Origin of the sequence: Leptothoe sp. ISB3NOV94-8A (assembly GCF_043421595.1) — a bacterium.
GTDB lineage: Bacteria > Cyanobacteriota > Cyanobacteriia > Phormidesmidales > Phormidesmidaceae > Leptothoe > Leptothoe turfae.
This window is the reverse complement of the sequence record NZ_JAXSQW010000001.1, coordinates 4210022-4267692: the sequence shown is the minus strand read 5'-3', so window position 1 is coordinate 4267692 and position 57671 is coordinate 4210022. Positions and strand designations below refer to the sequence as shown.

The 57671-nt window shown below is 46.6% G+C and carries 50 protein-coding genes (1 of these 50 cut by a window edge); 18 read left to right on the top strand and 32 right to left on the bottom strand.

All coding sequences use genetic code 11. The features are described 5' to 3' along the window. Positions 1-315: the 5' end (the start) of an FAD-dependent thymidylate synthase gene (gene thyX / locus SPB21_RS17955; RefSeq protein ID WP_499867341.1), read on the bottom strand. 408 nt of this gene lie to the left of the window's left edge; only the first 315 of its 723 coding nucleotides appear in the window; it begins with the start codon at positions 313-315; the stop codon falls past the left edge of the window. Between the two features lie 263 nt (positions 316-578). Further along, a complete protein-coding gene (locus tag SPB21_RS17950) occupies positions 579-2003 on the bottom strand; it encodes a DUF697 domain-containing protein (RefSeq protein WP_163661487.1) in 1425 nt (474 codons plus the stop codon). Between the two features lie 165 nt (positions 2004-2168). On the opposite strand from SPB21_RS17950, the gene SPB21_RS17945 reads away from it, so the two are divergent. After that, complete coding sequence (locus tag SPB21_RS17945) at positions 2169-2630, top strand: T3SS (YopN, CesT) and YbjN peptide-binding chaperone 1 (protein WP_163661485.1); 462 nt, start codon at positions 2169-2171, stop codon at positions 2628-2630. A gap of 139 nt (positions 2631-2769) precedes the next feature. On the opposite strand, the gene SPB21_RS17940 is transcribed toward SPB21_RS17945, so the two are convergent. The 3 genes from SPB21_RS17940 to SPB21_RS17930 all read right to left on the bottom strand — a co-directional run bounded on the left by SPB21_RS17940 (position 2770) and on the right by SPB21_RS17930 (position 6055). Beyond that, the gene (locus tag SPB21_RS17940) at positions 2770-4149 is read right to left on the bottom strand and encodes a UDP-glucose dehydrogenase family protein (RefSeq protein WP_163661483.1); all 1380 of its coding nucleotides are present in this window, start codon (positions 4147-4149) and stop codon (positions 2770-2772) included. Positions 4150-4284: 135 nt separating this feature from the next. Beyond that, a complete protein-coding gene (locus tag SPB21_RS17935; RefSeq protein ID WP_163661481.1) occupies positions 4285-5256 on the bottom strand; it encodes a UDP-glucuronic acid decarboxylase family protein in 972 nt (323 codons plus the stop codon). A 376-nt stretch (positions 5257-5632) separates the two neighbouring features. After that, positions 5633-6055 (bottom strand): tetratricopeptide repeat protein, encoded by a 423-nt coding sequence (locus SPB21_RS17930; RefSeq protein ID WP_163700731.1) that lies wholly within the window; start codon positions 6053-6055, stop codon positions 5633-5635. A gap of 395 nt (positions 6056-6450) precedes the next feature. Here SPB21_RS17930 and SPB21_RS17925 point away from each other — a divergent pair, with 395 nt between their 5' ends. Continuing rightward, positions 6451-7296: a DUF4058 family protein gene (locus tag SPB21_RS17925; protein ID WP_163700728.1), complete on the top strand. Its 846-nt coding sequence runs from the start codon at positions 6451-6453 to the stop codon at positions 7294-7296. Positions 7297-7377: 81 nt separating this feature from the next. On the opposite strand, the gene SPB21_RS17920 is transcribed toward SPB21_RS17925, so the two are convergent. From SPB21_RS17920 to tsaE, 9 genes are all read right to left on the bottom strand, one after another. After that, on the bottom strand, positions 7378-7827 hold the full coding sequence (locus SPB21_RS17920; RefSeq protein ID WP_163661475.1) for a chemotaxis protein CheW: 450 nt from the start codon (positions 7825-7827) through the stop codon (positions 7378-7380). Next, complete coding sequence (locus tag SPB21_RS17915; RefSeq protein ID WP_163700726.1) at positions 7824-11066, bottom strand: hybrid sensor histidine kinase/response regulator; 3243 nt, start codon at positions 11064-11066, stop codon at positions 7824-7826. Before SPB21_RS17915 ends, SPB21_RS17920 begins: the two co-directional genes overlap by 4 nt. 46 nt (positions 11067-11112) lie before the next feature. Further along, positions 11113-13983, bottom strand: coding sequence for a methyl-accepting chemotaxis protein (locus SPB21_RS17910; protein ID WP_499867338.1), 2871 nt, complete (start codon positions 13981-13983; stop codon positions 11113-11115). Between the two features lie 44 nt (positions 13984-14027). Next, positions 14028-14531 (bottom strand): CheW domain-containing protein, encoded by a 504-nt coding sequence (locus SPB21_RS17905; protein WP_163661470.1) that lies wholly within the window; start codon positions 14529-14531, stop codon positions 14028-14030. 80 nt (positions 14532-14611) lie between these two features. Beyond that, the gene (locus SPB21_RS17900) at positions 14612-14977 is read right to left on the bottom strand and encodes a response regulator transcription factor (RefSeq protein ID WP_163661468.1); all 366 of its coding nucleotides are present in this window, start codon (positions 14975-14977) and stop codon (positions 14612-14614) included. 157 nt (positions 14978-15134) lie between these two features. Further along, on the bottom strand, positions 15135-16325 hold the full coding sequence (locus tag SPB21_RS17895) for a response regulator (RefSeq protein ID WP_163661466.1): 1191 nt from the start codon (positions 16323-16325) through the stop codon (positions 15135-15137). Between the two features lie 110 nt (positions 16326-16435). Next, the gene (locus tag SPB21_RS17890) at positions 16436-17932 is read right to left on the bottom strand and encodes an ammonium transporter (protein WP_250565877.1); all 1497 of its coding nucleotides are present in this window, start codon (positions 17930-17932) and stop codon (positions 16436-16438) included. 237 nt (positions 17933-18169) lie between these two features. Continuing rightward, a complete protein-coding gene (locus SPB21_RS17885) occupies positions 18170-18625 on the bottom strand; it encodes an EVE domain-containing protein (RefSeq protein WP_163661464.1) in 456 nt (151 codons plus the stop codon). Continuing rightward, positions 18600-19145, bottom strand: coding sequence for a tRNA (adenosine(37)-N6)-threonylcarbamoyltransferase complex ATPase subunit type 1 TsaE (gene tsaE / locus SPB21_RS17880; RefSeq protein WP_250564747.1), 546 nt, complete (start codon positions 19143-19145; stop codon positions 18600-18602). Before tsaE ends, SPB21_RS17885 begins: the two co-directional genes overlap by 26 nt. 74 nt (positions 19146-19219) lie before the next feature. Here tsaE and SPB21_RS17875 point away from each other — a divergent pair, with 74 nt between their 5' ends. Then, positions 19220-19828 (top strand): nucleotide-binding protein, encoded by a 609-nt coding sequence (locus SPB21_RS17875; RefSeq protein WP_163661462.1) that lies wholly within the window; start codon positions 19220-19222, stop codon positions 19826-19828. Positions 19829-19971: 143 nt separating this feature from the next. Here the strand turns inward: SPB21_RS17875 and SPB21_RS17870 are convergent, their stop codons facing one another. Next, entirely contained in the window at positions 19972-20658 is a 687-nt protein-coding gene (locus SPB21_RS17870; RefSeq protein WP_499867336.1) for a Bax inhibitor-1/YccA family protein, read from the bottom strand. Positions 20659-20951: 293 nt separating this feature from the next. Here SPB21_RS17870 and SPB21_RS17865 point away from each other — a divergent pair, with 293 nt between their 5' ends. Beyond that, entirely contained in the window at positions 20952-22616 is a 1665-nt protein-coding gene (locus tag SPB21_RS17865) for a Ppx/GppA phosphatase family protein (RefSeq protein ID WP_499867335.1), read from the top strand. Here the strand turns inward: SPB21_RS17865 and SPB21_RS17860 are convergent. After that, positions 22582-23493 (bottom strand): LysR family transcriptional regulator, encoded by a 912-nt coding sequence (locus SPB21_RS17860; protein ID WP_499867334.1) that lies wholly within the window; start codon positions 23491-23493, stop codon positions 22582-22584. The genes SPB21_RS17865 and SPB21_RS17860 overlap by 35 nt on opposite strands. Positions 23494-23598: 105 nt before the next feature. Between SPB21_RS17860 and SPB21_RS17855 the strand changes: the two genes are divergently transcribed. The 5 genes from SPB21_RS17855 (at position 23599) to SPB21_RS17835 (ending at position 30482) form a co-directional block, all read left to right on the top strand. Next, on the top strand, positions 23599-24378 hold the full coding sequence (locus SPB21_RS17855; RefSeq protein ID WP_499867332.1) for a class I SAM-dependent methyltransferase: 780 nt from the start codon (positions 23599-23601) through the stop codon (positions 24376-24378). A 171-nt stretch (positions 24379-24549) separates the two neighbouring features. Further along, positions 24550-25311: a phosphoadenylyl-sulfate reductase gene (locus SPB21_RS17850; RefSeq protein ID WP_163661755.1), complete on the top strand. Its 762-nt coding sequence runs from the start codon at positions 24550-24552 to the stop codon at positions 25309-25311. A 135-nt stretch (positions 25312-25446) separates the two neighbouring features. Further along, positions 25447-26910 carry an apolipoprotein N-acyltransferase gene (gene lnt / locus SPB21_RS17845; protein WP_499867331.1) on the top strand — a complete coding sequence of 488 codons (1464 nt, stop codon included), beginning with the start codon at positions 25447-25449 and terminating at the stop codon, positions 26908-26910. Positions 26911-26917: 7 nt separating this feature from the next. Then, positions 26918-28564, top strand: a complete 1647-nt coding sequence (locus SPB21_RS17840; protein WP_499867330.1) for an RluA family pseudouridine synthase — start codon at positions 26918-26920, stop codon at positions 28562-28564. 100 nt (positions 28565-28664) lie between these two features. After that, complete coding sequence (locus tag SPB21_RS17835) at positions 28665-30482, top strand: hypothetical protein (RefSeq protein WP_499867329.1); 1818 nt, start codon at positions 28665-28667, stop codon at positions 30480-30482. A 7-nt stretch (positions 30483-30489) separates the two neighbouring features. Here SPB21_RS17835 and SPB21_RS17830 read toward each other — a convergent pair whose 3' ends face one another. From SPB21_RS17830 to SPB21_RS17815, 4 genes are all read right to left on the bottom strand, one after another. Continuing rightward, on the bottom strand, positions 30490-31320 hold the full coding sequence (locus SPB21_RS17830) for an SWIM zinc finger family protein (RefSeq protein ID WP_163661448.1): 831 nt from the start codon (positions 31318-31320) through the stop codon (positions 30490-30492). 45 nt (positions 31321-31365) lie between these two features. Continuing rightward, entirely contained in the window at positions 31366-32766 is a 1401-nt protein-coding gene (locus tag SPB21_RS17825) for an aspartate ammonia-lyase (RefSeq protein ID WP_163661446.1), read from the bottom strand. Between the two features lie 210 nt (positions 32767-32976). Continuing rightward, positions 32977-33888 (bottom strand): RluA family pseudouridine synthase, encoded by a 912-nt coding sequence (locus SPB21_RS17820; protein WP_499868718.1) that lies wholly within the window; start codon positions 33886-33888, stop codon positions 32977-32979. 73 nt (positions 33889-33961) lie between these two features. Next, entirely contained in the window at positions 33962-34381 is a 420-nt protein-coding gene (locus SPB21_RS17815) for an HHL1-like protein (RefSeq protein WP_163700698.1), read from the bottom strand. Between the two features lie 131 nt (positions 34382-34512). On the opposite strand from SPB21_RS17815, the gene rarD reads away from it, so the two are divergent. Then, positions 34513-35382, top strand: coding sequence for an EamA family transporter RarD (gene rarD, locus SPB21_RS17810; protein ID WP_499867328.1), 870 nt, complete (start codon positions 34513-34515; stop codon positions 35380-35382). 46 nt (positions 35383-35428) lie between these two features. On the opposite strand, the gene SPB21_RS17805 is transcribed toward rarD, so the two are convergent. Both SPB21_RS17805 and SPB21_RS17800 read right to left on the bottom strand, forming a co-directional pair. Then, a complete protein-coding gene (locus tag SPB21_RS17805; protein ID WP_250564745.1) occupies positions 35429-35599 on the bottom strand; it encodes a hypothetical protein in 171 nt (56 codons plus the stop codon). A gap of 76 nt (positions 35600-35675) precedes the next feature. After that, the gene (locus SPB21_RS17800; protein WP_499867327.1) at positions 35676-36560 is read right to left on the bottom strand and encodes a hypothetical protein; all 885 of its coding nucleotides are present in this window, start codon (positions 36558-36560) and stop codon (positions 35676-35678) included. A 341-nt stretch (positions 36561-36901) separates the two neighbouring features. Here SPB21_RS17800 and SPB21_RS17795 point away from each other — a divergent pair, with 341 nt between their 5' ends. Both SPB21_RS17795 and SPB21_RS17790 read left to right on the top strand, forming a co-directional pair. Then, positions 36902-38275 (top strand): P-loop NTPase fold protein, encoded by a 1374-nt coding sequence (locus SPB21_RS17795; protein ID WP_163661439.1) that lies wholly within the window; start codon positions 36902-36904, stop codon positions 38273-38275. After that, positions 38268-43163, top strand: coding sequence for a WD40 domain-containing protein (locus SPB21_RS17790; protein WP_499867326.1), 4896 nt, complete (start codon positions 38268-38270; stop codon positions 43161-43163). Before SPB21_RS17795 ends, SPB21_RS17790 begins: the two co-directional genes overlap by 8 nt. Positions 43164-43208: 45 nt before the next feature. Here SPB21_RS17790 and SPB21_RS17785 read toward each other — a convergent pair whose 3' ends face one another. Both SPB21_RS17785 and SPB21_RS17780 read right to left on the bottom strand, forming a co-directional pair. Beyond that, complete coding sequence (locus tag SPB21_RS17785) at positions 43209-43754, bottom strand: EF-hand domain-containing protein (protein ID WP_163661435.1); 546 nt, start codon at positions 43752-43754, stop codon at positions 43209-43211. 118 nt (positions 43755-43872) lie between these two features. Continuing rightward, positions 43873-44292: a hypothetical protein gene (locus tag SPB21_RS17780; protein ID WP_163661434.1), complete on the bottom strand. Its 420-nt coding sequence runs from the start codon at positions 44290-44292 to the stop codon at positions 43873-43875. A gap of 201 nt (positions 44293-44493) precedes the next feature. On the opposite strand from SPB21_RS17780, the gene ilvA reads away from it, so the two are divergent. After that, the gene (gene ilvA, locus SPB21_RS17775) at positions 44494-46005 is read left to right on the top strand and encodes a threonine ammonia-lyase, biosynthetic (protein ID WP_163661432.1); all 1512 of its coding nucleotides are present in this window, start codon (positions 44494-44496) and stop codon (positions 46003-46005) included. Here the strand turns inward: ilvA and SPB21_RS17770 are convergent. From SPB21_RS17770 to SPB21_RS17755, 4 genes are all read right to left on the bottom strand, one after another. Then, positions 45984-46751, bottom strand: a complete 768-nt coding sequence (locus tag SPB21_RS17770; protein WP_163696210.1) for a TspO-related membrane protein — start codon at positions 46749-46751, stop codon at positions 45984-45986. The genes ilvA and SPB21_RS17770 overlap by 22 nt on opposite strands. 47 nt (positions 46752-46798) lie before the next feature. Further along, entirely contained in the window at positions 46799-47455 is a 657-nt protein-coding gene (gene hpsU / locus SPB21_RS17765) for a hormogonium polysaccharide biosynthesis acetyltransferase HpsU (RefSeq protein ID WP_250564744.1), read from the bottom strand. Beyond that, positions 47455-48396 carry a glycosyltransferase family 2 protein gene (locus SPB21_RS17760; protein WP_163661428.1) on the bottom strand — a complete coding sequence of 314 codons (942 nt, stop codon included), beginning with the start codon at positions 48394-48396 and terminating at the stop codon, positions 47455-47457. Before SPB21_RS17760 ends, hpsU begins: the two co-directional genes overlap by 1 nt. Before the next feature lie 142 nt (positions 48397-48538). Beyond that, positions 48539-49483, bottom strand: a complete 945-nt coding sequence (locus tag SPB21_RS17755; RefSeq protein ID WP_499867325.1) for a glycosyltransferase family 2 protein — start codon at positions 49481-49483, stop codon at positions 48539-48541. A 373-nt stretch (positions 49484-49856) separates the two neighbouring features. Here SPB21_RS17755 and deoC point away from each other — a divergent pair, with 373 nt between their 5' ends. After that, a complete protein-coding gene (deoC, locus tag SPB21_RS17750; RefSeq protein ID WP_499867324.1) occupies positions 49857-50537 on the top strand; it encodes a deoxyribose-phosphate aldolase in 681 nt (226 codons plus the stop codon). 143 nt (positions 50538-50680) lie between these two features. Further along, the gene (gene hpsJ-B, locus SPB21_RS17745) at positions 50681-51463 is read left to right on the top strand and encodes a hormogonium polysaccharide biosynthesis protein HpsJ (protein WP_163661422.1); all 783 of its coding nucleotides are present in this window, start codon (positions 50681-50683) and stop codon (positions 51461-51463) included. A 53-nt stretch (positions 51464-51516) separates the two neighbouring features. Here the strand turns inward: hpsJ-B and SPB21_RS17740 are convergent, their stop codons facing one another. From SPB21_RS17740 to SPB21_RS17725, 4 genes are read right to left on the bottom strand one after another with little or no spacing between them, the layout of a single operon-like run. Beyond that, complete coding sequence (locus tag SPB21_RS17740) at positions 51517-52962, bottom strand: protein adenylyltransferase SelO (protein ID WP_163696215.1); 1446 nt, start codon at positions 52960-52962, stop codon at positions 51517-51519. Between the two features lie 24 nt (positions 52963-52986). Further along, on the bottom strand, positions 52987-53664 hold the full coding sequence (locus tag SPB21_RS17735) for a Uma2 family endonuclease (protein WP_499867323.1): 678 nt from the start codon (positions 53662-53664) through the stop codon (positions 52987-52989). Between the two features lie 44 nt (positions 53665-53708). After that, positions 53709-54005, bottom strand: a complete 297-nt coding sequence (locus tag SPB21_RS17730) for a DUF3593 domain-containing protein (RefSeq protein ID WP_163661416.1) — start codon at positions 54003-54005, stop codon at positions 53709-53711. Beyond that, positions 53998-54294, bottom strand: coding sequence for a DUF2499 domain-containing protein (locus SPB21_RS17725; protein ID WP_163661414.1), 297 nt, complete (start codon positions 54292-54294; stop codon positions 53998-54000). Before SPB21_RS17725 ends, SPB21_RS17730 begins: the two co-directional genes overlap by 8 nt. Before the next feature lie 184 nt (positions 54295-54478). On the opposite strand from SPB21_RS17725, the gene csaB reads away from it, so the two are divergent. The 3 genes from csaB (at position 54479) to SPB21_RS17710 (ending at position 57543) form a co-directional block, all read left to right on the top strand. Beyond that, positions 54479-55555, top strand: a complete 1077-nt coding sequence (csaB, locus tag SPB21_RS17720; protein WP_499060787.1) for a polysaccharide pyruvyl transferase CsaB — start codon at positions 54479-54481, stop codon at positions 55553-55555. 183 nt (positions 55556-55738) lie between these two features. Then, positions 55739-57091, top strand: a complete 1353-nt coding sequence (locus SPB21_RS17715; protein WP_163661411.1) for a hypothetical protein — start codon at positions 55739-55741, stop codon at positions 57089-57091. 224 nt (positions 57092-57315) lie between these two features. Continuing rightward, positions 57316-57543 (top strand): hypothetical protein, encoded by a 228-nt coding sequence (locus SPB21_RS17710; protein ID WP_163661409.1) that lies wholly within the window; start codon positions 57316-57318, stop codon positions 57541-57543. Positions 57544-57671 lie beyond the last annotated feature (128 nt).

Below are 57671 nucleotides of genomic sequence, written 5' to 3'. Positions count from 1 at the left end.
AATGCGGGAGCCTGTATAGCGAAAAGACTGAACATCGAAGGAAACCCCGACTCGATGGGTGCGCACTTGTTGCATGGTGGAATGCGGGAACCAGCCACAGTTCAAGATGATTTGAGGGTGTTCTAGGGGGCCATAGTGTCCCCGTCCGCCTCTTAGTAAATTTCGAATGATTAGGTCACCACATTTCTCTTCAGAAGGCCAGTTTTGGCGATCGTTCCAAACAAAACCCTCAGCATAGTCTTGGTGCATCGCAGCGTAAATGGTTTGCTGTGGGTTAGGTGTTTGGGAAATAACTTCGACGGTAAACCGATGCATGGGCAATTGTAAAAAGGAATACTATTAGACAGCGAATGAATTCACGTGTTTAGGGACGACTAAATGTCAGCAACGAACTCACTGATGGATAGTCGACCGATATAGTCTATCGGCAGAGAAGCAACAGCTCAAGCCAGCCTTTCAGAACATGTAGTTTCCTAAAACTAACTAACGAAGTCCTTTGGGCAGCGATAAATTTTAGACTGAGATCTATAGCCTTGAAGCTTCTCATTGTTAGGATAGCGACATATGATTCAAGCAAACTACGTCCGATTAAGTTTTTGCTTGAGTTCATGTTTGAGGCGAGCCATTATGGATGTTTCATCTAAGTTATTCACAATTTTGGTAATGGTTGCCTTAGGGCCTTGCTCGCCCCAACTTGCGCCATTTATCAAATATGTACGTGTAACTTGGCCGATGGCATAGGTGGCAACACCTGCTACAGCTGCTTGGGTTAGGGCTACTGAGAAGTAGGGGGCTACGCTTAATCCTCCCGTTGCTAAACCGGCTGCTCCTAAAATACTTTTCAGAGAGCTTAGCCCTAAGGTAATCAGCAGTTCGCTGGCGGAGAGACTGCCGGTGGATAGGGCAATTGTCCGCAAAAGTTTCAAAGACTCTTGTTGGGTCATGGGTAACCCATAAAGTTTAGATAAGCCCACTACAAGACCTACATCTACTGTGATGCCGCCAACCATATCGGCGAGTAACACTGGATTTACGGCTACTGCCACGGCTTTAGTCAGGGCGGTTTGCCAGATCAGGTCATTAGCTCGGCGCTGACGAATTTCTAGCTTACGTGCAACTAACTTCGCCTGTACGTCATCTGCATATAAGAGCGTGTTGAGAGCAATTAAGGCTTTACCCTCTTGTTCGAGTACATCTAATATTTTGAGCCTCAGAGTCTGAATATCGGGGGTGCCTCGGGTGTTCTGCCGCCGCCGCACACCTTTCGGGTCTTGCACTACTGTTGTGGTTAGTGGGGCTGCAGCTGCCAACACAATGTCTTCAGTCAATATGCTTAAGGGGGTAACCCGTTGTTGAATTTTCTTGAGCAGTAATGTCTGTTCCTCTAACGAGTACTGATCAGCTTTATTGAAAACTAGCAAAATTGGTTTGCCTGCATGGCGTAACCATCCCAACGCGTCGTATTCCACTTGAGTCAGATCGGCTGATATTACAAATAGAATTAGATCGCTCTGCTGGGCTACGCGCTCGGCTAGTAGCTGACGTTGTTCACCGCCAACTTCATCAATTCCTGGTGTATCAATGAGTTCGACGGACGCTCCAGTGTTACCTGCTTTGTCACCTACAGACACCCGGTGAATCGAGCTATCTTTAGAGACCGACTGCCAATCTACACTGGCTACATCCTGGGTTACCCCGTGCAGTGGTCCCGTAATAAAAATAGACTGCCCAATTAATGCATTGAGCAATGAGGATTTTCCCCTGCCCACCATACCAAAGGCTGCAATATGCAGAGAGCCTTGCTCTAACTTGTGTTGCAAGCCAAGCAAGTTATTGATTTCAGGCTGCAGACCCTCGCGTTCTCGAGGGGTTAAATCTAGACTGTCAATGACTTGTTTTAAGCTGGCCTGTGCCTGCCCGTAGTAGAGATCGGCTGCGAGTTGATCAAACTCTGGCAGGTTATCTGGCGATGGCTCTAACGAAGAATCAGACAAATTAGTCAATGTCGGGATGCTTTTTGTGAGTGTGGAAAGCTTTATAAGTTTAATACTGCCTTCATTGCCGTAACATCATCAAGAAACTTTTGAGCACCTGTAAAACATAGGTGAGAGAATGTTGCTTGGATATCGGGAGATATCTCCACCAGTCGTCAATCTTGCTGCCGCTTCATGGATTTTCAAAGTTCAGCTCAGAAAACTTGCTACGAACGCATTGCCCCCTGGATGGATGAGTTATTTGGGGAAGCGACGGTAGCTTTCGAAGATGAACCTCTTTTTATTATTACTATTGGCTCAGCGGTAGCTTCTACCCGTGTAGTTCCCTGGGGAGAAAGTGAAGCGTTGATTACTACACGATCTTATGTAGTTACTGATGTAGATGCTACTTCAGAGCTTACGTACTATCTACTACGGGCTAATGACAATATCTTGTTTGGACGTTTTGCTTTGGATAGTGAAGACGATATCGTATTTGAGCACAGTTTAGTGGGGTCTACTTGCGATCGCATTGAACTCAAACATTCGGTGACCACCGTAGTGCGACTTGCCGATGATTATGATGATGAAATTGTTGCCCGTTGGGGCGGTAAGCGGGCGCTCGATCGCTGGGCTTCCCCTGATGCTAGAAATTAGTCACTGGGCGTCAACGTATATCCGCGTTCAATTAAAAATAAATAGACATTGCCTAATCTAAAGGGGCGTTATCTATTAGATAGCGCCCCTTTAGAAAGATATTAATTAGAGAGAGAGTGATTTCCTCCTAAAGAAAAAATTAGTGACCAACACCAGAATAGGTAAAGCCAGCCTCTTCCAAGGTTTGACGGTCAAGGAAATTCCGGCCATCAATCAGGTTAGGGGTACTCATTAGACTAGCCATCTTGCCATAGTCTAAGTCCTTAAACTGTTGCCAATCCGTTACGAGCACCAGCGCATCACAGCCATCAGCTAGACGCTCAACGTCAGTTTCTACAATCACGCCGGTCATACCATTGCGCATGCCACTTTGGGAAACAATGGGGTCGTAGGCTTTGACTTTGGCTCCCAAACGATTGAGGTGTTCAATCAGAATTAAAGAAGGTGCATCGCGCATGTCATCGGTGTCGGGCTTAAAGGTTAGACCCAATAGTCCGACGGTTTTACCCTTTAAGATTTTCAGCATCTGCTGTAATTTTTCAAGGGAGAGTAGGCGCTGTCGAGTATTGACATCAATGGTGGCTCTCAATAGCTGGGCTTCATAGCCGTAGTCATCAGCGGTATGCAGCAGGGCTGATACATCTTTAGGGAAGCAAGAACCACCCCAGCCAATACCAGCTTGGAGGAACTTACTACCAATGCGAGAATCTAGGCCAATACCTTGGGCAACTTGTACTACGTCAGCACCAACGCGATCGCAAATGTTAGCGACTTCGTTGATAAAGCTAATCTTAGTGGCCAAAAATGCGTTGGATGCATACTTCACCATTTCAGCTGAGCTGAGATCAGTCACCAAAACAGGCACTTGAGGTGCTTCTTGTTCTTCGGCAAATTTACGCTCAACGATAGGCTCGTAAAGCTCCTTCATCATGGCAATTGCCTTAGGATTGCTGCCACCTAAAACAATCCGGTCAGGATTGAAAGTGTCATAGACTGCTGACCCTTCACGTAAAAATTCAGGATTGCTAACAACATCAAACAAGGGAGCCTCAGGCTTGCCAGCAGGAGCACCGGCACCCACTGGCACTTGTTTACGCTCAGCAATACCGTCCATCACAATCATGCGGACCCAGTCACCAGAGCCAATGGGCACTGTGGACTTGTTGACAATTACTTTATAACCACCATTCAGGTGCTCTCCAATGCCCCGGGCAACTGCCTCAACATAGCGAGTGTCACTTTCACCGGTCGGTAGAGGGGGGGTACCAACAGCAATGAAAAGAATATCGCCATGGGAAACGCCTGCTGCCAGGTCAGTGGTAAACGTTAAGCGGTCAGCTTCCATGGAAGATTGCATCAGCTCAGACAGTCCCGGCTCAAAAATAGGCGATTGCCCAGACTGCATCAATTTGACCTTTTCCTCATTGTTATCAACGCAGATAACGTCGTGACCAATGTGGGAAAGGCATACACCTGTAACTAAGCCGACATAGCCTGTACCAATAACGCAAACACGCATATAAATACTCCTTACTTAAAAGATAAATCCAATGAAATTAACCGTAATCAGCGCTATCTGTTGTTCTAGTCCTCGGGTTCCTGGAACCCGAGGAGAATACAGAAAGGCGTTTTAACCGTAACCTGGGCCAATCATCTAAGAAGATGACGTTGCCGTTGTCGGCATAGCCAGGTTACCCGCTGCTTCTAAGCGAGCTTGAAAGTCCGCAATGGTCAGCTTCAAACCTGCTTGAAGGGGCACTGTTGGCTCCCAATTCAGCATGGTTTTAGCTTTTGTAATATCTGGCTGACGACGACGTGGATCGTCCTGGGGCAGGGGTTCAAATTTCAATTCAGCATCAGGGTTAATCATTTTTTGAATAGACTGAGCCAGTTCCAAAATAGTGTATTCACCTGGATTCCCTAAATTCATAGGACCAATGTAGTCACCATTCATAAGACGAATAAAGCCCTCTACTAAGTCGGACACATAACAGAAACTGCGGGTTTGAGAACCATCACCGTATACAGTTAGAGGATTACCTTGCAGTGCTTGCACAATAAAGTTGCTAACTACCCGACCATCGTTTTCGAGCATACGTGGGCCGTAAGTGTTAAAAATGCGTACTACCCGAATATCAACGTCGTTTTGACGGTGATAATCAAAGGCGAGAGTTTCAGCGACCCGCTTACCTTCGTCGTAACAGCTACGAATCCCAATGGTATTCACACTGCCTCGATATTCTTCTGGCTGAGGATGAACTTCAGGATCACCATAAACTTCGGAGGTAGACGCTAGGAAAAAACGAGCTTTGACTCGTTTGGCCAGACCTAGCATATTGAGGGTACCCATCACATTAGTTTTGATGGTTTTTACCGGATTGTACTGATAGTGCACTGGTGAAGCAGGGCAGGCTAAGTGATAAATTTGGTCGACTTCTAGCCGAATAGGCTCAGTAACATCATGGCGAATGAGCTCAAACTTGGGGTTATTCAACCACTGCAAAACGTTTTGCTTCCGGCCAGTATAGAAATTATCTAGACAAATAACCTCATGATCATCTGCCATTAGGCGATCAATGAGATGAGAACCTATAAAACCGGCTCCACCGGTAACTAAAATTCGCATAATACTTTTGAACTAGTAAGACGCCAACACAATGTGAAATGTTTATAAACTACGTGCTTCCTTAAGACCAGACCTTTGTTGAGGGCACAGCAGAGCAGACGCAACTTGTAATAGAAATCACAAGTTGTACGGCCAATTCCTTAGGAGGCCTTGATGCTATCGCTGGCTTACCTAAGTCAGAATGCCTACATAATTTCCCTAATATGTCTGCAATTTAACAAAGTTTGCTGGTTAAACGATCGACTGCAATAGGCATTCACTACAACTTCAAATCCTTTTTACAGGAATACCCAAAATTTGACTGAATATACCAGTGACCGATTTTAGGTATTCTAAGCTGTAACAAAAAGAACGAAGGATGTCTGTGATCTTCTATCTAAAGGTTAGTCAAGACATTAAGGTCGGTTTTAATCCAATTGATACCTGAGCGACTACCTTGGCGGCTATAGATGTCGCTAGCAGTGACAAAATCGCTAGCGGCAGCTTGTGTTTTTGCCAGATTTGCTTGAGCCCGTGCTCGATTATGAAATGCTTCTGCTAAATTAGGTTCAGCTTCGATGACCTTAGTAAAGCAGTCAATGGCTCGAGCATATGCTTTTTCCCGATAGGCCCAGATGCCTTGGTTGAACTGATGACGTGCATCACCACCAATGGGTGTGGAGATATCAGTGATCGGGGTGGTGAAGGGGATGTTGGGCCCCAAGGGCTGGAGAATTGTAGTTGCGATCGCACCGCCCCCAATTCCCAAAATCGCCAATATTACAGCGATTACTATCCATCCATTGGTTGAGATTTCCATAATTCCTTACAAAGCTGACTTCAGCCTGTTTTTCAGCAAAAATTACTACTAATAAAGTCTTATTAAAATCCTGTTTGGCTGATGAGCCCCCTGAAAAGATTTTATGAAGTCCTACAGCTAAGACAACTGATTCACTGTTTAAAGTAGTTTTGCCACACTGTATTTCCATTGACTTTATAAAATCTTCATCTTTAATGATGGTCAAGTATCTACAGATACACCAAGTGAACCTTGATCTAAAAAGTACATAACTATGAACGCTTGGTGGATACTAATATGGCTTCTTGCTAAAATTTTATGAGGTTCATTCCATGCAGTTTGGTTAGCAACAGGACCAACAGCCGTTTTATCTGATTTGTCATAACGCTCCGCTATCGAAATTTAGAGGATAGTTAATGCCTGATATGTTCCCCGGCATGAACCCTTACCTAGAGCACCCTGATCTTTGGCCTGAAATTCATCCACAGTTTGTAACTGCCCTGGCCAACCTCTTACAGAAAGAAGTTTCTGACCGATACAGTATCCTCATCCGCAAACGGGTCTATCGCGTTAGTGGTGAAGATAGTCTAGTCGTTGGGCAGTTGGCCCATGACTGTTCTCCCAATAGTCCACCGACCAATGATGTCGCTGCTTCCCATCAGCAACCAATTCCTACCTACATTGCGGTGCCGCAAACCATACAAGAGGACTATATTGAGATTCTCGATTGTCAAATTGGTAGGACGGTTACCATCATCGAAGTGTTAACGCCTCAAAAGAAACGTCCTGGCCGTGGTCGTGAAAATTATGAGCAGCGCTGTGAGGCTATCTTTGGCAGTGATACTCACTTTGTCGAGATAGACTTGCTACGAGGATGGGAGCCAATTTCTGCCTATGCAGCAGGTAATGTTGATTATCGAGTGTTGGTGAGCCGTAGTGATCAGCGCCCAAAGGCAGATTTGTATGCCTGGCAAGTGAATGCGCCGATTCCCCCCCTGAAGTTACCTTTAAGTTATCCCCAAGACGATGTAGGGGCTCAGGCATATTGCACAGTGGATCTCAAACGGGCACTTGATGAAGCGTGTTTGCGGTCTCCTTGTTATTTTTCAATTGACTATGAGCGATCTCCAATTCCCCCTCTACCTCCAGAGGAAAATATTTGGCTAACAACTTTATTGGAACGATCAAGTCTGCGGCCATCGCACCAGAGCATAAATCGATATGATCAAGGAAAGCTCACAAAACAAAGTGCACATCTATAGGCATGATCAGCTATTGGATTGGCTACACTCCCAAAACCTATAAGCGTTTGAGCAAAAAGATTTTCCGGTTTACATTGTGTTTTAGATCAACGTATTTTCGTCTATTACGAATAGGGTGAGAGTATCCTCTCCATGGGGAACAACAGCGACATGGCTGGCAATTGCAAGCGTGTCAGATTGTCGGTAAGACTCTGGTAATATCCTGATGTGGTCTCGTTGAATATCCATTAGATTGGGTGAAGTTGTTACAGGAATAGCCAAGAGGTCACCCACCTGAGGTTTGAGGATGACAAAATATCCATGTTTATTGGCAGTGGGTATATTGAATAGTTTGTGATGTAGATCAATTACGACAACAGCATGATCATCGATATGGGTTACTCCTGTGTATCCTAAACCGCTACTGTGAACTTGGGAGTGGCTAACAACTTTATAAACAGATTCAATACGACAGGCGAGGGTTAATTCTCCTAGACTCATCACAATGAGTCTAAGTGAGTTGATGGTGGCGGTAGATGTTTGGCGTGTCATGGCTTTTGGAGAAGAGTTGCGATCGCACCTACAAAATCTTTCTCAATGTAGGGTTTAGTAAAGTAATCGTTAGCACCTAGATGTTTGGCTAACGTTCGGTGCTTATGGTTACCACGTGATGTCAGCATCACTGTTGGGATCTGAGTCCATGAGGAATTAGCCCGACGATGACTGAGAAATTCAAATCCATTTAAGCGAGGCATTTCCACATCACAGATAATTAATTCTGGTAGCGCCCCTCTCTGTAATTGGTCCAGCGCATCACGACCATCCTTTGCCTGTAGCACCTGGTAACCTGCTTTACGTAGCGTTAACGCTAAAGTGCGCCGTAGTGCTGATGAATCATCGATAATCATCAGTGTTTGGGAATGATGCTCATACTGAGGTTGGGGCTGTATTGGGAGCGAGAGTTTTGTACTAAACTGCACTAGAGCCGCTCCGTCAATGACAGGCACTAGGCTACCGTCGGCTAAAACAGTACAACCGTTAATGTAGCTAGGGGTGGCAATGGCTTTACCCATCGGTTTTATGACTAGTTCTTGCTCTGTGACGATCTGTTCCAGGCCTAAGGCTAATAATCCTTGCCCCTGCTCAATGATTAGCATGGTTTGCTGTTGTCCTCTGACTGTCTGGCCCGTTTGCAGTTCCTTGGGTAGCTGCTTGGGAACCTGGCACTGATAGTTGAGAAGCTCAGCTAATTGATATATGGGGATTAGTTGCGATCTCCAATGGAGAAATCGTTGACCACCAGACTGTTTAAGTTGGTCAGCAGCAGGTCTAATAATTTCCTCAATACTGTCAGAAGCGATGGCGATGGCTGTCGTCCCAACACTGCCAACTACCAGTTTTGTAAGGGTAAGGGTGAGAGGGATTTTTAGGGAGAATACGGTACCTTTATGTTTATTGGTGGTTACTGATACCTTACCATTAAACGTTTGTAAGCTCTCTCTTACAACATCTAGACCTACACCACGCCCTGAGAGTTCACTCACTTGATTGGCGGTGGAGAAACCAGGTTCAAAGATTAGCTGCTGGATGCGCTGTTTTGTCATTGTTGTTACCTGCTCTGGAGCAATCATTTGCGCTTCAATTGCTCGTTGAGCAATCTTGTCAGTGTCTAAACCTTGACCATCATCGTCAATTTCAATAACGGTATAGTTACCTTGATGGAATGCTCGAACCTCAATAGTACCCTGGTCAGGTTTGCCCAATGTTTGCCGCTTATCGGGGGGCTCAATGCCGTGGTCAAACGCATTTCGTACCAGATGTAGTAGCGGATCGTAGAGCTTTTCAAGCATGACGCGATCGACTAAAACATCTGTGCCTGTTAGTTTAAGTTCAACCGGTTTCTGATATGTATTTGAGAGTTCTCGAATCACCCGAGGGAATCGCTTTAAGACTTGATCTAGGGGAACCATGCGTGACCACATCAGCTCATCCCGCAATTGATTGAGAGTCCGTCGCTGTCGTTCTAACAATCGGTTTGATTGGCCAGCAAACAGGGCTACATCATCAACCGATTCTGCCAATTGAAATACTTCTTCTAGCACTCCTTCGAGTAGCGAATTAATTTCGCTATAGCTATCCATTTCAAGAGAGTCAAATGTACTATCTTCAGTGCGAATAATCGTGCTAGATCGGTGTTGATTAGGAGAAACCAAGATTTGGTCAGAGATACTCTGTAACTGTCGGACAATGGTTCGGAATGAAGAGAATCGTTGGCCGAGTCGATGAACTGTGCGTTGAAATTGATCATTTTGCAACGACAAGCTGTTACGGTTGATGGCTAACTCACCTACTAAATTGTTCATTCGCTCTAGACGATCTAGGGCAACTTTGGCTGACAATCTAGATTGTGTAGTTGATTTAACTGGAGCTTTCTTCTTTTTGGAAGGTTTTTGCTGTACCGCTTGGGGCAATCTTGGTAGCAAATCATAGATTTCGCTGATGTTGGTTACAGTGGTTTCAATATTATTAGAAATAATATCTGCACCTCCAACACTTTTTGCCATAGAAACCTCAGGGCTATCTGTGGCATCTGTAGAGATTTCAAGGTCTGGAGTAGACGGAGTTGACCAAGAATCTAAGATTGACTCCGTTGGAGCATCTGCCATAACAGCTTCAAAATCTGTTATTTCTACATCGAAGTTATTGTCTGTTGATTCTGGATTGCCCCATATGTCTGCTAAGGCATTGACATCAGGTTGTATAAGCTTTGAATTGTCGCCCTTTTCTATCTTTTCTACCGAAGGGAATTCTAAAGCTTCTATGGACCAGATTTCTTCTAAAGCCGAAATTTGGTTGGCTGAGCTGTCTGATGGAGCAGAGGTTGTTTTTTCTATTTCATAGTTGTTTGGAGGTTCCAACATATCAAGGTTGAGATTAGACAAATCCAGGTCATCGATATGTTCGGAGATATGAGTATGAATTGGTTCATCAAGCTCAATTATATTGCCTTCTGCTAATGTCAATAACTTCTTTGAAGGTTCGCCAATTGCAATTCGCTCCCCAGCAAGGATAGCTTGGCGAGCATGTTCTATATTGTCTATAACTTGTTCAATTACAGGTAATGGCTGATCGTGATATCTGTTTGCAGCTGCTTGAGCAAGGGTTGTAATCTCTGTAAATTTCGGTATATCTATAATTTCGGCAAATCCAGTTAGAATCTCAAGCTGAATCTGTAGCTCTTGCCCACAATCATAGTTTTGAGGATCGGTAATTAAGGTGCGCAGTTGTGTTAATACTTCAGCCACATCGACCTCAAAAAGTGAGGCGACAATATCTATGCCTAGCTCGGCAGAGCTAGGCATAAAGCTATCTGTAGCATGTAATGCTGGTCCAAGGTATTCCTCCAAGTCATTAAAAATACTCTCAAATGCAACTAGAGTTTGTTTTTCATTAAATTTGCCTGTGTCAATCTGTGATTGCAGGGGATGGCGTAAGCAATCATAGGCACGTAAAAACAAAGTTTCTAACTCTGCGTCCACCACTACTGTATCGCTGTACAACGCTTTTAGTGAGTCTTCCAGCCGATGGGCAATGATTTTAATGGTATCTAGTTCGACACTGGCAGCTCCTCCTTTGATGGAGTGTGCTGCTCGCATCAGCTCATGTACCCTTTGTACACTAGTGTCTTGGCGCAGGCTAAGCAGGCCAGTTTCAATGATGTCTAGCAGTTCAGACGCTTCTTCAATAAAAAATTGATAAGCCTGATCGCGAATCTCAGGATCGATGGTCATAGCCTGCAGAGCATTGAGGGGTCAAGATTGAAACAATAGTTTGGAGCTAGCTCACCTTAAACTGACGCACACTTTCCTGTAGAGCTTGAGAAATTTCTAGTAGCTCTCTAAAAGATGTAGAGACAGTGTTGGCATCAGCTGATGTTTTCTGGGCGATGTTGGCTACATCCTTCATCACTTTAGTCATATTTTCTGAACTCTCAGATTGGGAGAATGTGGCTTGACTAATCGAATTGACGAGGTCTTTGATTTCAGTAGTGACTTGGGCGATGCTGTTTAAGCTTTCACGTGTTTTGTCTACTAGCTGAGTTCCTACGACTACCTGCTCGGTTCCCATTTCCATGGCCTCTACCACCTCATTGGTTTCTGCTTGAATTTCGGCGACCAGGTTCTCGATCTCGGTGGTTGCTTCTGCGGATTGTTGTGCCAATGAACGTACCTCATCTGCAACAACTGCAAAACCTCGTCCTTCTTCGCCAGCCCGAGCGGCTTCAATAGATGCATTCAGCGCTAATAGATTAGTTTGGGCAGCAAATTCGTTAATTAGGTTAACGACACCTGAGATTTTTTGTGATGACTCACCCAGACGTTTAACCTTTTTTGCGGTGGCGGCTACTGTTTCTCGAATGGCTAGAATCCCTTCTACTGCCCGATCCATGGCAACATCACTAGATTCTACAGTGGCAGTTGTTTGTTGAACAATAGCTTCAGCTTGGTCTGCGTTGGCGGCTACGGCTCGAATAGAGGCAACCATCTGATCTAATTGCTCAAGCGCGGCTGTAATTTCTTGGGTTTGTTGTTGTGCGGCTTGAGAAAGATCTTGGACAGAAGCTTCATTTTGACTGGCTGTGGTTGATACCTGCTGCGAAGCAATTTGCACCTGTCCGACAATTTTCTTCAAGCTAGTAATCGTAGCGTTATACGAATCGGCAATAGTACCAATTTCATCGGCGGTGACTTGGGCCCTGACGGTCAGGTCACCTTGACTGACTGGATCAACTTCCAGCATCAGCTCTAAAGCACGTTTTTGTAAGTTCTCTTTTAAGGATTTCTGCTCTGCTGCTAGGGAAGAAACCTGTTGAACGGTCATTAAGACACCCAACTGTCGACCTAGCTGATTACAGAAGTGGATTTCTGTCTCTGTCCAAATGTGTAGCCCTTGCACATGATGAATTGCCAACAAGCCAAACAGGCGAGCCTGACTCACAACTGGTATCACCAAGGCAGATTTAACATTGAGGACGTGCCACCGCTGACGTACGCTGTCTGTTAAATCGGCAATAGTAACATCATCTGCGATTAACGGTTGACCATCGATATAGTTCTCAATTTCTGTTTGTGAGATGAATAGGGACGGTACTGTTTCATCAAGAATACTAAGCTGGTTAGTTGTAACGGATTCATTCTGGCCTAATATTTGGGCATCTTTGGTGCGGTATAGGACAACACGGTCGGAGCGGAGGAAGGTCCGTACTTGTTCAACAAACAGATTTAGTTGTGCTTGATTGTGGTCACTGTCTAAATCGCCTGTAATTGACGTAGCTGATGCCAACAGCTTTGATTGCTGTGCAGTAGTCTGTTGTTCATTGTTAAACTGCTTGAGCTGCGTAGCCATTTGGTTGATGTTGTTACCAAGCTGAGCAATTTCATCTTGCCCAGTAACGTCTAGTCGCGTACGCAGATCCCCTTTTCCGATTTTATTGACAACGTCGGCAGCCCGCAAAATAGGTTGGGTGAAGCGTCGAGTTATCCAAATTGCTAAACCTGTTGCCACCCCTGCTGCGGCTAATGTTCCTAGGGCGATCGCAAAAAACAATCGCCGCTGAGTGGCTTGTAGGACGGCTAAGTCAACTGAAGTGACTGCACTCCAATTTAAGTTAGATAGATTTTCTGTCGCTATAAATGGCGAGAAAGCAACGATTTCTGGAGCTTCAGTTAGGCTATTGCTAGCTTTTACAGTTTTACCACGCTCACCCTGGACAATGCCCGCAATATCGGGAAAAATCTTTGCTAGAGTTAAGATCTCAATGTCAGTGGATTCAGAGAGATCTACTTCTTGACCGGAGGAATTCACTGGTATGATGTAACCTGCCTGGGGAGATAAAAAGACATCCCCTGATTCGCTAGCTAGATAAAACTTATGGCCATCATCTCCAAAATTGTTGAGAATTTCTCCTAATTTTTCAATGGGAATCCGTGCACGGATATATCCTATTGGTTGCCCATTTAACTTATCTTTGACAACAGAGGCTGAATACACACTAAATTCACCAGAGGTGGTGGAAATTAGTGGCTGACTCAAAATTGCGCCGTTAGCGGCTTTAGCGGCTTGAATATAGGAACGATTAAGGTGGTTGGACAGTTTTTTCCCTTGGGAGGTTTGAGCAATGGGATTACCAGCAAGATCAAAAAACGCGATGCTGCTGTAAACCCCATCATAGGCCTTCATCATTTGGTCGAGGCTCTCAGATTTTTGTTTTGGAGTGATGGTGCTCCGTAGCTGAGGATCAGTGAAAATCTCTAAGTTAGCTAAAAACTGAATGTCTGAGTAGCGTTCTTTCATGAAGAGTGCTACTGCTGACTGTAGATCATTGACGCGTACTGTTTCTAGCTCTTGGAGTTTTTCAAAGGTTCCCTGGTTGGCAATGTTATAGGCGATCGCACCCACGCTAATGACAGGAAACGTACCTAGTAATATGGCTAATAGTGATGCTTTTGTCTTTAGCCCCAGTCGATGCCACCAGACTCTGAGTTTACCTTGGTGAGATATAGACTGACTTTGTATAGGTAAACGTGATACTGTTTCTGAGCGAGGTTTTGTGATTAAACTAGCGAATAGTTCATCAGACTGCATCTTGGTGGTGTCTTCAGTAGGCAAATCACCACTGTCAGAATGTGTGGGTGTGCTTAATGTCATAGAAAACTCTTGAACTCAAGTGATAGGTTGAATAGTGTGATTAATTAAACGGGCATGTGGTCAAAAATTGATAAGCCTTCCAAGAGAATAAGCATTTCACCGGCTTCTCCTAACCAATAACCCCGTAAAAATGGCACAAGCGTTTCAGATATAACTGATGGAGACTGAATGGTATCGAGAGAGAATAGTTCTATTCCCTTTATCTGATGAACAACTAAGCCGAGATGATATCGCTCGGGTGTCTCTATCGATGATTTTTCTAAGAGTAGAGTATTGTAGTGTGTAGTTAGTGTGGGTTGTTGATGTAAGGGATTTCCTCCAAGCAGATGACCTATATCTACTAGCCATAGAATCTCACCGCGCCAGTTATAAACTCCCATGATCCAAGGTGGTAAATGTGGGATTGCGGTAATCTGAGAAACTTCAATCTTTAAGGCTGCTGCTAACTGACTTATCGGTAACAGTGCCGTCACATCATTCAGTAGGCTAAATTTTAGGTACTGATCTACAGCTGATGCTTGAGATGATGTCTGTGTAGACAGTTGCATAGTTGTTTTTTATGATCTCCATTTGTCTAGTCCCATCAAGAAGCTGGTACAGAATTGATGGTAAAACTGACAACTTTTCCCTAGTGGCCAATCAGTTGCTTAACTGTTTTAGATAACTCTGCTTGATCAATGGGTTTTGTGAGATAGGCATCAGCTCCCTGTTTCTTTCCCCAAAATTTATCCATATCAGTATCTTTTGTAGAACAGATAATGATGGGAATTGCACTGGTTGTAGCTTCTGCTTTAAGATCGCGACAAATTTCAAATCCACTACGATCGGGCAAGACTACATCTAACACGATAATGTCAGGTGTCTGGGTACTCAGTTTTGCCAAGGCATCGGCACCATTGGTTGCTGTCATTACGGTTAAGCCATCTTGTGACAGACATTTAGCCAGCATTTCTAAAATAGTTTTAGAATCATCAACAACTAGTGCAATTCCCATGGATTTATCCAATTTCAATAAACAAAAAATAGCTTGAGCAAACCCTGTAATGAATGCCTAGAACAAACTTGTTAGCAGTGTTCCCAGCTTTAAGACCTGAGTGATAGTTTATATCTAAAGAAATAGAATTATTCCCAAAATTGGATAATAAAACTATCTATATTTCAACTGAAGCGTGTTTAGAAAGTTGTCTTTCAACGACTGATAATACCTGATGTGGATTAATTGGCTTGCTCAAGAATGCGGATGCACCTACCATCCTGGCACGCATTCGATCAATTACTCCATCGTTCCCAGTCAGAATTATAACCGGTGTTTCTTTAAAACAGGATATCTTTCTTAGCTTACTACAAAGCTCATAGCCGTTGGTTCCAGGCATCACAAGGTCTAGAAATATTAATGCAGGTTTTTTGGATAACAATACGGCGATCGCTCTTAATGGATCTTGGACACAATGAGTCTGATAATCTGCTGTGCCTAAAACTCTTTCTAATGCTCGGCAAATGGCGGGGCTGTCATCTATACAAGCAATCAAAGGGCCACTAGGAGATGGCTCTTGTACTGTAGAGGGTGAAATTGGTGATTCTAGATCATCAATTTCAATGAGCTCTACTGCACCCTGTTGCACATACGGTAGCAAAGACGCTGAAAGGGAGACAATATCACGATTGAGTTTAATGCTTAGATCTCTGAGGGTCTGCTGACCCGTGAGCATCATTGTCAGGTTTCGGTATAGAGGTTCAGGAACCTGTTTTTTGAGTTCTAGAGGATGACGGACTATGGGAGCTAAATCAGGAGAACGATCACCTAATTTTGCCTCAAGCCATGATTTCCAAAGGGCTTTGGCTTTGTAAATGATAGTTTCGGCATTTATCAGTAAGAGCTGATGTGATAGTTGATTGTCAGTTTGCACCTGATAGACCACTTCACGGGCCTGATTAATATCGAAGAAGGCTTCTAAAAAAATGTTTTCAATGATTTGATTGATTTGTTTACGAGATATTTTTTGTTGGCTATACCAAAAGCCTAACAGTTGATATTCCCAGCATGTTAATTTTTTTTGATTCTCTGTTTTAGATAACTTTCTAAACTCGGATTTGAGAGTCGAGAGTTCCAAATAAAGGTCAGGGCAGGCGTGTTTGACATGACGATACCAACGACGCATTGGTTGTTTGCCACCCGTGACATAGAGCAATCGGCCCATATAAAACTCAAATGTCCACTTAGTGTGATGGGCGGTTAGTTGTAACTGCCCGTTAAACTGACTTTGCTTGAGTAGCCCAAAAAGCCGACTTTGTTTTGCTGCCGTAAAATCACTAATGGTGATGACAGACTGTTTATTGGTCATTGTTATTGTCATCGCGTAGACAGGGTAAATAGACTTAAATTATTGCTTTATCCCCCTGGTAATCAAAGTTTTGAGTCGCTACATAACATGTTGCGACACCCCATGATTCTTTAGTGGTTCAAGGTTGAAGTGTTTGATTTCATGACATTATCCTTGACAGAATGGAAAAGATTATTAAGGGGTAAAGAGCGTTGAGAGAATTCTGGATAGGCTTCGAGCCCATGTTCGCTCAGATCTAATCCCGTTGACTCAGCCTGATGAGATACTCGCAGCCCAAAAATGATGCGGAGCATGAACCAACTAAACAGAGTACTGATGCTTACAAACGCAGCCACAATGACAATTCCTGTAATTTGAATTAGAACAGGTTTAATGTCTCCGCCCAGCAAAAAACCAAGGGCTGGACCTGATGTTTCCGAGTGCCAATCATTAATATTAGGACCAACGCTAAATAAGCCAACGGCAATTGTTCCCCAGATTCCACCTACTAGGTGGACAGGGAGCGCACCTACGGGATCGTCAATCCGTAATTGGTTAAACAAGCCCGCTGCAAAGACTGCAAACATGCCCCCGATAAAACCAATAATAATGGCACCGATGGAGGTGACATATGCACACCCTGCGGTGATAGAGACCAACCCAGCTAGGGCACCATTAATAATCATGCTGAGGCTGGGTTTGCTGGTGATTAACCACGATATAACAGCTGCCGCTACGGCACCAGTGGAGGCCGACAGGTTTGTGGTCAGGATAATACGGCTAGCGATGGCTGGGTCTGCTGTCATACTTGAACCCGCATTAAATCCAAACCAGCCAAACCACAGAATTAATCCACCTAGTGTTGAGATCGCAAGGTTATGACCTGGTATGGTGTTTTCACCATGCGGCCTATACCGACCAACCCGTGGCCCTAATAGCCAAGCACCGGTTAATGCAGCCCAACCCCCGACACTATGGACTACTGTTGAACCGGAAAAGTCCCAAAACCCCATAGTCTGTAGAAACCCCCCACCCCAGATCCAATGGCCAACCATTGGATAAATAACGAGGGAGAGAACAGCGCTAAATGTAAAAAATGCTAAAAATGATATACGTTCTGCAACCGCGCCAGATACGATTGTTGCTGCGGTACCTGCAAATACTAATTGAAAAAAGAATTTAGCATCCAGGGGTATACCTGCCCAAGCAAGGGAGTCAAAGACCCCACTATAGTGCTCGTCCGTTAATGGACTTAAATCTAGGCCTTGTAAAAAGAATCCAGAATAACCGATAACCGCGTTACCATCTCCAAACATTAGGGCAAAACCCACTGCCCAGAAACAGAGAGAAACAACACCAAAGACAATGACGTTTTTGGTGAGGATGTTAACAGCATTTTTGCTTTGACAGAAACCGGTTTCCAGCATGGCGAAACCAGCATTCATGAAGAATACGAGTATTGCGCATAACAAAACCCAAATGGTATCTACAGTTACCTGGAGAGATTCAGGCAGCGACTCAGGCGTAGTATCCGCAGCCAGGACGGCTCCATTCCAAACTAGCCAAATTGCAATGACTAGTAATAGGGTAGGCTGCCACCCCATGCGCTTCTGGTAAAATTGTCTCATTATGGAGAAAACATCTAAAAATCTCACTTAAGTAGCTATTAAGAGACAATTTCACCCTAGTGGATGTGATTGTCTATCGATTGCTAAGGGCGAGGTTGTAATAGATCTATATTTCCCAGAGCGATTTTGTTCTCTCAGGTAGAGGGCAGTTCTAATCAAAAAATCAGCATAAATCGGTTGATTTTACTGAAGCGTAATGTCCTTAAGGGCAACTTTGCGTCATATACATAAGAGATGTCACCCCTTAGCGAGTGCTAATATTCGTTTTGCCACATCGTCGGTGACTGGCATGACCGATAACCGATTACCTCGTTTAACCACTTGCAGTTCGTCGGGTTCAAAATTACCTTTGAGCTCATCGAGGCTGATGTAGTGCTGGAAAGTCTCAATGTAACTAACGGTAACCGTATGCCATCGAGGATCTGCGGGCGTGGATTTGGGATCGTAATATTTATTGGTTTCATCAAACTGGGTGGGATCAACCACCATTTCTTCACTGATTTTCATCAGACCAGCAATACCAGGGGGCTTTGTATTGGAGTGGTAAAAGAAGGCGATGTCGTCCATTTTCATAGACTTGAGAAAGTTGCGAGCCTGATAGTTACGCACACCATCCCAAACTTCGTTGCGATCGCGCTCCAAGTCATCAATGCTATACACATCTGGTTCAGACTTCATCAACCAGTACTTCATCGTGCTTTACTACCTCCTGTAGGTCATTCCATACGCTATCGTGCCAACCACGGGGCCAGTTAACTTCGGCGCAACGCCCATCGCCTGCATAGGCTAAATTAAGCGTAATTGGCTTATTCGGCAAATACCGTAGACGTTCGGCCCACTCAATCACTACTATTCCGGGGGCTACCTCTTCCCCATCCCAATAGGTTTCTAGATAAAGACCATCCGCTCCCATACTGTCCAAACGATACAAATCGACATGGTACAGGGGGACTCGACCCGTCAAGTACTCATTAATCAACGTGAATGTGGGACTGTCAATGGTTTGCTCAATACCTAAACCTGCCCCTAAGCCTTGAGTAAAGGTGGTTTTGCCGCTACCTAAAGGACCTGATAACAAGAGCACTGTTTCTACTGGCAAGTGTTGACCCATCAGCCATCCCAGCCGATGGGTAGCTCTCAAGTCTGGTAACTGAATTGAAAGAGCGGTTGACATTGCTAAGGTTAAGCGGGACTGAGGTATGGTAACTGCCATTGGATGGGCAACCCTCCAACTGTATCGTTAATCTAATAGCGAGTTCACACCGAGTTCAGGATAGGCAACACTGCATGATTATCACGGTCGCCAGCTTCAAGGGTGGCGTTGGCAAAACTACCACTGCCATTCACTTGGCCGCATTTTTCCAAGGAAAAGGAAGAACATTACTCATTGATGCTGACCCCAACTGCTCAGCGTTGGGGTGGGCCAGTCGTGGTGAATTACCGTTTGAAGTGGTGGATCAGTGGCAGGCCGAAGCCCAAACTGAATCTTATGGGCATGTCATTATTGATACGCAGGCTCGACCGACTACTGAAGATTTAGCCGCCTTAGCCAATACCTGTGATTTACTCGTGCTACCCACCATGCCAGATATTTTGTCCCTGGATGCTCTGGTGTTGACCATTGAATATCTCAAATCCATTCAGACTAACCAGTATCGGATTTTGATTACTGCGATACCCCCTAAACCCAGCCGTGCAGGTGACGAAGTCAAAAAGTTGCTTAAGGAAGCTGATATTCCGACCTTTGATGTGGGAATAGCTCGTTTAGCTGCGTTCCAAAAAGCCGCTATGCAAGGCATACCAGTTTATGCTGTCAAAGATCAGCGGTCTGAACGAGGGTGGCAAGATTATGAAGCAGTTGGGAATGAGATTCTTAATTTGGTGAAAGGGCTGTAATTTTTAAAGACAGAGGGTAATGGTGACACTGCTTGGTCAACAGGAATCTGAATCTATTTATGGTGCCGACTAATAGACAAGAGCCCTGACCTTCTGGCCAGGGCTCCGTATTTTTGCATTGCAAATTGGATAGTTATACTTCCTTAGCGGCGGGAAGACATCAAGATGCGTAACACATACCAGAACAAGAGCATGACCGCAGCAAATAATTCTAAGGATGCTGCCACGTGTTGATTTGTGGAATAGCGATGCATCACATTGGATGTTTTGTACAAAATCGCTGCGGCCGCAAAAGTCACCATAAAGAAAGAGAAGAATAGCCCCAGGGAGAAGCCAAACAGCAGGCTACAAACAATGAGGCCCAGAGCTACCATGCCACCGACTTTAAGAATGCCGCCTAAAAAAGCGAAGTCCTTGCCGGAGGTGAATGCGACTGCGGTCAACCCACCGAATAGGAACAGGGTAATAATGCCTGCAGTAGGTAGGACAGTTGGATCTGAAAAGGCGACCGCCATATAGAGTAGGGGGGCGAAGATAATGGCCTCACCTACAACGTAAAGACCCAAACCCGTATACTGCGCATTAACATCGTCAGCTTTGGCGGCCATATTACTAGCCAGATAGCCTAATAACGCAAAACCACCCAGCAGTGCCAGCCAACCAAATCGACCCCCTCCGAGGAATACATTGGCGAGAAAACGAGCAATACCTAGCTGAAAAAATAAAAATTCAACCACTACAAACGCACCAACGGCCCCAGCAAGATGGGTGTAGGTACGTTTAATAAATTCCGCTCGCTCACTGGGGCGAGCCTGAGCCACCATAACCATGCACAAATGCCTCCTGTAGGCAAAAAGTTAATTAGTCTGATTGCATGCAAACTGCGCACTGTCAATCAGCGATACCTCTCTCAGAGGCTAACATACTTGCTCAATGTACAGCTTCTCCATGCACAGTAGCTGTTTGGCCACTACGTAATGCATAGGAAAATATTAATCGTAATGTAGTTTAGGATACAAAAATGCCAATTTAGGATATGAAGCTGACAATAAGCTCTTGCATTGCTGATTTCGGTAAAAGTACTGGAAATGTATGATGAATAACACCCTGTGCAATACTCACGATGGTTGATTCAGCCACTGCCCCCTTAGACTCTATGGTCTATGTTCCTAGTCTTTCAGACACCTCGATTGAACTACGTCAATCGCTTCAGGAAGATCGAATCTTAGCCGCTATTGATGTGGGAACCAACTCAGTTCATATGGTTGTTGTCAAAATTCAACCAGAGTTGCCCGCATTTACTATTATTGGTCGTGAGAAAGATACTGTCCGCCTTGGTAATTTTCGTCCTGGCACTAATTGTTTGTCAGACGAAGCCATGGAGCGAGGTATTGCTGCCTTGAAACGGTGTAAACAAATTGCCAATAGTCACCATGCTGACGATATTGTCACGGTAGCCACCAGTGCTACCCGTGAAGCGAACAACGGTCAAGTATTTATTGATCGGGTAAAACAAGACGTTGGTTTGGATATCAACCTAATTTCTGGCCTTGAAGAGGCCCGACGCATTTACTTGGGTGTGCTGTCTGGCATGGAACTCAATGGTCAGCCCCACGCCATTATCGATATTGGTGGTGGTTCCACTGAGATCATTTTGGGTACTGGGGAACGTCATCGATTTCTCAGCAGTACTAAGGTGGGGGCCGTTAGGCTGAATGCGCGAATGGTGACCACCAATCCCATTAGTACCGAAGAGTTTTTGCAGTTGCAGGCCTATGTGCGGGGGCGGCTTGAGCCCAATATCGATGCGCTGAAGGCTAAGCTGGTGGATGGCGAACCCCTGTCATTGGTGGGCACATCTGGCACGATTGAGTCCCTGGCTATTTTGACAGCCATTGATCAGTTGGGTTCAGTTCCTGTTCGCATGAATGGGTATACCATGGCCATGAATGAGCTAGAACGCTGTATCCAAAAGCTGCGCCGCATGAGTTTTAGTGAACGGCTTAAGCTGCCAGAAATGTCGTCTCGACGAGCTGAGATCATTGTGCCTGGAGCCGTGATTCTACAGGAAGCAATGCGGATGCTAGGTGTGGATCGGATCACCATCTGTGAACATGCCTTGCGAGAAGGCTTGGTTGTGGACTGGATGCTCACCCATGGTCTTATTGAAGACCGGATGCAGTATCAACAATCGGTACGGGAGCGGAGCGTTATGAAAGCCGCCCATAAGTATCGGGTTGATAAACCCCACAGTGAGTTAGTAGCCAAATTTGCATTAGCCTTATTTGATCAAACCCGTGGTGTTTTGCATCAGTGGGGACCTCTGGAACGTGAGATTCTGTGGGCAGCAGCTATGCTCCATAATTGCGGTCATTTTGTCAGTCATGGAGCCCACCATAAGCATTCTTATTACTTAATCCGGAATGGTGAATTACTGGGTTTCACCAGCACTGAGATTGAGCTGATTGCTAACATTGCTCGTTACCATCGCAAGAGCGCACCCAAGATCAAGCATGATCCCTATAAAGACTTGACTAAGAAGAGTCGTAAGATTGTCAGTCAGCTCAGCGCTATGTTGCGGGTAGCGGTTGGTCTGGATCGGCGGCGGCTAGGTGCGATCGCAAGTTTTCAAACCACCTATGATTCAAAAGCTCATACCTTAACTCTAAGCTTTATCCCCACCCATGCTAACGATACCTGTGAGCTAGAAATCTGGAGTGCTAATGACAAAAAAGCTTGCTTTGAACAGGAGTTTAATTTGCAACTGCAGGTGCGTCACCAGGCTTAATACCCCATGTCCATATTCCTTGCAAAAAGGTATGGCTCGTCTGAGCTATCTGGTTTTGTTGCCAAACGACACATACTTCAGCCTGGGGAGTCGTTTCTTGAAAGGGAATGAAACATACCCCTCGGCGCTGGAGATTCTGTAACGACTCAGGCACAATTGCCACACCGATTTCAGCGGTGACAAGGCTTAAAATTGTTTGCATTTGAGTCGCTTGCTGGGCCACGGTGGGACTAAAACCCCCTTGGTGGCACAGGCTAATTATTTGATCGTACAGCTGGGTAGCCATGGCCCTAGGGAACAATACAAATAACTCTCCCTGTAACTCTTGGATAGAAAGATTTGGTTGTGAGGCGAGTCGATGACCCAACGGTAAGGCGACCACTAATGATTCTTGTAAAACTGGCTTTGCCTGTAGAGTTGGATGATCCACAGGGGGACGCATAAAGCCAATATCCAGTCGGCTATCTAACAATCCTTGAATCTGTTCTTGGGTGGAGAGTTCATGGAGAACAATTTCCACATGGGGATATTGTTCTCGAAACTGTTTTAGGTAGTCAGGTAAGAGGCTGTACATGGCAGAGCTAACAAATGAGATCGCAAGTCTTCCCAACTCTCCACGGCTAGCTTGTTGCGTCTTGCTGACAGCCTGTTCTAACTGTTTTAGAAGTTGTTGAGCTTCTTGCTGAAGTACTTGTCCCGCCGCCGTTAAAGATACCTTGCGCCGCGTTCGTGCAAAGAGTTGTACGCCTAGCTCAATTTCGAGTTGTTTAATCTGTTGACTTAGGGGAGGCTGAGCCATCTGTAAATGCCCTGCAGCTCGACCAAAATGTAGCTCTTCAGCCACTGCCAAAAAGTAACGAAGATGCCGTAATTCCATAATGGGTTTCTAATACTTTCTAGATATCAATAGATACTAAAAAATATATTGGACATCTCAATAGCTTGCCCATAGTTTTGAGATATCGTTTCAAATCCAGTTGCTATGGCTTCCGATACCGTTTATGCCCATCACGTTTGGGATACTGATCGCTACCAAAATCAGCACAGCTTTGTTTGGGAATATGGTGCAGCTCTGATTGATTTACTCAGTCCGCAGTCGGGGCAACAGATCCTTGACCTGGGTTGTGGCACGGGGGAACTGACCCATGCGCTGGCAGAAACGGGGGCTGTTGTCAGTGGGATTGACTCAGATGCTGCCATGGTTGCTAAGGCTCAGCAGCAATATCCACAGCTATCCTTTGTCATCGCTGATGCTCGTAATTTTGTAGTGGCACAGCCGGTGGATGGCATCTTTTCCAATGCGGCGCTGCACTGGGTTAAGCCACCAGAGCAAGCTGTTCAGGCTATGGCTAATGCCTTAAAACCTGGTGGGAAATTGGTCGTTGAATTTGGTGGCAAGGGCAACGTACAAGCTATTGTGGGGGCGGTGGAAACCGTCAGACAGCAGAAAAAACTCTGCCCCTGGTATTTCCCGAGTATTGGCGAATATGCTCACTTGCTAGAAAGCCATGGTTTAGACGTGATGTTTGCCGCCTTAATCGATCGACCGACGCCCTTAAATGACGGTACTCAAGGCTTAGCCAACTGGCTCAAAATGTTTGGTAGCAATCTTTTTATAGGTTTGAATGAAACGGCCATAGAATCTGTCATTCAAGAGGTGGAAAGTCTTTTGCGATCGCAAATGTACGATGGTAACCAATGGGTGGCAGACTATCGTCGACTGCGTCTGGTTGCAGTTAAACAGTCCCACAAGCCTGCTTAGGACTGGTTTATCTGAACAAATTTAAGAAAGCCTTTCCATTATGATGCGATGATGGGGCAGGTCTCTATGGTATTAAGCGTAATTCATAATGTTGTACCCTGCGTGCAACGAGAACGTGTTTACCATGGAAGTTATGACACCTCACATCGGCATCACGGAGCGGCTGAAACTATGGCAAATGTAGTGCTAGAAAGCGAGCTAGATCTTGAAGCACTCAATAAAACCTTAGATGGCATGGATGCTGCTGAGCTTGTTTCTTGGGGAGCTGAAACCTTTGGGGAGTCCCTGGTGATGAGCACCAGCTTTGGCATTCAGTCAGCTGTCATGTTGCATCTGGTTACTCAGGTGATGCCCAATATTCCAGTCATTTGGGTTGATACGGGTTATCTACCTGTAGAAACTTACCGCTTTGCTGAGGAACTAACCCAGCGTCTGGGCCTGAATCTTAAGGTTTATCAGTCGCCCATGAGTCCGGCTCGCATGGAAGCTCTCCATGGACGACTGTGGGATCAAGATAATGTCGAGGCGCTAAACCGATACGACTATATTCGCAAGGTGGAGCCTATGCAGCGGGCGCTTAAAGATCTGGGGGCTAGGGCCTGGCTGGCGGGATTGCGAGCAAATCAAACATCCCATCGCCAAACCTTAGGCCGGATTGCTCAGCAGAATGATATTTATAAGCTACATCCAATTTTGTCCTGGCATTCACGGGATGTGTATAAGTATTTGACCACGTTCGATTTGCCTTACCATCCTTTGTTTGATCAAGGATATGTGACGGTGGGGGATTGGCATTCAAGCCGTCCGATGACGGATGATGATGGCGATGAGCGGGCAACCCGCTTCAAGGGATTGAAGCAGGAGTGTGGCTTGCATCTGCATCTACCACAAACCCAGGGAGAAGCCGATAGTTTAAATTCGAGTTCGTTGTAGGTTAAGGGATTGGCGAAACGTTGCATGTAGCGTCTGTATAGGATGGCGATATCTCACTGGGCTGAGCCTTTAACCTTAAAATCTAAACCTGATCACAGGCCAAAGTATATAGGTCTTCTGATTGCAGGGATTTTAATGGGGTTGTGGCCTGCTTGGCCCTTGGCTTGGGTGGCGCTAGTACCTCTTTGGTTGGTGATCCATCGAGGGGTAGGACTGCGCCACAGTGCTTTATGCGCGCTGATTTGGGGTGTGGGTTATCACGGCACCATGTTGGAGTGGGTGCTGCACTTGCATCCTATGATGTGGTTGGGAATTCCGTGGTTAGGAAGTGTTGCGATCGCACTCTTTGCCTACACGTTTGTCACGCTTTGGGGAGCAGGGATCGTCATTACTTGGGCCATGGGGATGGCGGCCCTAAATCGAGTCGCGACTTTGGGTAATGCTGGTCGAATTTTTGTGGGTACAGCTTTATGGTGCGGTGTTGAGGCACTGTGGAGCATGGGCCCACTATATTGGACGTCTTTAGCAATTACCCAGAGCCCCGGTAATTTGGTGATTGTGCATTTAGCTCGACTATCAGGGCATTTGACAATTACGGCGGCTATTGTGGCGGTGAATGGAGTATTGGCAGTAGCTGCGGCAAAAATCTGGCAACGGAGTGCTGACTATCGTCGCTGGTTGGTGATGGCGCTGGGGGTTTTTGCGATCGCGCACCTCATTGGCTGGGGCCTTTACCAGCAACCTTTGCAAGACCAATCGGCAGAAGCCATCAAAGTGGGTGTGATCCAGGGAAATATCCCGAGTCGAGAAAAGCTAACGCTGTCAGGTCTTCGTCGTGCTGATGACCGTTACCTAAGTAGCTATCGGCAGCTAGTCGCTACAGGTGTGGATGCTGTCCTAACGCCGGAGGCTGCCATCCCTACCATCTGGAACCCAGATACAAGTGTCTTTGGTGAAGCCGTAGCCCAAACAGGCATTCCCCTATGGTTGGGCACGTTTACCAAAGCACCCGATAAACCCACCTATCTTCACCAAAGTCTGCTGGCAATTTCTCCTAGAGGAACTACTCAGTACAACAAAATCAAATTAGTTCCTCTGGGAGAATATATTCCGCTGGCATCTGTTTTGGGCAATTTAGTACGTCAGCTTTCGGCCATTGGCACCAATTTGCTCCCAGGCCAGCTGGACCAACAATTTGAAACATCCCTGGGGCAGGCGGCGGTGGGCATTTGCTATGACTCTGCCTATGGTTGGATCTTTCGTCATCAGGTGCGTCAGGGAGGAGAGTTTATTCTCACCGTATCCAATAACGATCCCTATCCGCCTCGCATGATGGCACAACACCATGGGCAGGATGTTATTCAAGCGATTTCGACAGATCGTTGGGCGGCGCGGAGTACGAATACGGGGTTATCATCTGTGGTGGATCCCCATGGACGGACGCAATGGATGTCAGCGCCGATGACCTTTGACACCCAAGTGGAAACTATTTATCGGCGTAATACACAGACACTGTATGTGCAGTGGGGGACTTGGTTAGTGCCCGTGTTGCTATTAGCCAGCACTGGATGGATGTTACGCTTTCTAGCATTGCCCTAACTGAGCTATGGGACTATTTCTGCATGCCCCATCAGAGTTGACGGTAGGTGATTCCGCGACTTCTATACCTCGTTATACATACACGGCTCAGTGTTCCGAAACAGATGTTGTCTGGCAGGTACCTCGCACGGGTGAAATTGAGTCAATCGCTAGGGGGCTAATGCAATGTCTTGTCACCGCACCTGAGTATCTGTCAGAAGGTAACTTATACGGTGTGCTCCTGGTACAGACAGCAACCGGTGATAAGGGGGTGCTTAAGGGGTTCTCCGGAGTGATGGATGGTCGAGGTCAAGTGTCGGGTTGGGTGCCTCCATTATCTAATCAGGCTCGAATAACGCTCATTGAAGATCAAACTTTGGCGACGCTTGACCAGCTAAAACGTGAGCTGATTATCCTTGACCAGTTGCCCATACGCATGACTTATCAGCAAGTGTTACAGGGCTATGAGGTCCAAGTAAAGCAGCTAAAAGCAATACATCGTAAAAGAAAACTGGGGCGCGATCGCAAACGCACCCACTATTACAGCACCTTACAAGGAGATACCCTTACCAATGCCCTCAATGAACTCAAGCGAGAGAGTCAACAAGATAGCCTTGAACGCCGTCGCTTGAAGCAGGAGCGTGATCGGGCACTCGCATCTCTTATTGAGGAAATTACCCAAGTCGATCAACAAATACAGAAACTCAAACAGCAGTACAGTACACTTTCTCGGCAATGGCAGGCCCAAATGCAAGTTGCTTATGCAACTGAAAGATTGGGAGAAGGCGAAGTCTTGTTGGAAAGAGCTATAGATAGCGGTATTTTTAGTTCTTCTCTAGAGCAAGTCTGCCAACGGGCTGCTGCCAAACTTTTACATTACGCAATTACCCATGCTTTACAGCCTCTTGCCATGGCAGAGTTTTGGTGGGGAGAGCCAAAAGAAGATTTCTATACAGGACAATTTTATGGGGCTTCCCCTAAAGATTGCCAAATCCTGATGCGCATTGCGCGGATGCCGGTGAAACCGATATTAGTAGCGGAGACTGTGCCTCTTCCTATTCTCTATCAAGATGATGCGATAATTGTGGTCGACAAACCTGCGGGTTTGCTGTCGGTTCCGGGGCGCAGACATGATCTCCAGGACAGCGTGCTGAGTCGTCTTCGTTATCAGTTGCCTGATTATGACTTTTTGCAAGTTGTTCATCGTCTGGATCAGGCCACATCTGGTATTTTAGTCCTAGCAAAATCTCCCAGTGCCCATAAAGAATTAGGCCGACAGTTTGCTAAACATCAGGTACATAAAACCTATGAGGCTATTCTCAGTCGTCCAATTGGTAAGACGGCTGGTGTGATTGATTTACCGCTTTGGGGTAACCCTGACGAACGGCCTAAACAATCTGTGAATATAGAATACGGAAAACCTAGCGTGACCCACTTTGAAGTGTTGCAAACAGGCAACCACCCCAGGGTGAAGTTTATGCCTCAAACAGGTCGAACACATCAGCTACGGGTTCATGCAGCCTCTCCTCAAGGCCTGAATTCGCCCATTTTAGGAGATTCGTTATATGGTGAGGTAAACCAGACAAAGCGCTTGCACTTGCATGCTACATCGCTACAGTTTATTCATCCGGTTACGCAAAAGCGATTGCAGTTTAGGTGTGAATTGCAATTTTAGATAATCTGATTGGACTGTGGATGTGAATTAGCAGCAATTCAATCAATTCAAATGTACTATATATTAATATAAGGTAAGGCTCTATTGGAGGTGTCAGGATATGAAGCTCAGGGTCTTGCTAGGGGCCGCGATGCTGTTGATGACTCTAGTTTTTGTGGTGGAAGCATTACCATCGGGAAAGCTCCAAATGACACAAGATAGTATCCAAACTCTAAATCAGATGGGTCTTTTGAGCGAAGCTACCTATCAAGAGCTAAGAGCAGCTTTAGCACAAGGCTACGATAAATCACGCGCTGCTATTTTACAGCGTATGGCTGACGACTTGAGTCAACGCAGTTTAGGCGGATATAGACTCGATCTAGGAGTGGAGTCTGGTTATGCAGATATCCTGATGTCAGTGGATGAGGTGGAGCAGCTACGCCATTTAATGGATCGGTTAAATGCTACAGAGGGGCCTAGTGAAGATGATTTGCAGCAATTACAGAGTTTCTTTGAACAGTTGACTGCTAGGCAGAACTCTCATGTAAATGATTTAGAGGAGCGGCTATACCACTTGTTAAACCAGCTGAATACAGCTGATTTACTTACCGAGAGAGTTTACCGTCAGCTACACTCACAGATTGATTCTGAAGAAATTGCTTCGGAACTTGCCCTGCATCAACAGGCGGCAAGCTGGATGAGTCTAGACGAACAGCTCTCAGCTGAGATACTAGCTCCCGAACTTGAAAACTTTAATGCTGCAGAGATTCTCTCTGAAGAAAATCATACAAAGCTGACAGAAGCACTGAGACAGGAGGAAATTGCTCATCCCATCCAATTTCTCAACTATTACAACAGAGCATTACTCCTTGACCTGCGCAGTTATTCTAAACAGCCAGAAGATTACCTCCTAGCCATAAATAATGCTGTTGCAGAAATGCTACTGGAAAATGATGTAGTTGATACGCCTATTGACAACTTTGAGGTCCAGTTGGAAGTCAACGAAGAGTCTAGAGTAATTTTAGAAGCTTATAGGAGATTAGCAGAGTCAAGCGAACATGGTGATCGCTATCGACTTTTAGCTAATGACGACTCTTTGTATTACGATGCGATTTTATCAGCAAAAGTAAATGATCGTACTTACTATCAACGAAATTTCTACGGAGGAAATCCTGAAGGACCTAATGACTCTTACAGAGTTATACCTGAAGACATTACTAAACTCTTTAACAAAGTTCTGTATGATCAGGCATCTCCCTATCGAGTTTATAGTGTTTCTAATTTTGGACCAACGTTTGGGGATTCGACTGAACTTGCCAACCAATTAGGCTTTATTGCCCTAACAAAGGCTCAAGCAGATATCTATTTTGATCACGGTTTTGAAGCGAATCATTCTCCCTTACAGTTTACTAGCGATCGCATAGATGAAATTCTGGACTTATTTGAGCAAATTGATCTGCTAGACCACCTGAGTCCAGACCAGATTGAGGCTAGCCGAAAGTTAATTGCCGAAAGCTATATCACTCAGCGTTATGAACTTTTTTCAGCCTTTAAAGATGTAATTCTTCTATTTGAATGGGAGTCAGGCAATGTGGATACGCCTTACCAGAGTCTGACAGAAAACTTTGCTGCTATTTCGCGAGAACAATTTTCACCAACTGAGATATCCAATGAATTTGACTGGGAGAGTCAGACCGCTGCACAGACATTTATCCTGAATGGCACGCAATATCACACCCCCCTAGAGTTTAATGGAGACTGGCTCGACCCTAATTTTTTTAGTTTTATTCAATCAGTTGCAGATCAAGAAATCTCGACAGGTCAGTTTTATGCTGTTGATGTTGGCTATGATGCTCCCGGATATTTGTTCTTAACACCCGCTCAGTTAGAAGTTCTCAGATCTGAAAACTTAATCCAACTCACTACTTCTAATAGGTGAATTCAGATCAACTCAAGGCCGACATCATGGCTTGTTGGGCAACGCTTTGATAAAGGCTCGTAAAATGGCCACTGAGTACCTGGGCATCGCTGGCTGGGAGGGGCATTGGCCCTAAGAGATCCAATACTGTTTGATCCGCTGGGATAATGACGACGAGAGATGAGTCTAGAGCGTCATCATATTGCCAGAAATTTTCTAAGTTAAGGGTTTGAGATTTTGTCTCAGCCGCAACAACAACTTCTTCAGTGTCTTCAGCGATGATTTCTACAGGATTCTCTTCTACCTGTTGCCTCCGCTTTTCACGAATAGCATCGATAATCTGTTCTTTAGTACGACCGCGAAGCTGGAACAGAACGAATGGCTCTTCTCGAAATGCATCTGCTAACTGATAGTACACAGCGGCAATATGCTTACAGGGATTTTTCGGGTCGGGGCAATTGCACTTGGAGTGTACATCCGCCAGGGTAAAAGGAAATAGGCTTAACCCGTTGGCGGTAAATACGCTTTCAATGTCGGCAGGCATTTCACCAGCCAGGAGCTGTGCTGAGTAGAGTGCTTTTTGAGATAACGTATCTACCACGAAATCCCAATCTTCATCGGCAAAGCGATCAATCCAGATGGATAGTTTGTAAGGTTCGTCAGCGGTGCCTTGTACTGAGGCATGGACCTTGGATTCGGTGAAATCCAGTCGGAGAATGTGACCTTCACGGGCGTAGCGGCGACCACGTTCTAAGCGCTTTTTGAAGCGATAGGAATTAAGGAGGTCCACCCATTGCTGTACCCACCAGGCTTCGGATTCGAGTTCGTAGGGATTGGGTGCTGCTTGGTATGAGGTCATGGATGTGCAGGTTTTGGTTGCATTGGTGGATGTTGTGGGGACGGTTTATTCAGGGATTTTGCTCATTTTTTCTAAATCAAGCACTTCGTTTAGTTTATCGTCGGGCATTAGATTTTTTTCTAGCACAAGCTGACGCATGGACTTGCCGGTTTCTAAGGATTCTTTAGCAATGGCGGCGGCATTAAGATAACCGATGTGAGTATTGAGGGCTGTCACCAGGGCAAGACTGCCTTCGGCGAAGTCACGGCAGCGTTCGGGGCGGGCGGTGATACCTGCCAGGCAACGCTTATCGAGGGCGCTGATGGTGTTGCCAAGGATTTCGATGCTGTGGATGAGATCGTAGGCGATCAGGGGCATCATCACATTTAGCTCTAGCTGACCGGCTTGGGCAGCGCAGGCGATGGCTTGATCGTAGCCCATCACTTGGAAGCAGACCATGGAAGTCATTTCGGCCATAACAGGGTTATATTTCCCTGGCATGATGGAGGAGCCTGGCTGAACCGGTGGGAGCTGAATTTCTTTGAGTCCTGTTTTAGGACCTGAGTCTAGTAAGCGCAGGTCGTGGGAAATTTTGACCAGGTCTTGGGCCAGGTTACGGAGGGCACTGGAGACGGCGACAAAGGGAGCCATGCTCTGCATTGCGGCCATTAGGTGGGGGGCACTGGTGAGGGGTTGACCAGTGAAGCCTGCCAGCAGCTCAGCCACGCGATGGCGGTATTGGGGATGGGTATTGAGACCGGTACCAGTGGCACTGCCGCCCAGACCCAGCACGCAAAGATCCTGAGCGGCAGTGCGCAGACGGCGCAGGTGATCGGTGAGAATAACTTCCCAGGCACGGAAGCTTTCGCCAAGGCGGATAGGCACAGCGTCCTGCATGTGGGTACGGCCAGAGCGGACGATGTCTTGGAATTCGGTGGCTTTGGTTTGGAGTGTTGCGATCGCACCCGCCAAACTCGGATATAAGGTATGCTCCAACGCCAGTAACCCACCAATGCGAATCGCTGTGGGAATCACATCATTGGTTGACTGCCCATAGTTCACATGGTCGTTAGGGCTGATGCGCTTATAGTTGCCTTTTTCATCCCCCAGCAGTTCCAGTGCCCGATTTGCCAGCACCTCATTAACATTCATATGGTGGGAAGTACCTGCCCCGGCCTGGTACACATCCACAATGAACTGATCCCGCAGCTTGCCTTTGAGGATTTCATCCGTGGCGGTGACGATGGCCTGGGATAGTTCTGTAGGGATGCAGTTGAGTTCGCCGTTTGCGATCGCAGCTGCTTTCTTAATCAGCAAACACGCATCTACGTAAGTGGGTAATGGCTTTAGACCGCTGATGGGGAAATTTTCCACCGCCCGCAGGGTTTGGATACCGTAATAGGCTGCTGAAGGGATTTCCTTTTCCCCCATGGAATCTTTTTCAATGCGGTTGGTGGAAGTAGTCATTGTGAAATGGAAAGAGCAATAGCGATCGGTGGGGGAGTTTTGAGTTCTTAGTTATTGGTTATTAGTTTTTAGGGTTAAACAAGCTCTGACTAGGTAAAGTTATTTGCTTTGAGTAACTCAAAATGCTCAGCAAGCTGAGAAGAGCAAAGCTCTACAAAACTCAAAACTGCCTAGTTGATAGTAGCGGTTAGAGTGAACCTGTGGTCATCTCTACGGTAGCAATTGTGGTGGTGGTGCACAGGTGAGTGTCATTGATTCGCCTGCGGGATGTATGAATGAGAGCTTATGGGCGTGGAGCCAATAGCCACAGTCGCTAGGTATGGCTGTGCCTTCTGGATGGGGGTGACCGCCAGCGATGTAAAGCGGATCGCCTAGGAGTGGGTAGCCCATGGTGGCTAGGTGGATGCGGATTTGGTGGGGTCTGCCGGTGAGGATAGCGACGTCTAGCAGGGTGGCGTCAGGACGGTGGTGGACCACGGTGCAGCCGCTATGGGCATCGAGACCGTTTGGATTAGCGCCGTAGATGTATCCCAATTGAGGATAGGGAATTTTGCCGATGGGATGGGTGATGGTGAACTGGTCAGGCAGGTTATCTGCTGGGCCGATGAGGGTGCGATAGGTTTTGCCTAGTTGACGCTGGCGCATCTGCTGACTGAGATTGGCACGGGCAACCTTGGTTTTGGCGATGAGCAGAATCCCAGACGTGCCTCGGCCTAATCGATGGATAGGGGCTGCGGTTGGATTGCGCTGGCGGAGCTGCCATAGGAGGGTGTGCTGCAAGAAATTGCCGCCGGGGAGTACGGGTAAGCCTGACGGTTTATTGATGACTAGCAGCAGATCGTCTTCGTAGATCGTAGCGATATCTAGGGGAACTGGAGGTTCCTGCCAGGGAGGACGATGGTAGCTGAGGCGTTGTCCGGCTACTAGGGGGGTGTCAGGGGTTGTGGGCTGGCCGTTGAGGAGGATTTGGCCTGATTCGATGCGGGTTTGCCAGGTGGCTCGGTCTGAATGGCGGTAATGGTGGGTGTAGTAGTCGAGGACGGTGGTTGGGGGTGGTTGGGTGGATATGTGGCCTGACGAGTCAGGGCTGATGCGATCGCAATAAACCCAGCCATCATTCAACCCCGGAGGGTGAGCATTGAACACTCTTCGGGGTTGAACACCATCTATCTGATTGCGCGTCTCATCCAATTGTTTATCGCTTAAATAAACCAGTAACGCTGTTCTTAACCTGATTTGCAATGGCCTGAACGCCACCCGCAATACCCGGTTTAGGAGGCACTGCTACAGTAATCGGTTCATCCTTAAACGCCTTTACTCTGTAGCCATACTCCAGGTTAGTCTTGTTCTTCCGCAGAATTGGATAAATCCGAAACGCACCTTGGAGCAGATCTTCTTCACTGGCAAAGATAGCGCGATCGATATCAGTCGACCGCTTTACAGCCACTACGCCCACTGGGTACCACTGCTTTTTATCTTTGATGCGAATATGCACCTCAAACTCAGGATCGCCAGAGGAACGGCGCTTATCCATTTCCTGAGAGGCTTCCTGCCGTCGCTTAGTGCGTTCCGATACCTTGGGTTTAGGTTTAGCTTTGCCAAATCCGGTGGCCATAGGAATACCTCTTGAGGTTAGTGCTTTGTAAAAGTTTACATCTTTTTAATTATAGACCCTTATAAATGTGGTCGATGGTGGCTAGCTTAGGTGACTGCTAGGGTTAGTTGCAGTATCTACCCAGGTTTAATTTGAATATACAATCTGGTCCGCTCTACGCCATTCTTGCGTATGGTTCTTGGGGCTTGCTCCCCATTTATTGGAAGTTTTTTAGTGCGGCCTCACCCATAGAGGTGCTCAGTCACCGCATGCTGTGGTCACTGGTCTTTCTGAGTTTGATTTTGACGCTGCAACGGCGATTGTCAGAATTGCGCAAGCTACCACGGCGTCAAGTGCTTGGACTATTGGCAACAGCTTTACTGCTCAGTGTTAACTGGGGGCTGTACATTTACGGTGTGAATACGGATCAGATTGTAGAGACTAGCCTAGGGTACTTTATCAATCCGCTAGTGTCGGTGATGCTGGGTTTTGTCGTTCTGCGAGAGAGACTTTATCGAGGACAGCAATTAGCAGTAGTGCTGGCGACTATCGGGGTGGGTTACTTTATCTGGCAGTTTGGCTCAGTCCCTTGGATTGCACTGGGACTAGCAGGCACGTTCGCACTGTATGGATTGTTGAGGAAGATGGTAGCTGTGTCTCCAATGGTGGGACTGGCAGTGGAAACAGCACTGATGACGCCAGTGGCATTGTTACTCATTTTTTACTGGCAATCATCGGGAACTGGGAGCTTTGGTAGTAGCTTTAGCCTGACGTTGTTGTTTATTGGGGCTGGTGTGGCGACATCGATGCCCTTGCTGTGGTTTAACAATGCGGCGAAGCGGTTGTCATTAGCCACGTTAGGATTCTGTCAGTACATCGCTCCATCACTTCAGCTGATGCTTGGTATATTTTTGTATCAGGAGTCGTTTACACAGACACATTTAATTAGTTTTAGCTGTATTTGGACTGCATTGTTGGTTTATTCGAGTACATCTTTGTTTAGAGCAAGATCAACAGCTTAATGTTACTCATCAATGGATAGCATCACTGTTTAACAGAATCATAGAATCATATTCGTAACTGGCCATCACGGGCATAGGCTTCGAGGTCAAAGGCACATTCGTTGCCTTCAACCATTTCGCGATCTGGGTATAGTTCGGTTAGGGATTTGCTGATGTGGTATGCGATCGCATTTGTTGGCAATTGTAATGCATCCGTGATCAACTGCTTAATTTCCATGGATTTCTGGCTAAAAGACGAATGACACCTCTATGCTATTGACCCTTGTTCTCCATATGTGACCGTTATCAAGTATTTACATGGCTTCAGTTCCAGGCATGATGCCAAAAATCTGATTGGAATAGTGAAGCAGTTCTTCGTTTTTGATCAATAATAAAAATCGTTCATCTTCAGCGAAAGTCTGCCAACGATTAGTGACGTCCATGGTTTGTGCATTGCCACTTAAACCTTGCTGATCAAACGAACTGCCACCACCATAGCTGCTGACATAATCCAACCCTGCATCAGAGAAGTTGATGTCCAGTGCTTCTGCAATACCCTGACGATAGTCCTTGTCTGAAAACCAATAATTATAGTTAATAACAACTTTCTGATTGCCGAGATAAGACGTTTCTCCTACATATTCTTTGGCATGCTCAATCCACATGTCAATCAATGAGATGCCTTCCGTTTTCACATCTAGATAGTTTTTCCTCAGACGACTAGCTAAAAGATTAAAGGGATCTCTAAGGACTAAGACATTGTATCTATTCTGGGTTTTGCCAATGTAGAGATCATGTTTCTTCTCAGTACTCGAATGAACAATCTCAGCCACACTATAGTCTTCATAGCTGTAGATAAAACAGTCTTTAGGTTGAAACTTACCCCAAGCTTCGTCATGAAAACCTTTATGGGGAAAATGCAGATGATAGTGCCGAAACGGACTGGTTTCCACTGACACATTATTGAGAAACTTAACGTTCGGTATTTGAGCTTTAATCCAGTGCAAAACCGCATGATTACCGCTGCGTCGCAGGCCGATGAAGCGAATTTCCTTTTGATTGATAATTTTTGAGAGTTCACTCCGTTGCGTTAACGCGCGCCATGCATCATGGGCGTCATAGGCTAAATCGCGTTTTAGCTTTCTCAAAGGGTTGAGTTGCCCATTGATGAGGGTAGACAGCTGATTGACTGGATTCATTTGAACTTCTTCGATGACGAGGTAGCACGTGTCATTAGTTATAAATCCTATACTGCCTGTTATGTCCGTAGATAGCTTTACAAAGCAAGAGCGCTGATTGTTCATCGTTGCTTCATAGCAGTGCTTATGAGTAATTCTTCCCTGCCCATGGGGCTGACTTAGCAGTGCTGACTAATGAGACGATATCTACTAAATTCCACAAAAATCCGTACTCAAATCATTAGTCGCTGTAGATATCTAGGCTGAAGCCTTTAAATTTTTCAACAGTCGATGGGTGGTCTCAGAAAAATAAGCCATAGTCTTATGCAGAGCGGCGCTAGTCAGAGGAAGTGGGATAAACCATGGGAGTAAATCTAGGTCGATTTTTTCGAGCGTGTAACCCAAGCAAAACGCTGAATCTCATATCCCCTGATGATGGTAAGTATTACATCGACTTTTCGGAGGTGCGGGGTAGTGACTTGGTGCGAGAACTAAAGCGCACCATTACCTTTTCGGATCATGAGCCCACCTGTCAGTTGTTTACGGGGCACATTGGCTGTGGCAAGTCCACCGAGTTATCCCGTCTGCGTCAGGAATTGGAGGATGAGGGTTACCATGTGGTTTACTTTGAGTCCACTGATGACCTGGATATGGGAGATGTGGACATTAGCGATATCCTGCTAGCCATTGCTAAACAAGTTAGTAAAAGCCTGGAGGAGGCACGTCTGCGTCTGACACCCAATAAGTTTCAGAAACTGCTCCAAAGCACGGCTACTTTACTGAATTCTGAAGTGACAGGGCTCAAGGTGAAAATTCCCGAGATCGCTGGCTTCAAGGTGGGCGAAGAGGTGGGTCTGAGCAGTGAAGATGGTAACTATTCCCTGGCCTTTGGCATTGGTGAGCTGACCACGAAAGCAAAAGACAGCAAAGATGTGCGATCCCTACTAAGACAGCATTTAGAGCCCCGCATTAATTCTATTTTGGAGGTGATCAATAGCGAACTGATTGATACAGCGAATCAGCAGCTGAGTACTCAGGATAAGGCTGGGTTGGTGGTGATCGTTGATAACCTGGACCGCATTGATAATAAACCCCGTGGCCAGGGGCGTCGTCAGCCAGAATATCTATTTGTTGACCGTGGTGACCAGCTCAAGAAACTGCGCTGCCATGTGGTGTATACCGTGCCGCTAGTGCTGTCTTTTTCTAATGAGCAGGAGAACCTGACCAATCGGTTTGGTAGTGCGCCTCAAGTATTGCCCATGGTCCGTACCCAAAACCGAGATGGCAGTCCTTGCGAAGCCGGTATTAGTGCCCTCCGACAAATGCTGCTGGCTCGGGCATTTCCAGACCTATCGGCTAAGGAACGGTTAGCTAGAGTTGGTGAGCTGTTTGACTCGCTAGAAACTCTAGATCGACTATGCCTTGCCAGCGGTGGTCATGTGCGAAATTTACTTGTATTAATTAACTACTGCTTAAAAAAAGCCGATCCACCTTTTACCAGGGAGTTGCTGGACCGGGTGATTAGTCTTCGACTCAGCGATTTAACCAAGGCCATCGACTTTGAGGAATGGGGTCTGCTGCGGGAGGTGAATCGCACGAAAACTGTTCGAGGCGAAGGGGAATATCAGTCGCTATTACGCAGCTTATTTGTGTTTGAATATCGGGATGCTGGACAAACCTGGTTTGCGCTCAACCCAGTTTTACTCAATGCTGAGGAACTAAAGTCTGATGCCTGAGGTGCCATCACCGCAAAATCAAGAAGCTTTGGAAGAACTTTGTCGTCTACTGCGGTTTTCCCAAGGTGAATTTGCGTTGATTTTGGCAGTATGCAACTCCACGCTTCACCGTCAGGAGTTGATTAGTAAGCTACGGCAACAATGTGCTTTTCCGTTTGATGAGATCACTCTGGCTCCAACGGCGACCACACTCTTTACCACGGTTAATGCCTATACCAGGAATGCTGACCCTGATGCTTTGATGGTGTACGGTCTCAATGAGGTGCAGGATTCGGAGCAATTGTTAACTGCCACTAACCAGATTCGTGAAGAGTTTCGTGAGTTTTTGTTTCCCCTGGTACTATGGCTCACTGATAGTGACCTGAAGCATATTATTCGCACCGCACCAGATTTTTATACTTGGGCTAATTCGATTACGTTTGAAACACCGTCGTCCTTTTTTCTAGTATTTATCGATAAATTTATTCAAAATGTATGGCAACAGGTAACGCAGTCCCAGGAGCATCGCTTTCTCACTGTCCGAGACTTAGGTTTTACAACTAGTTCGGCTAACTACCAAGAATTAGAAACGAGCTTGGCGGCATTGAATGCTTATAATGTGCAGCTTTCTCCATTTCAGACGGCTGACTTGGAATTTGTGCGTGGACGCATTGCTAATAACAATCTAGATATAGCTCGCCACCACTATGAACATAGTCTGAAGCAATGGAAAAGCTTGATTGCTGAAACAGATCATGCTCTTGAGTGGCAGGAGAAAATGGGGCATGTGCAATTTTATCTAGGGCTGTGGTGGCGCACCCATGCTGAGCGTCACTTGCCTGACTTTGAGCGTGCTTTAAATAATGCTTGTAAATATTTTACTGCGGCTATAGATACGTTCGAAATTGCTCAGCAACCAGAATTAGCTGCCAAATATATCAATTACTTGGCGGAGTCTCTTCATCGTTTGGAACGGTGGTCAGAACTAGAGATCGTGGCGACTAAGGCTAAAAATCTACATCAACAACAACAGCAGAATACTTTTCGGCTAGCTCGTGCTGGGGGGTTTCTGGCGGAGGTAGCTTTAGCTAGAGGCGACTGGGCTAAGGCTCAAGCCTATGCTGAATCTGCGTTGCGACTAATTCAACCGGCTAATCTTTCTCTAAAAGATAAACAGGATGTTGATTTGTTCAATTGGGTGAATAGTTTTCATCGTAGCTGGTATCTATTTTCGTTAGGGAAAGCCCAGTTTCAACAACGAGAAATTGATACAGCAGTTGCTACGTTAGAAGAAGCCCGTAGTGTGGCTCATCCAGACTACGATCCCAGGTTGTATAGCTTATTGCTAGCACAGTTACAAAAAGGATATTTTCAGCAGGGGCTATATCTACCTGCCTTTGAGACCCGTCGTCAGAGAGATGCTATCGAGAGTCGGTTTAATTATCGTGCATTTGTTGGTGCGGGGCGATTACAGCCAAAACAACAAATGGCAAATCCAGCCTTGCCTTCTGACGAAGTCTTCAAAGATGTCATTGTGGCATCTGGTCGTAAACAGGATGTAAAAGAACTGGTACGACGGCTGGGTCAAGATGAGTATGTTTTGACCATTGTGTATGGTCCATCGGGAGTAGGTAAGAGTTCTCTGATTGAGGCAGGATTGGTGCCTGCATTGGAGCGGGAGCGCATTGAAACTCGTCGGGTGGTGCCCGTGTATCTACGACGATATCGTAACTGGGTTGAGGATCTAGTCCAAACTCTGACGGATATAGATGCTAAAGGAGACTTGTATAGTTCTGGCATTCTTGGTTACGTGCAAGAAGGGTCTGAGGAAACGGATGAGTCTGTTGCTGCCAGTTCCATACCACCTGAGAAGGTTCTCCGTCGTTTAAAGCATTACACTCAGAAAAATCAGGTATTGGTATTGGTCTTTGACCAGTTTGAAGAATTCTTCTTTGAGTTTGAGCAAACGGCAGAGCGTCGCCCATTTTATGATTTTTTGCGGTCCTGCTTGACGATGCCCTATGTCAAAGTGTTGCTATCGCTGCGGGAAGATTATATTCACTATTTGTTAGAGTGCGATCGCATCACTACTTTAGATATTATCGACAATAATATTCTCGACAAAAAGTGGCTCTACTACATAGGGAATTTTAGCCTTGAGGAAACCCAATCGGTTTTTAAGGATCTGACCTATCCTACCCCCTATAACCCTGAAGATGACCTGATAGAACAGGTGGTTAAAGACTTAGCGGCAGGGGCTGGAGAAGTGCGTCCCATTGAGTTGCAAATTGTTGGAGCGCAGCTACAGACGGAAAACATCACCACTAAGCGAGAGTATCACAATTGGGGGGACCCAAATTTATCGACTAAAGAACTGCTCGTACAGAAGTATCTCAATGACGTTTTATACGAATGCGGTCCTAGAGAAAATCAGCAGCTTGCTGAGCTAACGCTGTATTTGCTAACGGATGAGAAAGGAATTCGTCCCCTAAAGACAGAATCTGATTTAGTGGATGATTTGCGTAGTTATGGTGAGCAGAAGGCGCTAAAACGCCAGAAAATAAACCTTATTCTCAAGATTCTTACTAAGTCAGGGTTGGTGGTGGAGGTGCCAGAGTTCCCTCAAGAGCGCTACCAGTTAGTGCATGACTATCTGGCAAGCTTCATGCGTGAGCAAAAACAGTTTCTGAAAATTGAAAGACTACGTGATGACTTAGCCAGGGAAAGGAAAGAACGAGAACGAGTTGAAAATAGGCTTTCTCGATTTTTTAAAGCCCTGATGATATTTGGCGGAGTAGTGGGTGTTGCCGCTGTTGTGACTAGTATTGTTTTGGCGATACTTTTGGTGAATACACGCGCACTAACTCGTCGAACCAAGCAATCGTCCATTGAACGATTGCTCGATAGTTCGAACACTTTTCATCAAACAGATAAGGGGCAGCTGATGGAACCACTGCTTAAATCGCTGGAGGCTGCTGAAATATTTCGACAGCTGCAATGGGATAAACCAGAGCTCAAGGCACGTATCTCTATTGAGTTACAAAAATCCTTAAGCGAGATTCGGGAGATTAATCGCTTTGGTGGGCATTCCAAATCTGTTCTTGCTGTTGCCTACAGCAATGATGGCACAATGATTGCTTCTGCTGGCGATGATGGCACAATTAATATCCGACAAAAAGATGGGCGTTTGATCAGCAGTATATCTAGAGCCCACACAAAAGGCATTAGAAGTGTTGCCTTCAGTCCTAATAATGAACGGATTGCATCAGCCAGTGACGATCAGACGATCAAAATTTGGGATTTAAATGGCGTATTACTAAAAACACTCACGGGCCATACAGGAGCAGTTAACAGTGTTGTATTTAACCCAGATGCCCAGATGCTGGCCTCAGCCAGTGCTGATAGGACGGTCAAACTTTGGAATGTGAATACTGGTCTTGAAGTACGCACCATGCGCGGACATACATCTTGGGTGAACAGTGTTGATTTTAATCGTGATGGCAATCTCCTGGTTTCAGGGGGGAGTGATCAAACGATTCGGCTTTGGTCCTCAGAGGGTGAAGACTTAGGTCAGATGGCGGGCCATGGGGCTTCAGTTAATCAAGTGGTATTTAGTCCGAATGGCCAGCTGTTGGCTTCTGCTAGCACCGATAGAACCGTTAAACTCTGGACGCTTGATGGCCAGCTGAGGGATAGTCTTGATGGTCATCAAGCTAAGGTTTGGGACGTCAGCTTTAGTGCCGATAGTCAGTTTCTGGTTTCTGCCAGTAGTGACAGAACGATCAGGCTTTGGAACTTACAGGGGCAACAACTGGATGCCTATCAATCAAGTGATGCTCAAGCCAGCTTTTTTAACGTTAGTTTTAGCCCTAATGAAAACGCATTTGTTTCGGCCAGTGCGGATGAACGGGTCAGCCTATGGGACTTCAGAGCAAAAGATAGAACACTTATTAGTCACACAGAGACACAGGCCACTAGCATTGCATCGGCTAATGTTAACGGTGCTTTTATCTCAGGCTATCGAAATGGCACGATTAAATTTTGGGATGGCAGTGGCAGTTTGGTGAGCATTATTCAAGCCCATAATGGGAGCATTACTGATCTTAGCTACAGCTCTAGGGGAGATTTGATTGTTTCTGCCAGTAATGATGGCACGATTAAGTTGTGGCGTAATACCGGCGAACTGATCAAAGAATTTGATGGTCACGACAGTTCTGTTTCCAGTGTTGAATTTAATCCGAGAGATGACTCAATCGCTTCAGCAGGTATAAATGGAGAGATTAAGCTCTGGAGTGCTAACGGCGAGCTGACGCATCACTTTGGTGATAGGGACAGACCCATATCCAGCATTAGCTACAGCCCTAATGGAAAACTGTTAGCGTCGGGTAGTCAAGATGGCACTATTCATCTTTGGGATACAGAAGGCCAACGGCTTAAAACCCTAAGGCGTCACCAGCATGCTATTTCTAACATTCAATTTAATGCCGGAGGGAATCATGTGGCTTCGGCTGACGTTAATGGAACAGTTGCTATTTGGAGTGCTCAGAATGGTAATTTCTTGTTTTCCAGGAGTTACTTGGGGCGGATTACAGATATAACCTATGGTGACAGTGATGAATTACTTATTGTTGCGTCAACGGAGGGTAAGATTCATGTTTGGCATTACCCTACGGATACAACGGTGGCAACATTAAATATTCACCGTAGTGGGTATCCCATTCTCTTGGACTTTGATGTAGATGAGACCACGTTGTTGTCACTGGGGTTGGCTGGTAAGCTCAACCTTTGGAATTTAGATATGGATGAGCTAATGCAGTCGAGCTGTGACTTACTGGCCGAGTATCTAGCTCCTGATGAAGATAGTTCTGGGAATAGTCCCCCTCCTGCCCTTTGCCAGACCTCAGGCTAAGGTTGAAGCAGCAGGGGAATAATCGCAGGAGTTTATGACTGCCCATTAGTAAGGCCCAAACATGGAATTTGCCACTGAAGTGGGATCATCGCCGCAGAAGAAATCGTCAATTAAAACTAAGATTTCGTCCTTGCTGAGAAAACCGTCGCCGTTCATATCCAATTGCTCAAAAGCAAGAGGGGCATAGGCAGGATGCACATTGTATACTTGAAAAAGCTCGGCCCACTCTTCTGTGCACAGCTGACCGTCGCCATTGGTATCAAACACTTCAAAAATCAGCTTCATTAAGGATTGAACTTCTTTAAAGTATCGGTCTTTGTTACCTAAAACATCATCGTAATAGGTGAGCCACTCCTGCAAGCTGATTTTCTTATCACTATTACTATCAGCACCACTTAATAGAGACTTCCAGGCCTGAAGAAAGCGTTCTTTGAGGGCTAATACCTTAGGCGAACGGGCACCTAGATTTTTAACTTTTGCTAGCTTGGTGGCGATATTTTCAAAATCTTTGCAAACTAAGAACCCATCGCGATCGCAATCATACATACAGAACAGCTTCAGGAGTTTGCGGTTTTGCAGCTCTGTCAACATAGTGTCTATAAATCTCCTAGTAGATGGGTGAGTGATTGCGTGTTAATCCAAGAACCGTAGCATTGGTACGAGAATCATAAATCATTCATTACCCAAAAATCGTTAGCTATAAAATGCTTTACTCTCGTACCTGCTCAACAACCCGCTCTCCATCATCTGACCAGTAAGCATAGGTGCCAGCTGCAAAATCCCACTCGCCGACAAACTGTAACGATGCGCCGGTTTCCGTCCACTCTACGCCATAGCCATCCCGCACAAAGTCCAGCGAGTCGCCCCCATAAAAATTACCCCCGCGGTCGTAGATAGCGATGCTGCCGCTCATGTCACTGCCTTGTCCGGGCATCGCTGGAAGAAAGTGATAGAGCTTGGGGTAGGTGATGACTGCTTCGTACTTTCCTGTGGGATCGGATAATCGGTCGTATTCAACCTGCACTAAGGACAGGTAAATGACGGCCCAAATCAGGCTGGAGCCTAGGAGCATCAGACCGTGGATGCTGGCGCTGGTTGCGATCGCAATGCCCACAAAAAGTTTTCGCATTAAAGAGCGCATCTACCTATCTTCTATCCATAACCTGAGAACTGAGAAAAAAATGCACCCTGCTACAGAACAAGACCCAACGGTAGCTTCATGACGTTTCCAAGGAATTTCGCAAGGCAATCGAGCCAATCTACTGGGAGGTGGGGCTGTATATTTTCATTAGGACATGTAATCTAAAGCACCTCCCATTCCCCTCCGCCCATGCACGCTGACTATCTCAAACGTATTCTCAATGCCCGTGTCTATGACGTTGCTCAAGAAACGGCCCTAGAACTGGCTCCCAATTTATCTAAGCGTCTGAGTAATCAGCTACTGCTCAAGCGAGAAGACATGCAGTCAGTCTTTTCCTTTAAATTGCGGGGGGCATACAACAAAATGGCCCAGCTGCCACCGGATAAGCTAGCCCGTGGGGTGATTGCTGCCTCGGCTGGAAACCATGCCCAGGGGGTGGCCTTGGGGGCTCGACGTCTATGCACCCGTGCCATTATCGTCATGCCTGAAACCACACCGGATGTGAAGGTTGATGCAGTTAAAACCCGTGGCGGTGAGGTTGTTCTCCATGGTGAGACCTTTGACGATGCCTATATCCATGCCCGCCAGTTAGAAGCGGAAAAAGGGATGACCTTTATCCATCCCTTCGATGATCCGGATGTGATTGCCGGGCAGGGCACCATTGGCATGGAAATTTTGCGTCAGTACCAGCAGCCCATCCATGCCATTTTTGTCGCCATTGGGGGTGGCGGTCTGATTTCCGGCATTGCGGCCTATGTAAAACGGTTGCGACCGGAAATTAAAATCATCGGCGTCGAGCCCAAGGATGCCGACGCCATGTACCAATCCCTAAAGCTAGGGCAGCGAGTTAAGCTTTCCCAAGTGGGCCTGTTTGCGGATGGTGTAGCCGTTAGCCAGGTGGGGGAAGAAACCTTCTGGCTCTGTCAGCAATATGTGGATGACATTATCCGGGTGGGCACTGATGATACCTGTGCTGCCATTAAAGATGTGTTTGAAGATACACGCTCGATTGTGGAACCGGCGGGAGCGTTGGCCATTGCAGGGGCTAAGGCCTATGTGAAACAAACCGGCATTAAAGATGAAACCCTGGTGGCGGTGGCCTGTGGTGCCAACATGAATTTTGACCGGCTGCGGTTTGTGGCTGAACGGGCAGAGTTGGGAGAACAGCGGGAAGCGATTTTTGCGGTCACCATTCCTGAGCAGTCAGGCAGTCTAAAACGCTTTTGCGATCACATTGGCAAACGCAATCTAACGGAATTTAACTATCGCATTGCTGATAATACTGAGGCCCATATCTTTGTCGGTTTGCAGATTTGCGATCGCAACGACGCCATTGCCATGAAAGAACGGTTTGAGGCCAACGGCTTTAAAACCCTGGACCTCACCGATGATGAACTCACCAAAATGCACCTGCGCCATATGGTGGGTGGGCACTCTAACCTGGCCAAAAACGAACGCCTTTACCGGTTTGAGTTTCCTGAGCGCCCCGGTGCCCTGATGAAATTTGTCAGCTCCATGAGCCCCAATTGGAATATTAGTCTGTTCCACTACCGCAACAACGGCTCAGACTATGGCCGCATCGTGGTCGGTATGCAGGTGCCACCGGAAGAAATGAATGAATGGCAGGCGTTTTTAGAAACCCTAGGCTATCGCTACTGGGAAGAAAACGATAACCCTGCCTACCAGCTCTTTTTGGGATAGCGGCGATAGGCCAAGAGACCCACTAGGGCAACGCTCATGACTAACGCCGGCACCCAAATGGTGGGAATGGTGTGATGCCGCTGGGCAATGGCTACATTTGCCCAGATGAAAACCAGGGTAAAGGGGAGATCTCCCCGTTGCACCAGGGCTATAGCTGCGATTAAATTAGCCACCACAATCATGATGGCTGTCCAAACGGCACCGGACAGCCCCAGTTCTGGTAAGCCGGATGCATAGAGAGCCGATGCTACATTCACCACCGTTGCTACTGAAATCCAGGCTAAGTAAATGCTAATCGGTCCATTGACCCAACGTTTACGGCGACTACTGACCTGGTGCTGGCCCTCTTCCAGTTCGCTGTAGGCGGCAATGAGAGCCGATAAAATAATCACCATGGCCACCACTGACAGCCAGTAGAGCTGTAGTGTAAATAAGTAAATCCAGGCCATCTGAGCTACACAGGCTGTGATCAAACAGTAGTTGATGCGTTGGATCAACAATTGACTTCGATATTTACGCCGAGACTGATACCAGGCATAGGCAATCAGACCGACGTAAATTACCCCCCAGATAATAAAGGCATAGTTGGCGGGGGTAATGAGAACGCCGCCAAGGGGGCCATTGGCCAGGTCGGCAACGGTGTTGCCATCAATGGGGAAAAAATTGGATAGGGTATTGACGGCCAGGGTGCCAAGGATAGCTACCCAGGTTGCGATCGCTAATGTCCTATCTCCAATCAACCCCATCTTTCTGCCTGCAGATTACTCAGTTATTGTGACGTTTCCCAACAATGTTAGCTAGGTACGTCAGACGTAATGACACGTACTTTTTGAGGTCGACAGGGTGATCCGACACAAATATGTTGGGCCGGCATGTCTTTAAAGACACTGCTACGGGCCCCGATCAGGGCATTAGCGCCAATCTTGACCCCCGGTGCGATAAAGCAATCCGTCGCTACCCAGGCTCCATTTTCAATCACAATGGGAGCCGTCATTAAGGCAAAGCAGGGATCGCTAGGGTCATGGCTACCGGTGCACAAATAGGACTTTTGCGAGACAACACAGTGCTGCCCGAGGCGAATAGGAGCCAAGCTATAGAAGGTAACGTCTTCCCCCACCCAGCTATAGTCGCCAATTTCCACTTTCCAGGGATAGGTAAATCGAGCGGATGGACGAATAACTACATCTTTGCCAATTTTTGCCCCGAACAGCCGTAGTAGGGCACACCGTGGCCCATGGGCCGTGTGCAGGGTGAGGGGAAACACAACGGCTTGGACGAGCCACCACACCATGACGACCCACTTCGGACGACCCACTTCGAAGCCCGGCTGATAATAACGCCTCAAATCCACCAAGGATGGGGGGCCAAAGTCAGGCTCAGGGGGGCTAGAGGGGGCAGACAGGGGGTCATGAGATGTCTGGGGGGAGGTTTGGGGCATACCATCAGCCATCAAGCATCACCTAATAAAGCAGCTTGAGGGTTTTCGTTGGGTTCTTTTTGCTCAGAGATGTTCAGGCTGCCACCAAATCTAAGTTCGTAGAGTTTGACACCAATCTGGTATTCATATTGGCTGAGCAACCGGCCATAGATGTAGCCGGGATAGCCATCGAGAAAACCAAGGCGAATAAAGTAAAACAGTACAAAGCGTAGAAATGGCTTGAAGGGTAAGCGCACCCAAATTTTCTTGAGAAATCGCTTGCGCTGAACAGAATCTCCAAAGAGATTGGCCCCAATGGTGCCGTCGTCGCCCATGCCAGTGAGTAAGTTGTAATACACCCGCGCTTCCCAGTTGGAATAACGGTTGTGGCGGGCCAACCAGTGGAACAGATCACGGAAGTCGATGTGGAGCATGTCGTTTTTGAGATAGCCTACATTGCCACTTTCAATAACCACATGCTCATGCACTTCGTTATCACCGGTATTTTGAATTTCCTCGGTGTTTAGATTTTCATAGCGACCTTTAGCATGGCGAAAAAAGCGCATGTTCCAGTCAGGATATTTACCACCGTGGCGAATCCATTTACCCAAAAAGTAAACCCGGCGATTGAGGTAGCAGCCATCTAGTGTGTTCTCTGTAATCACCTCTGCCATCTCTGCCCAAAGTTCTGGGGTGATGCGTTCGTCGCAGTCTACGATGAGTACCCACTCGTTACGGAAGGGGAGATGGTCTAAGGACCAATTTTTTTTCTTTGGCCAGCGTCCATTGAAATCAAACTGAACCACATGGGCACCGTAGGATTCTGAAATCTCAACAGAGCGATCGTCACTGTGGGAGTCCACCACAAATACTTCATCTGCCTGGGCGACGCTTTCTAAACAAGCAGGTAGATTGGCTTCCTCATTTTTGGCAGGAATCAGTACAGAAACAGGGATTTTGGTGGCAGCACTCATGGGTAAATGGAAATCTAAATGAACGGTAGATGGTTGATTAAAACCTGAGCGATTGAGTTCCTAATCTACGTATGACCTACGCTATCGAAATCCTGAAGTAAGGTTTTTATCTAACTAACATCTAACTAATTATGGTGCCAAGCTAGGCGGATGACTTAGCGGGTTTGTAGGGTCTGATTAGATATCGCAAAACACTGCCCAAATAGCCCAGCTGACCATAGGCATAGGTCAAATTCTCAAACCGTTGTGCTGGGTCGTTAACGTATTTGACGGTCTTGTAAACACCGCGCACAAGGCGTTCCCCACCCCATCGTAATTGAGCTACACCAGCGCGCCCTGATACTTGCTCACGGTAGCATTCGCTAATGCCTTGCCACCAGCTACGGCTTAGGAACCAGCCTGGCTTAAGTCTAGCGGGGGATACATTGTGAGCAGCCAGCGCATCAGGAACATATACAACATCCCAGCCATTTCTAAGCGCTAACTGAGTCATGTGTAATTCTTCGTTGGAAAGCAGATTTTTGCCAACCCGACCAAGGTTGACGTCAAAGCCACCAACGGAATCTAAGAAGGTTTTGCGCAGGGAGTAGTTGAGACCTCGGGGGGTCAGACTCGGGTTTTTGATGTAACGTACCTGATCGCCTAAATCATAGGCCCCTAAGCCACTGGCTAAATCGTCTGACAGCCAGGCGGGTGGCTGAACCACGTCGGGGGGCCAGAGGAGGGTGACTTTGCCACCTGCGATCGCAACCTTACTATTTTTCTCATATACCTCTAGCAGGGATGCTAACCACTGAGAACTGGCAACCGCATCATCATCAAGGTAAGCCACAATATCCCCGTTAGCAGCGTTTGCCCCGGTATTACGGGCGGTAGACAGTCCCAATGTGGGCTCGTACACGTAGCGCAACCGAGGGTCCGACAGTCGCATCTGGACGATTTCTGCTGTGGTGTCGGTCGAAGCATTGTCAACTACGATGACTTCGATATCAGGTAGCGTCTGAGTCAACAAACTATCGATGGCTGCTGCCAAGTATTGATCACGATTATGGGTGCAAATAATGGCGGAAATAGATAGCTCAGCCATAAAAATCTTGAATAAAAAGGAAATGTACTGAAATAAGGAGTAAGACTATGTCAGGCACAAATGTCAGGCACAAACTGCCTACCGCTTAAACTATGCAGTTGTTTGGATTACAAATCGATGGTGGGAATCGATGCAGACAGGCTTTAAAGAGCCATAATGTAGGCTTGCAAGCCTTTAATGAATCTCTTGTTTAATAATAGTTGAGCCATCTAGCTCTGATCAAAATTCCCGCTTTATTGTGAATGTACTCATTAAACTTTACTGAAGTTACGTAATTGAGTCTCAGCTATCAAGTTCTGTTTATCTATTCTTCAAACGTATAAAGCCTTCTCTAATCGGCTATTTACTCGGTTTTCCATTTTTTCGCTGAGCCATGAACACCTCTATTGATATTGATATTGCCCCCTACATCGACCATTCCCTATTGGTGCCCACTGCCACCTTAGAGCATGTCGATCACTGGTGTGCAGAAGCTCAACGCTTTGGGTTTGCCAGTGTCTGTGTCTATCCAGTGCATGTTCAACGGGCGGTTGAGAACCTGCATGAGAGTTCTATTCCTGTGAGTACCGTGATTGGTTTTCCGACCGGAGCAGAGACGTCAGCTAGCAAGTTGTTTGCTGCCCAAGAAGCGACGGAAAATGGCGCAACTGAACTGGACGTAGTGATTAACCTGGGCTGGGTCAAATCGGGTCAACTAGAACGGCTACATGCAGAATTAGCCCAGATTGTGGAAGCTACGGGGCAGTGTGTAAAAGCCATTTTGGAAATGGCGCTGTTGGACGAAGCTGAGAAAAGAACGACAGCCGATGTCTGTATGGATGCGGGCGTTAGCTTCCTTAAAACTAGTACTGGCTGGCATGGTGGAGCGACCGTAGAAGACGTTCGCTTGCTCAAAGACGTCAGCCGTGGTCGAGTTGGCATCAAAGCCTCTGGTGGTATTCGTACCCCTGATCAGGCACTCATGCTGATTGAATCAGGGGCTACTCGCCTGGGCACATCGCGCGGTCCCGATATTTTGCGGCAGCGGGCCACGAAAGCTCAGGGCGCTGGCTAGGCATTTAGCATTTCTTGTGTTGTACTTAAGAACGTCAGGAAAGCTAAATAATTAAGAAAACTGCATATTTTTTTCTGGCAATCTACCCCAACGGTAACTATGTCGGGCACTATTAACTATGATGTAGCACTTCGTGATCGTACATGACTTCCTCTGCTCAATCGACGAGTAATGCGCCATCTCCCATTGCTGCTCTAGCTCTCAAGCTGGTGGGTGGTATTACCATTTTGGCCGCTTTAGTGGATTTTCTGGTGCTACTATTACCGCCAGATTTACTGAACCGTACCTGGCAAATCACAACGACTACCCAGCTAGTTGATCGCGGCATCGTTCCTTTAGTGGGTATTGCCCTACTATTCACTGGCTTTTGGATTGATAGCTATGTCCGTGGTAAGCGCGGTAGTGGCAGCCTGTTTCTAGATGTGCGTTTTTGGACCTGTCTCTTGGCTTGCATCCTAGGTTTGCTATTTGCTGTCCTGGCACCGGTGCATATGAATAATGTGCGGTTGCAGAGCCAGGAAGCGCTGACCCAGGTCTCCACTGAAGCTACTGAAGCCGCTAATCAGTTGGAGCAGCGTCTTAATGTAGAGGTGACTCAGCAACGCGATCGCATCAGCAGCTTATTGAATAATCCAGAACAAATTGATCAGCTGGTGGCTAGCGGTAATGTCACTGCAGAGCAGGCAGCTCAAATTCGTCAGTTTGAGGAAAACCCAGAATCTTTAGATGAGTTTCTCTCTGGTCAAGCCTCTCAACTGCGTACGCGTCTGGAAACAGAAATTGGCACCCGTCGCGAAGAAGCGACTAAGCGGGTGCGGTCGGAGGCAACTAAGGCAAGTATTCGTATCGCCTTAAGTAGCATTTTGTTAGCTGTTGGTTACGCTGGCATTGGCATCAGTGGCATCAGACGTCTGCTGGCCATTTAAATCAGCGGTATTATGAATCGTGTAGAACCCTTCCATGGAAAGGTTCTACACGATTAACCTTCACCAAACGGGTCTTGAAGTTTGGCCACTAGATCGTAGAACGGTTGCCAATTATCTTCAGCAACGATGGGTTCCCAAATTGCTTCAATTTCAGGTCGTAGCAACACAGTTGTTGGATTGTGCTGGCGTAAGCATTGACCTATCTGGGTAATCTCCTCTGACGACAGCGTGGTCAGGCAACTGTGATAGTGAAATCGCCAAGCCTTGAGCAGTGTGGCTGCTTCATCATCAGAGTTTTCAACCGTCGTCTGTAGAATGTGCTCGGGGTCTTCACACCATTGTGGGGAAAACTGGCCCGTTAGCCCCGTGAAAAAGTCGTGATAACTCACCTGTGTTTTTTCTAACAGTTCTAGGGTTAAGCGCAGCAGTTCATCCCCAAGTTCCGGTAGCAGTTCCCCAAAGCCTAACTTGGTTAGCATTTTCTGTTTGTAGGCAGCGTAATAATGATCGCGATAGCGGGCGAGGCCAGTTTCCAAATCTTCGGCAGCCATAATCAGTGCCAGAGGCTTCTGCAACATCCGTAGATTCCATTCGCATACCCGAGGCTGGTTGCCATAGCTGTAGCGACCCATGTAGTCAAAATAGGCCGCTGTAAACCGAGGGTTAAACTCATCCATAAAAGCGTAGGGACCGTAGTCAAAGCTTTCCCCAGTGATCGACATGTTGTCGGTATTGAGTACAGCATGGCAAAAGCCCACTGACATCCACTGGGCTGCCAACTGGGCTACTCGTTGCACGAGTTCGGCATAAAACTGCCCATAGCGCTCCTGTGGATCCTGTATACCCAGCAAATGGGCGTAGTAGACCTCAATCACATGATCGAGTAAGGGAGACATTAGGTCAGCACGTCCCAGATAGTGCAGCCGCTCAAAGGTGCCAAACCGAATGTGAGATTTGCTGAAGCGCACCATGACTGATGACCGAGTTGGTGATGGTTCATCCCCGCGCCATAGGCTTTCACCGGTTTCCACCAAGCTAAAACATCGAGATGTGTTGACCCCAAGCCCATGTAGAGCCTCAGAGGCTAAGATTTCTCGAACGCCACCCTTGAGGGTTAATCGCCCATCTCCATTGCGAGAGTAAGGTGTGGTGCCGGAACCTTTAGTGCCAAAGTCATAGAGTACTTTATCGGTACCTCTCACTTGGCCATAAAGGAAGCCACGGCCATCACCCAGCGCGACGTTGTAGTCACCAAACTGATAGCCGTGGTAGCGCAGGGCCATCAACGGTGAGCGTTGTTGAAACTGCCCGAATGCTTCGATAAAGTCGAAGTCACTGACGTTATCTGGCTCTAGGTTCAACCTTGGTAAGAGGTCATCATTGCGAAACCGCAGAATGTGTTGAGGAAAGCTGGCTGCTACAACAACGTCATAATAGTCATCGCCTAAGGCCTCTAAGGCAGGCTCATAGGTCAAATTTAGAAAAGGATTCTCGGTCACAGAGAAGGGATCAAAAAGTAGGCTTTATTTAGTATCTCTTAAAGCTAAGACTTGCTGGTTAAACCATTGTGCGGCAGTAATGTTGCTGTTGTTTTCTAGCTTGGCAATGGTCTGTTCTAAAAGGGCTATGGGTAAATCCTTTAATGCCTGGGAGGTGTCAGTCAGCTGATATTTACCATCAGACTGTAGTGCAAACGCAAAAACACGGATGCCTCGCACATCGATTACCCAATATTCAGGAATACCAAGCGCGGCATAAAGCTGCTTCTTTTCATCTAAATCACTCGCTAAAGTCGTGTCTGAAATTTCGCCCACCAAATCGGGGGCACGCCATTGGTGTAAGTCAATTCTGCGAGGTTGACCAGATTCCCAACGTGGATAGTCATCACCAAGGTATAGGACTAAATCAGGTGCACCAGCCGTGTCTTTATCTTTTTCGATAAGACATCGACCCAGTGAACTAGCTATTTGTTCAGGATGGATACTGAACCAGAAACCCAGAATGATAGTGAATAAGTCGCAAATTGTAGCGTGGTTAATGCCTTCCCAGCCCATTTCGGTGATGAGTAGATAGCCTTGATGAAAAAATAAACGGTACTGATCAGGGGACAAGCTATCTCGATAGCGGACATAGTCACCCCACTGGGCCTGGTACCATTCTGCAAGACTAGACTTATTTTTGGCAGTTAAAACAGCAGACATTGTTATTACCTACGCCACAGTTGCTGGGATCTCTAGCAGAAACCTCAATTAGCTTTCTTTGCTTTTAGTTTCTGTACTGCGTTTCTAAAGCCTAGCACTACAAAAATGTTAGAGAGTGTGAGGAAAATCTCAGCACTGCCGTGGAGCCAGTCCACATTGGCAAGCTCTAAACCGTAAGCTTTCTGAGCATAGATGCCTGCTGGAATAGTCACTGCTACGAAAATGAGCAGCACGTAGAACCCAGTTAATGCCAACTTGGGTGTCTGCCTTGACCTGGTTAAAAAATAAAGAAACCCTAGATAAGGAAATAGGGACATCGCGAACAAGGTTTCTTTAGACACGGGCTTGTCTCCAGATATACCAGGCAGCAGCACAGGCGGTACAGTTACCTACCATGGTCATAGAGGCCTGTAAAATTACCAACCAGCTTAGAGAGGGAGAATTATCGAAAAAATGCCAGGTACAGGCACACATGGCGCTGACCAAGGCCGGTAGCATGCCGAAGGATAACCATTTCCATGCGAGCCAGCCGGTGATATCAGCAAACTGCCAGACAAAATAAATGGCGGCGATCCATTCAATCACGCTGGAGATATGAACCATCCAGGTAGGAATCGAGAGGGCGTGCATAAATCTAGAACGTCAATGGTAGGGGCAACGATAAGGGGCATTCCCTTTTAATTGCTCCAGGTCAAAATGGTTAATGAAGGTGGGCTATTGCCTACCTGTCTGGGCATCGCCTTGTGGGTGCCCTGGGATAACCACGAGCTCTAGTCTAAAGTAGATTCGGCAGACAGTTAAGGGAACAGCGTGCATGCGGGCAGTGTTGTGTGGCTACTATGGCATGGGCAATGGCGGCGATGAGGCGCTGTTAGCAACGTTGCTACAGCTATTGCCGCCGTCTGTCACCCCCATTGTTCTCTCCGGTAATCCCCAGGAAACGGCTCAACGCTATGGTGTTGAAGCGGTGCCAAGAAAATCTTTGTCGGCGGTGTGGTCGGCTCTAAAAAGTTCTCAGGCATTTATTTGGGGCGGGGGCAGTTTAATGCAGGATGCCACCAGTGCTATCAATCCGCTGTACTACGGTGGTTTGATGATACTGGCGCAGTGGCTGGGGCTGCGTACCATTGCTTGGGGCCAGGGAATGGGGCCTTTAAAGCGACGTAGCAGTCAATGGATTACCCGCTGGGCTCTGAAGAATTGTGATGGGATTAGTGTGCGAGACAGTGCTTCTGCCCAACTGCTGGCCGATTGGAGAATTAACTGTCAGCTAGCCCCAGATCCTGTCTGGGCACTCAAGTCTAGCCCCTTAGCAGGATTTGCGGATTTACCTGCACCTCGAATTGCTGTTGTGCTGCGGGGCCATGCTCAGCTGACACCGGAACGACTGACAAATTTAACAAAAGCCATTGCAGACTTTCAGGCAGCAACCCAAACCTGTGTTGTGTTATTGCCCTTTCAACCGGTTAAGGATGGTGCGATCGCAACCCATATTGCCCAACATCTGAACGGTCCCCACAAGATTATCCAAGTGGCCGATCCGGTGCAGCTCAAAGGCGTCTTTCGCGGGATTGAAATGGCCATTGCCATGCGGTTTCACGGTGTTGTTATGGCCGTTGCCGAGGGCTGTCGCTGTTTTGCCATTAGCTATGACCCTAAGGTCACCCAGATTATGCAAGAACTGTCGCTACCGGGCTGGGGACTTTCCCCTAACGACCCGTTGCCACTCATCCCTGACCATGCCCACACCATGACTCAGCAGTGGTTAGACCATTATGCCAATGGTGATGGCTTAAGTGATGTACAGGTTCGTGCCCATGTTGATCGTGCTCTAATACACAGCACCTTATTGGCGCAAACCCTTGTTGAGGATATTGATCATGTAGGATGAAACGTACTTTCGTGTAACTTTTTAATACATTTTAACGATTGAGAAATTCCTTGAATGTACTGATTTATTGGTAATTCCTGGTAGGAACTTGTGCTCAATCAAATTTTCTGTGTTAACACTGTGGGGAGATTGGCGTAATATGCCATCGTTATCCGCTTTGCTATTGCGGCGCTTTGAAACATAATGTTTAATTTCGCCAGATCAAACGATAGTTTTCCTGATAACGGGAACACTCCCCGTGACGTTTCGTCGCATGGGGCACAGTTACCTGTTGAAAATTCAGATAACAATAGCTGGCAGACCGTCCATTTCCCAGGTACGGTCATTATCGATGAAATTCCAGGGACTACCCCTAATTTGCAAACTAACGCTATGGATTCTTCTAGCACACTCCCAGGGAACAGTATTTCTGAAACCGCTACTGAGCAGACTGGTCATCAGCGTGAGGCCGAACTGCTTAATTTGGTGCGGGACCTAAATGAGTGCAACGATGTACTGCTGGCTAAGGTATCTCAGTTAGAAGAATCTCTGGAGCGATCGCAAGCTGCCCTCCAGGCTGAGATTGATCGTGCCCCTGACGTAAACCGTGTGGGTGATCGTGAAATTGTACAATTAGTCACTGAACTAGAACAAAGCAACCAGTCATTGCAGCATCACCAGATGCTAAACGAAACCCTACAGACAGAGTTGGCTGCCTATCGAGAGCGGACAGCCCAGTTAGAAGCCGAGCATAACACCCTACTTAGGCAAAATACTGAGCAGTCTCAGGAATTATTGCAGGCCAATACAAACTGTCGAGATTTGAGAGCGCGGCTCCAGAGGCAGCAGCGCTACACACTGCAATTCAAAGCCGCCCTTGAAAAGTGTTTGAGTATGTCTACAGAGGCATCCAATAGTTCTGTCGCACCGCTTGATGTATCAAACCTGGCCATGCCCAAAGCAGACGAAATTCGCCCTTGGGAGTCTACATTAGGCCATGGCAAGTTAGATCCTCAGCTTGAGTCCTTGATTCGGGGAGCGCAAGGCAGACCTCAGGTTACCGTTCAGACCCCTGAGATCATGTTAGATGCTCAGAGGGTTGAAACCAGATTAGCAACTGAGGCCGAAGATCAGCTGTGGCATGACTTAGCCAGAGTAATGGGTCCCGATGAAGTTGCCCCAGCAGCTGAGGGACAAACCCTTCCCATGGAAACTGAAGAGTCTCCTCAGTTTACTGAACCCTCTCAGTTTACTGAACCCTCTCCTTGGGCTAAAGAGCCTCAGGAAACTAACGACTCTGTTATGGCAGATAACTTAGGGGATGCTACAACAATTTCCTCCCAGTTATCTCCGCAGGCCAGTGAAATCCTGGCTCGTGTACAAGCTTCGCGTACAGGGGGATTGACTGATACTTATCTGCCTGTAATGTCTGCCCAGGGTACTCCATCACCTTTAGTCAATCCATTGAAGCCCCAGAAACGAATTACGTCCTTATCTGCGATTGATCTACCAAACTTTCCTCGTCTAAAAAAACAACCTCCTACAGCGCAAGCTTAAGGGAAAATTTAACCGCAATTCCCAAAATTAAAAACTTTTTCTTGGTCAACTTAGGTTAGACTTTGTTAACTTCTGGTCAATATGTGTGAGGAACAGGTAGCTATTCCTTGCAAATGCTAGTTCGCAGGTGCGTCTGAACTGATCTGTCGGTATTAGTTGATAAATATTCCTGCGATTTGCCTGAGCCCATCGGGTAGAGTTTGCATCTTACCTATTAATAAAATATGAGCCCGTCATCTTTAAAAACTGTTTTAGAAAGCTCTTCTCCAGATAAGTCTGTGAGCGAAGCGCATATAGCCACTGCGATTATCCATGTGATTGAGACTGCTCGCTCTCAAGGTCAAAGCCTGGATGATGTTATTACTGAACTAATGGCTGACGATGCCTTGTTAGATAGAAAAAGTCGCCATCTGCTGGGAGACATCCTGACCCAAGCTTGGAATACTCTTTGAGAAGAGTATTTAAGTTGAGAAGATTGTTGTGGGATGAGTCAAAATGCTTAGACAGTAATCCTAGGCAGTGATAGACGTAATAATAACGGCATCAGCTGGAATTGCCTCCCTCGCTGATGCCGTTGCTA

Excerpts from the sequence above, each read along its gene's own strand:
- SPB21_RS17945 (WP_163661485.1), top strand. The coding sequence starts at position 2,169 with ATGGATTTTCAAAGTTCAGCTCAGAAAACTTGCTACGAACGCATTGCC.
- SPB21_RS17940 (WP_163661483.1), bottom strand. The coding sequence starts at position 4,149 with ATGCGTGTTTGCGTTATTGGTACAGGCTATGTCGGCTTAGTTACAGGT.
- SPB21_RS17935 (WP_163661481.1), bottom strand. The coding sequence starts at position 5,256 with ATGCGAATTTTAGTTACCGGTGGAGCCGGTTTTATAGGTTCTCATCTC.
- SPB21_RS17930 (WP_163700731.1), bottom strand. The coding sequence starts at position 6,055 with ATGGAAATCTCAACCAATGGATGGATAGTAATCGCTGTAATATTGGCG.
- SPB21_RS17925 (WP_163700728.1), top strand. The coding sequence starts at position 6,451 with ATGCCTGATATGTTCCCCGGCATGAACCCTTACCTAGAGCACCCTGAT.
- SPB21_RS17920 (WP_163661475.1), bottom strand. The coding sequence starts at position 7,827 with ATGACACGCCAAACATCTACCGCCACCATCAACTCACTTAGACTCATT.
- SPB21_RS17915 (WP_163700726.1), bottom strand. The coding sequence starts at position 11,066 with ATGACCATCGATCCTGAGATTCGCGATCAGGCTTATCAATTTTTTATT.
- SPB21_RS17910 (WP_499867338.1), bottom strand. The coding sequence starts at position 13,983 with ATGACATTAAGCACACCCACACATTCTGACAGTGGTGATTTGCCTACT.
- SPB21_RS17905 (WP_163661470.1), bottom strand. The coding sequence starts at position 14,531 with ATGCAACTGTCTACACAGACATCATCTCAAGCATCAGCTGTAGATCAG.
- SPB21_RS17900 (WP_163661468.1), bottom strand. The coding sequence starts at position 14,977 with ATGGGAATTGCACTAGTTGTTGATGATTCTAAAACTATTTTAGAAATG.
- SPB21_RS17895 (WP_163661466.1), bottom strand. The coding sequence starts at position 16,325 with ATGACCAATAAACAGTCTGTCATCACCATTAGTGATTTTACGGCAGCA.
- SPB21_RS17890 (WP_250565877.1), bottom strand. The coding sequence starts at position 17,932 with ATGAGACAATTTTACCAGAAGCGCATGGGGTGGCAGCCTACCCTATTA.
- SPB21_RS17885 (WP_163661464.1), bottom strand. The coding sequence starts at position 18,625 with ATGAAGTACTGGTTGATGAAGTCTGAACCAGATGTGTATAGCATTGAT.
- tsaE (WP_250564747.1), bottom strand. The coding sequence starts at position 19,145 with ATGGCAGTTACCATACCTCAGTCCCGCTTAACCTTAGCAATGTCAACC.
- SPB21_RS17875 (WP_163661462.1), top strand. The coding sequence starts at position 19,220 with ATGATTATCACGGTCGCCAGCTTCAAGGGTGGCGTTGGCAAAACTACC.
- SPB21_RS17870 (WP_499867336.1), bottom strand. The coding sequence starts at position 20,658 with ATGGTTATGGTGGCTCAGGCTCGCCCCAGTGAGCGAGCGGAATTTATT.
- SPB21_RS17865 (WP_499867335.1), top strand. The coding sequence starts at position 20,952 with ATGGTTGATTCAGCCACTGCCCCCTTAGACTCTATGGTCTATGTTCCT.
- SPB21_RS17860 (WP_499867334.1), bottom strand. The coding sequence starts at position 23,493 with ATGGAATTACGGCATCTTCGTTACTTTTTGGCAGTGGCTGAAGAGCTA.
- SPB21_RS17855 (WP_499867332.1), top strand. The coding sequence starts at position 23,599 with ATGGCTTCCGATACCGTTTATGCCCATCACGTTTGGGATACTGATCGC.
- SPB21_RS17850 (WP_163661755.1), top strand. The coding sequence starts at position 24,550 with ATGGCAAATGTAGTGCTAGAAAGCGAGCTAGATCTTGAAGCACTCAAT.
- lnt (WP_499867331.1), top strand. The coding sequence starts at position 25,447 with ATGGGGTTGTGGCCTGCTTGGCCCTTGGCTTGGGTGGCGCTAGTACCT.
- SPB21_RS17840 (WP_499867330.1), top strand. The coding sequence starts at position 26,918 with ATGGGACTATTTCTGCATGCCCCATCAGAGTTGACGGTAGGTGATTCC.
- SPB21_RS17835 (WP_499867329.1), top strand. The coding sequence starts at position 28,665 with ATGAAGCTCAGGGTCTTGCTAGGGGCCGCGATGCTGTTGATGACTCTA.
- SPB21_RS17830 (WP_163661448.1), bottom strand. The coding sequence starts at position 31,320 with ATGACCTCATACCAAGCAGCACCCAATCCCTACGAACTCGAATCCGAA.
- SPB21_RS17825 (WP_163661446.1), bottom strand. The coding sequence starts at position 32,766 with ATGACTACTTCCACCAACCGCATTGAAAAAGATTCCATGGGGGAAAAG.
- SPB21_RS17815 (WP_163700698.1), bottom strand. The coding sequence starts at position 34,381 with ATGGCCACCGGATTTGGCAAAGCTAAACCTAAACCCAAGGTATCGGAA.
- SPB21_RS17805 (WP_250564745.1), bottom strand. The coding sequence starts at position 35,599 with ATGGAAATTAAGCAGTTGATCACGGATGCATTACAATTGCCAACAAAT.
- SPB21_RS17800 (WP_499867327.1), bottom strand. The coding sequence starts at position 36,560 with ATGAATCCAGTCAATCAGCTGTCTACCCTCATCAATGGGCAACTCAAC.
- SPB21_RS17795 (WP_163661439.1), top strand. The coding sequence starts at position 36,902 with ATGGGAGTAAATCTAGGTCGATTTTTTCGAGCGTGTAACCCAAGCAAA.
- SPB21_RS17790 (WP_499867326.1), top strand. The coding sequence starts at position 38,268 with ATGCCTGAGGTGCCATCACCGCAAAATCAAGAAGCTTTGGAAGAACTT.
- SPB21_RS17785 (WP_163661435.1), bottom strand. The coding sequence starts at position 43,754 with ATGTTGACAGAGCTGCAAAACCGCAAACTCCTGAAGCTGTTCTGTATG.
- SPB21_RS17780 (WP_163661434.1), bottom strand. The coding sequence starts at position 44,292 with ATGCGAAAACTTTTTGTGGGCATTGCGATCGCAACCAGCGCCAGCATC.
- ilvA (WP_163661432.1), top strand. The coding sequence starts at position 44,494 with ATGCACGCTGACTATCTCAAACGTATTCTCAATGCCCGTGTCTATGAC.
- SPB21_RS17770 (WP_163696210.1), bottom strand. The coding sequence starts at position 46,751 with ATGGGGTTGATTGGAGATAGGACATTAGCGATCGCAACCTGGGTAGCT.
- hpsU (WP_250564744.1), bottom strand. The coding sequence starts at position 47,455 with ATGGCTGATGGTATGCCCCAAACCTCCCCCCAGACATCTCATGACCCC.
- SPB21_RS17760 (WP_163661428.1), bottom strand. The coding sequence starts at position 48,396 with ATGAGTGCTGCCACCAAAATCCCTGTTTCTGTACTGATTCCTGCCAAA.
- SPB21_RS17755 (WP_499867325.1), bottom strand. The coding sequence starts at position 49,483 with ATGGCTGAGCTATCTATTTCCGCCATTATTTGCACCCATAATCGTGAT.
- deoC (WP_499867324.1), top strand. The coding sequence starts at position 49,857 with ATGAACACCTCTATTGATATTGATATTGCCCCCTACATCGACCATTCC.
- hpsJ-B (WP_163661422.1), top strand. The coding sequence starts at position 50,681 with ATGACTTCCTCTGCTCAATCGACGAGTAATGCGCCATCTCCCATTGCT.
- SPB21_RS17735 (WP_499867323.1), bottom strand. The coding sequence starts at position 53,664 with ATGTCTGCTGTTTTAACTGCCAAAAATAAGTCTAGTCTTGCAGAATGG.
- SPB21_RS17725 (WP_163661414.1), bottom strand. The coding sequence starts at position 54,294 with ATGCACGCCCTCTCGATTCCTACCTGGATGGTTCATATCTCCAGCGTG.
- csaB (WP_499060787.1), top strand. The coding sequence starts at position 54,479 with ATGCGGGCAGTGTTGTGTGGCTACTATGGCATGGGCAATGGCGGCGAT.
- SPB21_RS17715 (WP_163661411.1), top strand. The coding sequence starts at position 55,739 with ATGTTTAATTTCGCCAGATCAAACGATAGTTTTCCTGATAACGGGAAC.
- SPB21_RS17710 (WP_163661409.1), top strand. The coding sequence starts at position 57,316 with ATGAGCCCGTCATCTTTAAAAACTGTTTTAGAAAGCTCTTCTCCAGAT.